The sequence below is a fragment of the Neiella litorisoli genome (genome assembly GCF_014773395.1).
GTDB lineage: Bacteria > Pseudomonadota > Gammaproteobacteria > Enterobacterales > Neiellaceae > Neiella > Neiella litorisoli.
Window position 1 is genome coordinate 403,699 of record NZ_JACXAF010000001.1, and the last position, 57,671, is coordinate 461,369.

General features: G+C 50.0%; 45 protein-coding genes and 1 pseudogene (2 of these 46 only partly in view). 25 read left to right on the forward strand and 21 right to left on the reverse strand.

Translation table 11 applies throughout. The features are described 5' to 3' along the window. From IC617_RS01745 to rpmH, 7 genes are all read right to left on the reverse strand, one after another. Positions 1–561: the 5' portion of a DUF2955 domain-containing protein gene (locus IC617_RS01745; RefSeq protein ID WP_191143251.1), read on the reverse strand. It extends 486 nt beyond the left edge of the window; 561 of the gene's 1,047 nt are visible here — the first part of the coding sequence; its start codon is at positions 559–561; the stop codon falls past the left edge of the window. Further along, positions 561–1,667 (reverse strand): HlyD family secretion protein, encoded by a 1,107-nt coding sequence (locus IC617_RS01750; RefSeq protein WP_191143252.1) that lies wholly within the window; start codon positions 1,665–1,667, stop codon positions 561–563. Before IC617_RS01750 ends, IC617_RS01745 begins: the two co-directional genes overlap by 1 nt. A gap of 22 nt (positions 1,668–1,689) precedes the next feature. Further along, positions 1,690–2,754 (reverse strand): AI-2E family transporter, encoded by a 1,065-nt coding sequence (locus tag IC617_RS01755; protein ID WP_191143253.1) that lies wholly within the window; start codon positions 2,752–2,754, stop codon positions 1,690–1,692. 126 nt (positions 2,755–2,880) lie between these two features. Continuing rightward, entirely contained in the window at positions 2,881–4,506 is a 1,626-nt protein-coding gene (yidC, locus tag IC617_RS01760; protein ID WP_191143254.1) for a membrane protein insertase YidC, read from the reverse strand. Positions 4,507–4,509: 3 nt separating this feature from the next. Beyond that, positions 4,510–4,764, reverse strand: coding sequence for a membrane protein insertion efficiency factor YidD (gene yidD / locus IC617_RS01765; RefSeq protein ID WP_191143255.1), 255 nt, complete (start codon positions 4,762–4,764; stop codon positions 4,510–4,512). Then, positions 4,725–5,090 (reverse strand): ribonuclease P protein component, encoded by a 366-nt coding sequence (gene rnpA / locus IC617_RS01770; RefSeq protein WP_087504357.1) that lies wholly within the window; start codon positions 5,088–5,090, stop codon positions 4,725–4,727. The genes yidD and rnpA overlap by 40 nt, the downstream gene beginning before the upstream one ends. 18 nt (positions 5,091–5,108) lie before the next feature. After that, positions 5,109–5,243: a 50S ribosomal protein L34 gene (gene rpmH / locus IC617_RS01775; protein ID WP_087504358.1), complete on the reverse strand. Its 135-nt coding sequence runs from the start codon at positions 5,241–5,243 to the stop codon at positions 5,109–5,111. Positions 5,244–5,681: 438 nt separating this feature from the next. On the opposite strand from rpmH, the gene dnaA reads away from it, so the two are divergent. From dnaA to gyrB, 5 genes are all read left to right on the forward strand, one after another. Then, positions 5,682–7,055 carry a chromosomal replication initiator protein DnaA gene (gene dnaA, locus IC617_RS01780; RefSeq protein ID WP_191143325.1) on the forward strand — a complete coding sequence of 458 codons (1,374 nt, stop codon included), beginning with the start codon at positions 5,682–5,684 and terminating at the stop codon, positions 7,053–7,055. 40 nt (positions 7,056–7,095) lie between these two features. Continuing rightward, a complete protein-coding gene (gene dnaN, locus IC617_RS01785; protein WP_191143256.1) occupies positions 7,096–8,199 on the forward strand; it encodes a DNA polymerase III subunit beta in 1,104 nt (367 codons plus the stop codon). A gap of 168 nt (positions 8,200–8,367) precedes the next feature. Next, positions 8,368–9,972 (forward strand): ATP-binding response regulator, encoded by a 1,605-nt coding sequence (locus tag IC617_RS01790; protein ID WP_191143257.1) that lies wholly within the window; start codon positions 8,368–8,370, stop codon positions 9,970–9,972. 89 nt (positions 9,973–10,061) lie between these two features. Beyond that, the gene (gene recF / locus IC617_RS01795) at positions 10,062–11,162 is read left to right on the forward strand and encodes a DNA replication/repair protein RecF (protein ID WP_191143258.1); all 1,101 of its coding nucleotides are present in this window, start codon (positions 10,062–10,064) and stop codon (positions 11,160–11,162) included. Between the two features lie 13 nt (positions 11,163–11,175). Next, complete coding sequence (gyrB, locus tag IC617_RS01800; protein WP_191143259.1) at positions 11,176–13,593, forward strand: DNA topoisomerase (ATP-hydrolyzing) subunit B; 2,418 nt, start codon at positions 11,176–11,178, stop codon at positions 13,591–13,593. Positions 13,594–14,079: 486 nt separating this feature from the next. Here the strand turns inward: gyrB and IC617_RS01805 are convergent, their stop codons facing one another. From IC617_RS01805 to IC617_RS01815, 3 genes are all read right to left on the reverse strand, one after another. Beyond that, a complete protein-coding gene (locus IC617_RS01805) occupies positions 14,080–14,373 on the reverse strand; it encodes a hypothetical protein (protein ID WP_191143260.1) in 294 nt (97 codons plus the stop codon). 82 nt (positions 14,374–14,455) lie between these two features. Continuing rightward, positions 14,456–14,848, reverse strand: a complete 393-nt coding sequence (locus tag IC617_RS01810) for a hypothetical protein (RefSeq protein ID WP_191143261.1) — start codon at positions 14,846–14,848, stop codon at positions 14,456–14,458. Beyond that, the gene (locus IC617_RS01815) at positions 14,835–15,350 is read right to left on the reverse strand and encodes a hypothetical protein (RefSeq protein ID WP_191143262.1); all 516 of its coding nucleotides are present in this window, start codon (positions 15,348–15,350) and stop codon (positions 14,835–14,837) included. The genes IC617_RS01810 and IC617_RS01815 overlap by 14 nt, the downstream gene beginning before the upstream one ends. Before the next feature lie 385 nt (positions 15,351–15,735). On the opposite strand from IC617_RS01815, the pseudogene IC617_RS01825 reads away from it, so the two are divergent. The 6 genes and pseudogenes from IC617_RS01825 to IC617_RS01850 form a co-directional block, all read left to right on the forward strand. After that, a pseudogene (locus tag IC617_RS01825) lies at positions 15,736–16,365 on the forward strand (ISAs1 family transposase); the annotation flags it as partial. A gap of 984 nt (positions 16,366–17,349) precedes the next feature. After that, a complete protein-coding gene (gene putP / locus IC617_RS01830) occupies positions 17,350–18,846 on the forward strand; it encodes a sodium/proline symporter PutP (protein ID WP_191143264.1) in 1,497 nt (498 codons plus the stop codon). A gap of 30 nt (positions 18,847–18,876) precedes the next feature. Further along, entirely contained in the window at positions 18,877–19,983 is a 1,107-nt protein-coding gene (gene proB, locus IC617_RS01835; protein WP_191143265.1) for a glutamate 5-kinase, read from the forward strand. Then, positions 19,980–21,227, forward strand: a complete 1,248-nt coding sequence (locus tag IC617_RS01840) for a glutamate-5-semialdehyde dehydrogenase (RefSeq protein ID WP_191143266.1) — start codon at positions 19,980–19,982, stop codon at positions 21,225–21,227. The genes proB and IC617_RS01840 overlap by 4 nt, the downstream gene beginning before the upstream one ends. 22 nt (positions 21,228–21,249) lie before the next feature. Further along, positions 21,250–22,080 (forward strand): pyrroline-5-carboxylate reductase, encoded by an 831-nt coding sequence (gene proC, locus IC617_RS01845; protein WP_191143267.1) that lies wholly within the window; start codon positions 21,250–21,252, stop codon positions 22,078–22,080. Positions 22,081–22,169: 89 nt separating this feature from the next. Further along, positions 22,170–22,676 (forward strand): MarR family winged helix-turn-helix transcriptional regulator, encoded by a 507-nt coding sequence (locus tag IC617_RS01850; RefSeq protein WP_191143268.1) that lies wholly within the window; start codon positions 22,170–22,172, stop codon positions 22,674–22,676. Positions 22,677–22,679: 3 nt separating this feature from the next. Here the strand turns inward: IC617_RS01850 and IC617_RS01855 are convergent, their stop codons facing one another. After that, a complete protein-coding gene (locus IC617_RS01855) occupies positions 22,680–23,750 on the reverse strand; it encodes an acyltransferase family protein (RefSeq protein WP_191143269.1) in 1,071 nt (356 codons plus the stop codon). Position 23,751: 1 nt separating this feature from the next. After that, positions 23,752–26,322 (reverse strand): family 20 glycosylhydrolase, encoded by a 2,571-nt coding sequence (locus IC617_RS01860; protein ID WP_191143270.1) that lies wholly within the window; start codon positions 26,320–26,322, stop codon positions 23,752–23,754. A gap of 273 nt (positions 26,323–26,595) precedes the next feature. Between IC617_RS01860 and IC617_RS01865 the strand changes: the two genes are divergently transcribed. From IC617_RS01865 to IC617_RS01905, 9 genes are all read left to right on the forward strand, one after another. Further along, a complete protein-coding gene (locus IC617_RS01865) occupies positions 26,596–27,615 on the forward strand; it encodes a LacI family DNA-binding transcriptional regulator (protein ID WP_191143271.1) in 1,020 nt (339 codons plus the stop codon). 374 nt (positions 27,616–27,989) lie between these two features. Further along, entirely contained in the window at positions 27,990–30,635 is a 2,646-nt protein-coding gene (locus IC617_RS01870; protein WP_191143272.1) for a TonB-dependent receptor, read from the forward strand. An 8-nt stretch (positions 30,636–30,643) separates the two neighbouring features. Continuing rightward, entirely contained in the window at positions 30,644–30,880 is a 237-nt protein-coding gene (locus IC617_RS01875; protein ID WP_191143273.1) for a chitobiase/beta-hexosaminidase C-terminal domain-containing protein, read from the forward strand. 172 nt (positions 30,881–31,052) lie between these two features. Then, positions 31,053–31,967 (forward strand): N-acetylglucosamine kinase, encoded by a 915-nt coding sequence (gene nagK / locus IC617_RS01880; RefSeq protein ID WP_191143274.1) that lies wholly within the window; start codon positions 31,053–31,055, stop codon positions 31,965–31,967. Between the two features lie 19 nt (positions 31,968–31,986). Continuing rightward, the gene (gene nagB-II / locus IC617_RS01885) at positions 31,987–32,988 is read left to right on the forward strand and encodes a glucosamine-6-phosphate deaminase NagB-II (protein WP_191143275.1); all 1,002 of its coding nucleotides are present in this window, start codon (positions 31,987–31,989) and stop codon (positions 32,986–32,988) included. Between the two features lie 15 nt (positions 32,989–33,003). After that, on the forward strand, positions 33,004–34,158 hold the full coding sequence (gene nagA, locus IC617_RS01890) for an N-acetylglucosamine-6-phosphate deacetylase (protein ID WP_191143276.1): 1,155 nt from the start codon (positions 33,004–33,006) through the stop codon (positions 34,156–34,158). Between the two features lie 57 nt (positions 34,159–34,215). Beyond that, a complete protein-coding gene (locus tag IC617_RS01895) occupies positions 34,216–35,544 on the forward strand; it encodes a sugar MFS transporter (protein ID WP_191143277.1) in 1,329 nt (442 codons plus the stop codon). Positions 35,545–35,734: 190 nt separating this feature from the next. After that, positions 35,735–36,895: a glycoside hydrolase family 5 protein gene (locus tag IC617_RS01900; protein ID WP_224745707.1), complete on the forward strand. Its 1,161-nt coding sequence runs from the start codon at positions 35,735–35,737 to the stop codon at positions 36,893–36,895. 178 nt (positions 36,896–37,073) lie between these two features. Then, positions 37,074–42,326: a response regulator gene (locus IC617_RS01905; RefSeq protein WP_191143278.1), complete on the forward strand. Its 5,253-nt coding sequence runs from the start codon at positions 37,074–37,076 to the stop codon at positions 42,324–42,326. Positions 42,327–42,345: 19 nt separating this feature from the next. On the opposite strand, the gene IC617_RS01910 is transcribed toward IC617_RS01905, so the two are convergent. From IC617_RS01910 to glyQ, 3 genes are all read right to left on the reverse strand, one after another. After that, a complete protein-coding gene (locus tag IC617_RS01910; protein WP_191143279.1) occupies positions 42,346–42,720 on the reverse strand; it encodes an early set domain-containing protein in 375 nt (124 codons plus the stop codon). 240 nt (positions 42,721–42,960) lie between these two features. Further along, entirely contained in the window at positions 42,961–45,033 is a 2,073-nt protein-coding gene (gene glyS / locus IC617_RS01915) for a glycine--tRNA ligase subunit beta (RefSeq protein ID WP_191143280.1), read from the reverse strand. Positions 45,034–45,035: 2 nt separating this feature from the next. Continuing rightward, on the reverse strand, positions 45,036–45,956 hold the full coding sequence (gene glyQ, locus IC617_RS01920; protein WP_191143281.1) for a glycine--tRNA ligase subunit alpha: 921 nt from the start codon (positions 45,954–45,956) through the stop codon (positions 45,036–45,038). Positions 45,957–46,081: 125 nt separating this feature from the next. Between glyQ and IC617_RS01925 the strand changes: the two genes are divergently transcribed. Continuing rightward, positions 46,082–46,669 (forward strand): DNA-3-methyladenine glycosylase I, encoded by a 588-nt coding sequence (locus IC617_RS01925; RefSeq protein ID WP_191143282.1) that lies wholly within the window; start codon positions 46,082–46,084, stop codon positions 46,667–46,669. Between the two features lie 54 nt (positions 46,670–46,723). Here IC617_RS01925 and tusA read toward each other — a convergent pair whose 3' ends face one another. The 3 genes from tusA to fadB form a co-directional block, all read right to left on the reverse strand. Beyond that, positions 46,724–46,978: a sulfurtransferase TusA gene (tusA, locus tag IC617_RS01930; RefSeq protein ID WP_191143283.1), complete on the reverse strand. Its 255-nt coding sequence runs from the start codon at positions 46,976–46,978 to the stop codon at positions 46,724–46,726. Positions 46,979–47,123: 145 nt separating this feature from the next. Further along, entirely contained in the window at positions 47,124–48,290 is a 1,167-nt protein-coding gene (fadA, locus tag IC617_RS01935; RefSeq protein ID WP_191143284.1) for an acetyl-CoA C-acyltransferase FadA, read from the reverse strand. A 15-nt stretch (positions 48,291–48,305) separates the two neighbouring features. Then, complete coding sequence (fadB, locus tag IC617_RS01940; RefSeq protein WP_191143285.1) at positions 48,306–50,471, reverse strand: fatty acid oxidation complex subunit alpha FadB; 2,166 nt, start codon at positions 50,469–50,471, stop codon at positions 48,306–48,308. A gap of 231 nt (positions 50,472–50,702) precedes the next feature. Between fadB and pepQ the strand changes: the two genes are divergently transcribed. From pepQ to hemG, 4 genes are all read left to right on the forward strand, one after another. Further along, on the forward strand, positions 50,703–52,025 hold the full coding sequence (gene pepQ / locus IC617_RS01945; protein ID WP_191143286.1) for a Xaa-Pro dipeptidase: 1,323 nt from the start codon (positions 50,703–50,705) through the stop codon (positions 52,023–52,025). A gap of 22 nt (positions 52,026–52,047) precedes the next feature. Beyond that, positions 52,048–52,665 (forward strand): YigZ family protein, encoded by a 618-nt coding sequence (locus IC617_RS01950; RefSeq protein ID WP_191143287.1) that lies wholly within the window; start codon positions 52,048–52,050, stop codon positions 52,663–52,665. 93 nt (positions 52,666–52,758) lie between these two features. Beyond that, on the forward strand, positions 52,759–54,210 hold the full coding sequence (locus IC617_RS01955; RefSeq protein ID WP_191143288.1) for a TrkH family potassium uptake protein: 1,452 nt from the start codon (positions 52,759–52,761) through the stop codon (positions 54,208–54,210). Between the two features lie 22 nt (positions 54,211–54,232). After that, on the forward strand, positions 54,233–54,766 hold the full coding sequence (gene hemG / locus IC617_RS01960) for a menaquinone-dependent protoporphyrinogen IX dehydrogenase (protein ID WP_191143289.1): 534 nt from the start codon (positions 54,233–54,235) through the stop codon (positions 54,764–54,766). Positions 54,767–54,773: 7 nt separating this feature from the next. On the opposite strand, the gene IC617_RS01965 is transcribed toward hemG, so the two are convergent. The 3 genes in view from IC617_RS01965 to rsmB are tightly spaced (at most 12 nt apart) and all read right to left on the reverse strand, a layout consistent with a single transcriptional unit that may run on beyond the window. After that, positions 54,774–56,225, reverse strand: coding sequence for a TrkH family potassium uptake protein (locus IC617_RS01965; RefSeq protein WP_191143290.1), 1,452 nt, complete (start codon positions 56,223–56,225; stop codon positions 54,774–54,776). Positions 56,226–56,237: 12 nt separating this feature from the next. After that, entirely contained in the window at positions 56,238–57,620 is a 1,383-nt protein-coding gene (gene trkA, locus IC617_RS01970; RefSeq protein ID WP_188708301.1) for a Trk system potassium transporter TrkA, read from the reverse strand. A gap of 3 nt (positions 57,621–57,623) precedes the next feature. After that, positions 57,624–57,671, reverse strand: partial view of a 16S rRNA (cytosine(967)-C(5))-methyltransferase RsmB gene (rsmB, locus tag IC617_RS01975; RefSeq protein ID WP_191143327.1) — the 3' portion only. Its footprint extends 1,248 nt past the window's final position; the window shows 48 of its 1,296 coding nt (coding positions 1,249–1,296); its start codon lies beyond the right edge, outside the window; it ends in the stop codon at positions 57,624–57,626.

A 57,671-nucleotide genomic window follows, 5' to 3' on the forward strand; every position in this document is an offset into this window, starting at 1 on the left:
CATCAAGACGATGACGCTTTTCACCGCAATCAGGGTGCGAACAAACTCTGAGTAGGGGCTGGTGGGTAATTGAAAATCTTGCTGTGGCTCAGGGAATAAGCTGTGCGCAAGCATATAAATCAGTAGCGCGATAACCGACACCTTAATCAGGTTCTCGGTGAGCACCGTGACGGCAACCCCGTTGAGCACCCCAAAAAAGCTAATCAACACCAGAAAGATAATGCCGAAGGTGGCCAGCAATACAAACTTTTGCTCGGTGCCAAGGTAGTAGAACCAAACCAGTAGCAATGACAGCATCACAATCATGATTTGTGGCTCAAAGCCAAATAGCATGACAAAGCCGGAGAACAGTAAAGGCATCACAATCAGGCTGAGCACTAGCACCAGTAAGCCTTTCACTGATGGAGCCGCAGGTATGGTAAGAAACTTTGCGGTCAGTACCAGAATCAAATTAGCCAGGGGGAAGTCGAGACTAAACGCGGCAAAGCACGCCACCACAATGCCAAACGTCAGGCGATAAACCCGACGCTGTAGCAGTTGTTGTGGACTGAGGGCGGCCATCAACGAGCGTATGACAAGATGGAGACGATACGGATCCAAATCGAGCCGAGCGTATTGAGGATCCAGCTGTCAGTGGCATAGACAATGACATCAACCTGACCGCCATGGCGCATCAAGCCCTTCAATTCCTCTCTATTGTCAAAGGTGATGGTGATTGGAAAACGCTGTGGGTCGCGCATCCAGCCTTTGGTTTGCTCTGATTTCGCCAGCTTTGACGGATCGGTGTTGTCGCCAAAATCAACCGCCCAAGAAATATTTGATACCGTTCCTTTGAATACTCGGCCGGGGGCATTGTCGAGCACCATGGCCACCGAATCACCAACATCAATGTGTTCTAAATTGTTCTCGCGAAAATAAGCTTCAACCCAGACATCTTCGGCATTAATGAAGCTGGCAATGGGCTTGCCTGCTTGAGCAAAATAACCCCGTTCAACTTGTAGATTAGCCAATCCGCCAACGGTTTTTGCATACAGTTTGGTGCGAGCCAAGTCCAGTTGCGCTTGTTCAAGTTGCAACAGAGCGGCCTTGATATTGGCATTGTCGGCGCCGGTCGCGCCCAATGCGCGCCGCGCTTTTTGCAAATCGGCCTCAGCGGTGATCACCCGCGCCTCGGCAGCATCAAGCTTGCCTTGGGCGTCATCGGCATCCGCTTGAGAAATAATACCTTTGCCAGCCATGGAGAAAATTCGGTCGGTTTGTTTGACCATGGTTTCGAGCTGGGTTTTGGCATCAGCTAAACGGCTTTGCGCGACTTCAACATCGGCCATTTGAGCGCCCACTTTGCTGCCAGCTAGACGTAAGTTCTCTTCGGCCTGTTCTACGGCCACTTGATAATCGGTGGGATCAATCGTGAACATTAAGTCGCCCTCTTTGAGGATCTGACTTTGTTTCACGTGAATCTCTTTGATGTGACCCGATACTTCCGGCGTGACTGGTGTGATGTAGACCTTCACCCGCGCCAGCTCAGTGTCTGGCGCAAAGCGGTCCATAATCAAATACAGCACAAAGAAGATTGCACATAAGCCAAGCAGTACCTTACTGACCTTTTGCAGCGCATCGCTGTTGTTGGCCTCTGCTGCTTGTTGCTCGTTGTCTTTCTCTGTCATGTTATCGACTACCTTTTGATGCTTATGCTTCGGCGTCTTTGTTCAGCCAGTGGATGAAAATCTCATAGGTGATCACCAGAATGACCGCTCCAGTAAACAAGCCAACAATGCCTGAGCTGATAAAGCCGCCAATGGCACCTAGGAAAATAACCAGCATCGGCACATCGACGCCGCGGCCCATTAGGATGGGTTTGAGGACGTTGTCTGCCAGCGCGACGACTACCATGGCAATGGTGTAGGCAATGGCTGCGGCCATCGACATGTTTGAAAACGCCCAGCTGGCGGTACCAATCACAATCAGGGTAATGCCAATACCCAACTGCACCGTACTTAAAATCATGATCGCCAATGCCCACAAGCCCGCTGCAGGAATGCCTGCCAGAATCATCACCAAGCCACCGGCGCAGGCCTGAATAAAGGCCACGCCAAGGACTCCTTGAGCAACACTTTTAATGGTTGCGCTGGATAAAGTGGCAAACTTGGCGCCGGTTTCGCCTGCCATGCGTTGGCCAAACTTCTTCACTGCCGCCGAGCAGCCATCGGCAAATGCCATGAATACGCCAGCGATGATGATAGCGATCAAAAACATACCAATGCCGGCACCCGCGCCGGAAACGGCAGCAATGGCTTTATCTTTGAGCGGATCGAGGGTTTTCTGATGGCGCTCATAAGCCATTTCGATATCTTGCGAGGCGTCGTTCCAAATATCGTAAACCTGCTCGCCAATCACCGGCCACTCTTTGACTTCTTCGTTTGGTTTGGACACATGCAAGGTGCCTGCTTCCACTTTACTACGCAGCTCTTTGGCTGAATCGACGGTGGAATTAACCAGCATCACAGTCGGCGTGATCAGAATCGCCAGCGCGATAATGGTGAACAGCACCGATGCCAGTTTGTTATTGCCTCCCAGCATATTTCTGAATTTCAAAAACAACGGATACAGCGCAACAGCGATAATCGCGCCCCACACCACCACCAAAACAAATGGTTTAATGATGCTGTATGACGAGTAAATCAATAAGGCGATGACGCCAATGCGCAGCGCTGATTCTACGTAGGTGGAGATTTGGGATTGTGATGCCGACATACTTGGGATCCCTGTTGTTATGGGCAGCGATTGAGTGGAGTTGGTTTTATACTAGCGCAGCTTAGGTCGACTGCAAGCATAAAAAAAGCCACCCAGAGGTGGCTTTTTTATTCGTGAATCAATCCGTTACTGAGCGTTCTTGGCGTCAATCGCGCGATTAATCATCAATTGCTGAGCAATTGAAATCAAGTTAGATACCACCCAGTACAGCACCAGACCGGCAGGGAAGGTAACAAACAGGAAGGTCATGAACACTGGCATCAGCATCATGATCTTCTGCTGCATTGGATCGGTGATGGTGGTTGGCGACAGCTTCTGCATCAGGAACATCGATGCGCCCATCAGAATTGGCAGTACGAAGTACGGGTCTTTTACTGACAAGTCGGTGATCCAAAGTGCAAAACCGGCGTGGCGCAGTTCCACACTTTCAAGCAGTACCCAGTACAGCGCAATGAAGATTGGCATTTGCAGCAACAGCGGCAAACAACCACCCAATGGATTGACCTTCTCTTTGCGGTACATTTCCATCATCGCTTGCTGCAGTTTTTGCTTGTCTTCGGCATAGCGTTCTTGCAGTGCCTTCATTTTGGGCTGCAACACGCGCATCCGCGCCATTGACTCGTACTGTTTCTTTGTCAGTGGGTACAAGAAGGTTTTGATAATGATGGTCACCACGATAATGGCCACACCCCAGTTCACCACTAAGCCTTGCACCAAAGTCAGCAGCCAGTGCAGAGGCTGTGCCAGCCACCACAAGAAGCCATAATCCACGGTCAAGTTTAAGGTTGGTGAAAGGGCAGACAGGCGCTCTTGGTCTTTTGGACCAACGAAGAACGATGCTGACACAGTTTTGGTGTCACCCGCTGGGATCACTAACTGCTCGCCTTTCATACCAACAATGCCGCTACCGCGAACGCTGTTGGTGTACAGCTGGTTGTTGCTGTTGGCGTCTGGTACCCAAGCAGAGACAAAGTAGTGTTGCAACATGGCAACCCAGCCACCTTGGGTGGTTTTGTTTAGCGCTTTGTCGGTTAAATCATCAAAGGTGTACTTGCTGTAGCGCTCATCGGCTGTTGAATAAGCGGGACCACGATAAGTTGGCATCATCATGCTGCCAGACTCACCTGCAATGGTTTGCTTGAGTTGCATGAATGGCTGCATCACCAGATTTTGGCCAGTGGTATTGATGATCTCAAAGTCTTGCGCGACGGTGTAGCTACCTGGTGTCAGGATGAAGCGCTTGATCACCGTGACGCCGGTGTCAGTGACATGTTTGAGGTTGACCACCAGTGGGCCATCTTGGGCAACAAACGAGTCGCCGTCAGCTTGGTAGAGTGGGCGACCTTTGCCATCTGGACCATCGTTACCAATCAGACCGCTTTGGGCGATGTATTCAAAGTGGCTGTTGCCATGCAAAATTTGCATCGGCTCGGTGCCGCCTTGCTCAATCGGAAATGCCAGCAGCTGTGACTCAACAATATCACCGCCAGTCAAATCGACTTTCAGGCGCAATACGTCCGTTTCCAGCGTGATGATCTTACCACCGGCCACTGATGTCGCAGGCACCGCAGCTTGAGCCGATGATGAGGCTTGTGGCACATCATCTGAACTCGGTACGGTCGAATCGTTCACCGCAAGCTCAGGCGTTGCAGCAGGTGTCGGTTGAGGTCCGTACATGCTTTGCCATTCTTGGTAAAGCAGCACACTGACCAACATCAGGCCGACGAATATAAAAATACGTTGTGATTCCATAATTTATTGGTTCTTTGCTGGCGTTTTTTCCGGTACCGGATCGTGCCCACCGGGATGAAAAGGATGGCATTTTAATATGCGGCGCGTGGCCAGCCAACTCCCTTTTATCACTCCGTGAGTTTCGATGGCGCCAATGGCGTAGTGGGAGCAACTCGGATGAAACCGACAGCGTTGCCCGATGAGTGGACTGATAAACCACTGGTAAAACTTAATTGGCGCTATTGCGATGTACGACAACGCTTTTTTAACCGAGGCCATAGTTGTTTCACCAGTTGCTGTAATTCAGGTTTGGCAAGTGTACCAACTCCTGCTTTGCCGATCACGACGATATCCACATTCGGTAGATGGTGTTGATTGAGGCGGAAGCTATCTCGGATCACCCGTTTGATGCGATTGCGTTGTACCGCGAGTTTTGCTGATTTTTTGGAAACCGCAAACCCGAGACGTGGGTGGGGGAGATTGTTTGGAGTTGCGAGTAGGGTCAGATGAGACGAACCAACTCGAATCGGTTTGCCTTGAAAGACAGAATTAAAATGGGCGGGAGTTAACAGTCGTAACTCCCGCCCATATGAATAAGACGACACTGTATTAAAAAGGTGTGCTTATTTGCTTAGCTTAGCGCGACCTTTAGAACGGCGACGAGCCAAAACTTGGCGACCGTTTTTTGTGGCCATACGAGCACGGAAACCGTGGTTACGCTTGCGCTTCAATACGCTTGGTTGAAAAGTTCTTTTCATGGTTCTACCTAAAACTAATTTGTTTGGCTATTGAAGCCCGGACAGACCGCCGTTATCGATAATGAAACTGGCAGTCCCCTAAAAAATGAGGGCGAATTTTATGCGACAGACAGACCAGAGTCAACGCTTTCAAGCGAACAAATTTTGATCGCAGGAAAAAATGATCCCTGTGCGATCCTTGTTTAATTGTTGTTCAAAAGGTTTGGTTAAGTTGTTGATAATTGTTTTTTGTGCTTTTTATTCAATGAATTGCGGTTGTTGATAACCCTTTGATAAATGATCGAAAACGATCTGGAAAGGGCGTTGTAGATCCCGCATAATGTCTGCCCAGCTAACAGATGATCCCTCCCCCTTGAATTCGACTGCATTCAATAGTCGTTTGTGCCTGTGTAATAGGAACAGGCCGTGGTGGCGATGTTTAACGATAAGGAGATGGCATTGACCGCTTCGTTGTGGCAAACCTGTGTTGAAACCTTAAAACACGAGTTGCCCGCTTCACAATTCAGTACTTGGATTCGGCCATTACAGGCTGATTTTGATGGCGAGCGCCTCGTGCTTTTTGCTCCTAACCGTTTTGTGCTTGATTGGGTGAGTGATAATTATCGTGGCCGAATCAATGAACTGCTAGCGCAAGCTTGTGGCCCAGATGCACCTGCATTGCATCTTGATATTGGTAATATTGCGCCGCCAGCCCCTACTGCACCGGATACGCCAGCCGAGCCCAAGCCTGTCGCCCAAGCGACCTCTAATCCATGGGATCGTGGCAATAAGCCCAAGCCGGAAATTCGTCACAAGAGCAACATTAACCACAACTATATCTTTGATAACTTTGTTGAAGGTAAATCAAACCAGTTGGGTCGTGCTGCCGCTTCGCAGGTGGCTGAGAATCCTGGTGGCGCCTACAACCCGTTGTTTTTATACGGCGGTACCGGTTTAGGTAAAACCCACTTGTTGCATGCGGTCGGCAACGCCATTTTGCAAAGTAAAGACAACGCCAAAGTGGTTTACATGCACTCTGAGCGCTTTGTTCAGGACATGGTCAAAGCCCTGCAAAACAATGCTATTGAAGAATTTAAGCGCTATTACCGCAGTGTTGATGCCTTGCTGATCGATGACATTCAATTCTTTGCCAACAAAGAACGTTCGCAAGAAGAGTTCTTTCATACCTTCAATGCGCTGCTCGAAGGTAATCAGCAAATTATCCTCACCTCGGATCGATACCCAAAAGAAATTGACGGCGTTGAAGATCGTCTCAAGTCGCGTTTTGGTTGGGGCCTGACCGTTGCCATTGAGCCGCCAGAGTTGGAAACCCGTGTCGCCATCCTGATGCGCAAGGCGCAAGAAAGTAATGTTCATCTGCCTGATGAAGTGGCGTTCTTTATTGCCAAGCGATTGCGCTCCAATGTGCGTGAGCTTGAAGGGGCCTTAAATCGGGTCATTGCCAACGCAAACTTTACTGGCCGAGCAATTAATATTGATTTTGTGCGCGAAGCATTGCGAGATCTCTTGGCTTTGCAGGAAAAGTTGATCACCATAGACAACATTCAGAAAACTGTTGCCGAATACTACAAGATCAAGCTGGCTGATTTGCTCAGTAAGCGCCGCAGCCGCTCTGTCGCCCGTCCGCGTCAGTTAGCGATGGCGTTAGCGAAAGAGCTGACCAACCACAGTTTGCCTGAGATTGGTGATGCATTCGGTGGCCGCGACCACACCACGGTACTTCATGCGTGCCGTAAGATTGAACAGTTGCGCGAAGAAAGTCATGATATTAAGGAAGATTACCAGAATCTGATTCGGACTCTGTCTTCCTAATACTCTCTGTGATGAGAACGGTGCGATAAAGGGATTGCATATGAAATTCACGGTCAATCGTGAGCAAATTCTAAAACCGCTGCAGGCGGTATCCGGGGCAGTTGAGCGGAAGCACACGCTGCCTATTCTTGCCAATATCTTAATGCGCGTAAGTGATGGCTCACTTACCATGATCGGTACGGATTTAGAGGTTGAGTTGTGCGCAACGTTGCAGCTGGCTGATCCTGAATTAACCCCTGGCTCGATCACCGTACCGGCGAAAAAGCTGGTCGATATTTGCCGTACCTTGCCTGATGGCGCAGCAATCGAGCTGAACCTGTCGGGTGAGCGTTTGGTGATTAAATCAGGCCGCAGCCGATTTAGTTTGGCGACCTTGCCTGATACCGAATTCCCGCAGATTGAAGAATCAACCTCATCGATGCAATTCACTGCAACTCAGCAAGAGCTGCGTCGATTGATTGAGCTATCGCAGTTCTCCATGGCCAATCAGGATGTCCGTTACTATCTCAACGGCATGCTGTTTGAGATCACCGAAGGTACGTTAACTGCGGTTGCAACTGATGGTCACCGTTTGGCATTGTCACGGATTGCGGTACCTGAGCTACAAGAGCCATTCCAGTGCATCGTGCCACGTAAAGGTATTTTGGAGCTGATGCGGCTGCTGGATCAAGATGACAAGCCAGTAACGGTGCAATTGTCGGAAAACCATATTCGTGCCGACATTGGCGATTACCTGTTTACCTCCAAACTGGTTGATGGCCGGTTCCCTGATTACCGTCGAGTATTGCCACGCGGTGGTAATAAACTGGTTGAAGGCGACAAGGAAACCCTCAAGCAAGCATTTGCTCGGGTGGCCATTCTATCGAATGAGAAGTTCCGCGGCGTTCGCCTGCAAATCGATACCGATGAGCTGAAGATCAGTGCCAACAACCCAGAGCAGGAAGAAGCCGAAGAAGCTATTGCCGTCTCTTATCGGGGCGAAGCGATGGAAGTCGGCTTTAACGTCAGCTACATCCTCGATGTGCTCAACACCATTGATGGCCAAAACGTGCGGTTTACCCTCAATGACCCCAACAGCAGTGGCCTGATTGAGAATGCCGATGATGACAGTGCGCTTTATGTGGTGATGCCGATGCGGCTGTAGTCCTTCGGGCTAGTGCTAACTGCATCAATGAAGAACCGCCCACTGGGCGGTTTTTTGCTATTAGCAGAATAAAAAATAGAGCTAAATCAAGTGACTTAACCATCCGTTAGGCGATTTCTGGCTACACTTTGGACAGTGCTAAAAGCCACTTAACCAAGGAATGCTCGGATGATGAAAGCCAATGCCATCGCGCTTGTAGTGGAAGACATGGAGGCGATGCGGAAAATTACCGCCCAACAATTGCGTCAGTATGGTGCCAAGGAAGTACATCAGGCCAGCAATGGCGCCGAGGGGCTCAGAGTGCTGCGCAATCACAAAGTGGATGTGATTTTGTCCGATTGGAATATGCCGGTAATGACTGGCATCGACTTCCTAAAAGCTGTCAAAGAAAACCCAAACTGGCAGCGTATTCCTTTTGTTATGGTCACCGCAGAAGCTGAGCGTGACAAAGTCCGCGAAGCAATTGCCTATGGCGTGAGTGAGCTGATCATCAAACCGTTTACGCCTCATATGATGCGTGAGCGAATAGAACGCGCATTTAAACGGCCAGTGCGGATCCCATCGGAAATTCGGATGAAAGATCCACTCGATGAGCCGCCTGCCGAAGTGATCAAACCAAGTGTCGAGCTGGCGGATCTAGGCGACAGTGAACCCGCCCAAGATGTGGCCAAACTTAAAGATGGCAATATCCTGATCGTTGATGACACGCCCGATAATTTGCGCCTTATGTCTGATTTACTGAAAGATGACTACAAGGTTCGGTTGGCCAATAACGGTAAAAAAGCGCTGGAGTTATGTCGCGGTGAAACGCCACCCGATTTGGTGCTACTGGACATCATGATGCCGGAAATCAGTGGTTACGATGTATTAGAAGCGTTGCGGGCTGATCCCGCAACGCAGCATATTCCGGTCATCATGGTGACCGCCATGACCGAGCAAGAAGCCGAATTAAAAGGCATTCAACTTGGCGCCATTGAGTTCATCACTAAGCCGATTCAACCTCAGTTGCTGCAAATGCGAGTGCGCAATTTTATGAGGCAGGTGTGGCGGATCCGCGATGTCCAAGCCAGCTACGATGACATGATTGAAGCAGCCCAAGCCAAAGAAGCCGCAGAGCAGGTGGTTCGCCATGATATCAAAGGGCCGCTTGCAGGCATTCTAGCTGCCGCTGAACAATTGTCGCTTAACGCCAAACGGCCGAACATGGTCAATGAGCTGGCCGATGACATTGATACCATGGCTCGCCAGTTGATGAACCTGATTAATCTGACTCAGATTGTTTATAAGATTGAGACCAATCAGTACACCATGACGCCGGTGTCGGTTGATACCATTGGTTTGTTGCAGGATGTGGTGACCAGCTCTAAGCGTGTGTTTGAGGCCAAGCGCATTACTTGTAATGTGTTCTGGCCCAAGAGCAAAGGCGCCGAGTCGATGGTCTGTAAAGGCGAAGAGCTGTTGATGTTTTCGGTATTCAACAACCTAATTAAAAATGCCTTTGAGGCGGCACGGCCCAAAAGTGCGGTGCGCATTGATATTAGCGAAACCGAAGCAAATCAGGTTGAAATCAGTATTACCAATGATGGCGTGGTGCCGGAAGAAATTCGCGATGTATTTTTTGAAAAATACGCCACCGAAGGAAAGTCAGGTGGCTCTGGCATCGGCACCTATTCGGCGAAATTGTTAGTTGAAGCTCAGCTTGGTGAAATTGAAATGAATACCGATGAGCAGTCAAACACAACAACCATTACGGTGCGTTTGTCCAAGCCTTAGTCGGGCATTCGTAGCTGACGTTGCAACAGTTGGGCTAGGGCACAGTTCAAGGTACACTGTGCTTTTGTTTTCTGGTGCTCATTGACTGAATGACCATATCCAGGCTTGCCATTCAGGCAGTGCGCAACATTTCTGAATTATCAATAAACCCCTCCACTGGGTTTAATTTCATTTATGGCAAGAATGGCGCCGGTAAAAGCAGCGTGCTTGAAGCCATTCATATGCTTGGTTCAGGCCGCTCATTTCGCACTCATCGCCACAAGCAATTGATTCAGTATGAGCAACAAGACTTTACTATTTTTGCCGAGTTACAGCGCCGCGAAACCCATTACCGTGTTGGTATGAAGCGCACTCGCAGCGGTGAGCCAGAAATTCGCATTAATGGTGAGTCGACCCAACGCCTTGCCGAATTGGTAGGCTTGCTACCGATTCAAATCCTGACACCGGATAGTCCAGTTTTGCTCACCAGCGGTAGTAAAGTCAGGCGGCAGTTCCTCGATTGGGGCTTGTTTTACCGCCAAGAGTTGTTTTATCCAGCGTGGCGACGCTATGCCCGATCACTAAAACAACGTAACGCCATGGTCCGGCAGCAGTTGCCATACAATCAGGTGGCGCCATGGGAGCATGACTTTGTTGAAAACGGGCGCCTGATCACCCAAATGCGCACGGACTTTGTTGCTCAGCTACAGGCTGCCCTAGTAACCTTTACCGACCAATTTTTACCCGGCTCAGCGGTTGAGTTGAGCTATCAGTCTGGCTGGTCTGCGACCGCTCAGGACGATGACTATTTCAGCCAATTGCAACATGGCTACAGTCGGGATTTAAAAACAGGCCATACCCAGCTGGGTCCACATCGCGGTGGATTCAAGCTCAAAGTGGATGGTGTCGCTGCTGAAGAAACCTGCTCTCGCGGGCAACTCAAGTTGTTGGTAGCGGCTCTTTTATTGGCGCAGGGATCGCTGTTATCCGAATCTCAGGGAACTTCCTGCATTTATTTGATCGATGACTTCGCTGCAGAGCTAGATGAAGCGCGCAGAGCACTATTAATTGAGTGCCTAATCGCGATAAAATCACAGGTCTTTATCACCGCGACGGACGAACTGTTTGTAGAACAGGTTCGGCCGCAATTGGAAGCGGCGAATCGGCCCTTTAAGCTGTTCCACGTGGAACGCGGGCAATTAGTAACTTGATAAGAGTGACCCTATGTCTAACGAGTATGACTCTTCCAGTATTAAAGTATTGAAAGGCCTCGACGCAGTTCGTAAGCGTCCAGGCATGTATATCGGCGACACCGATGATGGCACCGGTTTGCACCATATGGTGTTTGAGGTAGTTGATAACTCAATCGATGAGGCACTGGCGGGACACTGTAATGACATTATTGTCACCATCCATGCCGATGGCTCTGTCAGTGTGAGTGACGATGGTCGTGGTATTCCGGTTGGTATGCACCCTGAAGAGGGCGTGTCTGCTGCCGAAGTGATCATGACGGTACTGCACGCCGGCGGTAAGTTTGATGATAACTCCTATAAGGTATCCGGTGGTTTGCACGGGGTAGGTGTTTCGGTTGTAAACGCCTTGTCGGAAAAACTTGAGCTGCGTATTCGCCGTGAAGGCAATGTTCACGAGCAGGTCTACACCTTGGGTGTGCCAAATGCGCCATTGGGTGTTGTTGGTGAGACCGAGAAAACCGGTACTCGCATCCGTTTCTGGCCATCGGACCAAATCTTCAGCGATATCAACTTCCACTGCGATATTTTAGCCAAGCGTTTACGCGAGTTGTCGTTCCTTAACTCTGGCGTTTCCATCAAGCTTAAAGATGAGCGTGATGGCCGCGAAGATCACTTCTGCTATGAAGGTGGTATTCAGGCGTTTGTTGAATACCTCAACCAAAACAAAACACCAATCCACCCGGAAGTCTTTCACTTCACCCATACCCGCGAAGAAGATGGCATTGCCGTTGAAGTCGCGATGCAGTGGAATGACGGTTTCCAGGAAAACATTTTCTGTTTCACCAACAACATTCCACAGCGTGACGGTGGTACTCACTTAGCCGGCTTCCGCGCTGCGTTGACCCGTACCCTCAACACCTACATGGAAAAAGAAGGCTTCAACAAGAAGACCAAAACCACCGCTAGCGGTGATGATGCCCGCGAAGGTTTGACCGCGGTGATTTCGGTGAAAGTACCGGATCCTAAGTTCTCGTCACAGACGAAAGACAAACTGGTGTCTTCAGAAGTGAAACCTGCGGTTGAAACCGCCATGGGAACGCACCTTTCTGATTACCTGCTAGAAAAACCAAACGAAGCCAAAACCATTATCGGCAAAATCATTGATGCTGCTCGGGCTCGTGAAGCGGCTCGTAAAGCGCGTGAAATGACGCGCCGTAAAGGTGCGCTGGATTTAGCAGGCCTGCCCGGCAAATTGGCTGACTGTCAGGAAAAAGACCCAGCACTCTCTGAACTGTACATAGTGGAGGGTGACTCAGCGGGCGGTTCTGCAAAGCAGGGCCGAAACCGCAAGAACCAGGCTATTTTGCCGTTGAAAGGTAAGATCCTGAACGTCGAGAAAGCACGTTTCGACAAGATGCTGTCGTCACAAGAAGTGGCAACCCTGATCACCGCTCTCGGCACAGGCATCGGCCGCGACGAATACAACGCCGACAAACTGCGTTATCACAGCATCATCATCATGACCGATGCCGACGTCGACGGCTCGCACATTCGTACTTTGTTGTTGACCTTCTTCTATCGTCAAATGCCTGAGTTGGTTGAACGTGGTCATATCTTTATTGCTCAGCCACCACTGTACAAAGTGAAAAAAGGCAAGCAAGAACAGTACATTAAAGATGACGATGTGTTGCACGAATACCTTACTGCACTGGCCTTGGATAAAGCGTCGTTATTTGTGAATCCAGATGCTCCAGCGATTGCCGGTGAGCATTTGGAAGGTTTGGTTAATCAATACAATGACGTACAAGACATCATTAAGCGCCTCAAGCGCTTGTGGCCAACGGAAGTATTGGACCGCCTGATTTATACGCGCCCAGTGCTGCAAGCTATGCTCGACAACGAAGCCGGCATGCAAGAGTGGCTTGGCGACTTCCAAAAAGAGTTGGATTCGCTAGCATCTGGCGGCACCACCTACACTGCTGGCATTGCCCAAGATGAAGAGACTCATCAATTCTTGCCAAAAGTCACGGTTCGTCAGCACGGTATCGATACCGATTACCTGTTTTCGGCCGATTTCATCAAATCGAAGGACTACCAGCACATCACTTCATTGGGCGACCAAATTGCCTCATTGATTGAAGAAGGTGGTTATGTTCAACGTGGAGAGCGCACTCGACCGGTGTCGACCTTCCTTGAAGCCCTAGAGTGGCTGATTGCTGAATCGAAGCGTGGCCTCAACATTCAGCGCTACAAAGGTTTGGGAGAGATGAACCCAGAGCAGCTTTGGGAAACCACCATGGACCCAGAAACGCGCCGTATGCTGTGTGTGACCATCGAAGATGCCATTGGTTGTGACCAGTTGTTCACCACCTTGATGGGCGACCAAGTTGAACCACGTCGTGAATTCATCGAAGACAACGCTTTGAACGTCGAGAACCTCGACGTGTAATGGTGAGTGTGTGGTTTCTCATTGAGTTTGAAACGGCTTCTCATTTAGGTGAAACCAATTCTCACGAAGATGAAACGAAAAAACGTTTTAAAGAGAGTGAGCAATCAGTTTCTCTCTAAAATGAAATAAATAAAAAGGCCACCAAGAGTTATTTCTTGGTGGCCTTTTTGTTGGGTTATCGCTGTCAGGTCCGAGTGCCGCCTAGAAGTATTTTCTGTCACTTCGTTGTTCTACAAGACGTTATTTCGCCGCTCACGTCATTTTTGATATTTTTTTTATTTTTGAAGGGCATATATATGTAACGTATTGAATATAAAGGGTATTGCAGCCTTGTTTTGCTAGGCCTCCACTGAGGCCAATGCTATACTTGGCTAGTTTATTGGCTAGTTTATTGGCTAGTTTATTGGCTAGTTTATTGGCTAGTTTATTGGCTAGTTTATTGGCTAGTTTATTGGCTAGTTTATTGGCTAGTTTAGACAATCGACGTTACTTGCTCTCACTGTCCATTCGGTTGTTCATTCGGTCTTTATGCTTATAACCAAGAGCAAAGAATATCCAGAAGGCAAAAGCAATAGGCGTAGCTAAAGTGACAAATAAAACGCCAATCATAGGAGCGCCATGAGCAGGGTCTGGATCATATATCACAGTAAAGTACTTCCCTAGTAAATACACAAACATGAAAGGAGCAACAACCAGAAACTTAAGCTTTTTTATTTGCGTCAACCCTAACAAGAACGAAATAACCGACACTAACACGAGAGATATTAATAGTATTTTCACGCTTATTCCTTATCGAAAAATATAACTGACCATGTACTGACCACGCCAACAGGATGCATTAATTTAATAATGTTTCAATTAATCAATGAGCAATATGGCAATTTCGATATAAGAGGTAGTATCCACCATTCCCATCAGGAAATCTCCAGAGTTCACAACGCGTTGCAAAGCCTCTTCCAAAATCACTAAATTCATTTCCTATATATTCCGAACCTGGATTGGTGTAAGGATCAGTATTTACATTATATGGCGCACATTCAGCAGCATTGTTATTGGTAGTTGCTCGACAATAGGCCTCATCGCCTTCGGCTTTCACTACCTGATAATATAGTTCGGCTTGGGATAAAAATAGAATCTCGAATAATGGAAGACCTGCAGTATCGAGAGCGTCAGCCAACTCTTCAGCTATTTTCTTCATATCATGGTAAAAAGCTGTGTCACAAGCTGCTTTTGATTGAGAGCTAGCATAGATCATGAGAGTTACATGCCGATACGAATGGAAAATCCGGAATTAATTCGTTCCATTGCCCTCCTTCCGCCCCGCATCCATTAGTTGATGCAGATGAAAGAGTTTGTAGTGGTGTAGAATAATTATAGACTCTCAACTCGTCAGTTACTCCGTTTAGTTTAGCGTCAACCAATCCGCTTCTGTGGCCTTCAAACGCATTCTTCAGAGAGATATACAAATTCTTTATTTCTTGCATTTCTGATGGCAGGCCTATTGGGGTTGCAATAACGCCCCAATCCCCATATCCAGGCTCATCTAATAGGAAATAAGCCTTCATTACAGCAGTGCGAGGATTTACAACCACTACTTTGCCGTTTACCTTTGACTTAGCGATAGTCTCAAACTGAAAGTCATAGTTACATGTCTCACAACTCAAAACGGAGTAATTTGCCGATGCACTATGAGAGCTGAAGGGTAAAATGAGCGCCATCAAAGCAAGCGTATATGAAATAAATAGGGATTTATTCATTAAAACGAGTATCCTTGTTTTCTGATTTAAGCAAGCATCCTGTTATGCCGAATTTAGGATAACAGCAAAGAAAAATATGGCAAAGGGCAGCCTAAATAGGCTGCCCTTGTTGTTTAGTGTTTCTTTGAGCTGTTCACTGTAAGCAAAGTAAGCAAAATTACTACGACTTCGTACTTATCTGAGCTTTATTACTCAATCCAGCTTTCCTTTTCTAGATCTAAATTCCTTATTTAGTCGGCCCTGAGAAACATTTAATCTATTGATCTTATTGGCGATCTTAATGATCGGTCCAGGGTGAGATCGCGAACGTTTATTAAACAACTTATGCCGATTTGACCCGCTGATCTCGCTGTGATCTTATACTCCCTTTTTCGGGAGCCTCCATATGATCACCGATGCATTTTCACAATACTTTGGCGATATCGGCGATCCTCGTCAAAGCGCTAAAGTCAGTTACCCTCTGTTCGATGTTCTGTTCCTTACGGTGTACGCCACCATTGCAGGAGCTGAGGGTTGACAAGACTTCGAAGATTTTGGTGAAACTCACTTCTCATGGCTCCGAGAGAAGGGCCTGTTTGAGTCAGCGCTACCTGTCCATGACACCATTGCCAGGCTGATTGCACGCCTCGACCCAAAGCAATTTCAAACATGTTTTATTGCTTGGATGCAGGCTGTTTCTGAGCGTACTGATGGCCAACTTATTGCCATCGATGGCAAGGTGTTACGCAGCTCCTACAATCGAGATGAGTGTCAGTCAGCCATCCACATGGTCAGTGATTTTGCCGCAGTAAATGGCGTTGTTCTTGGTCAGTTCAAGACGGATGCAAAATCAAATGAGATCACCGCAATCCCAGAGCTGTTGAACGCCCTAGATCTAAAAGGCTGCCTCGTCTCCGTTGATGCTATGGGGTGCCAAACGGAGATTGCCACCACCATTATCAACAAGGGAGGAGACTACCTTCTTGCGGTGAAAGGCAATCAGCACAAACTACATGACGCGATAAAAAGTAAGCTGAAGCAATGAGTTAATGACCCAAATGAACTGCAAGCCCGGAACTTTCCTCGTAACCGGCAAGACCTTGAGCTGTTCTGCTAAGTAATGACCAACTGCTGTTACGCTTTTAACAGTGAAATGCAATATCGCTGGTTGGTTTGGCCCAACAGCAGCGTATAGACGATGGTCTCTGTTTCACTTTTAGTGGGAATAAAGGGCGCTGGTTTCACTTTATGTGAGACTATTCAAATGAGAAATTTGGGGCACTGAGCGAGAGAATGCGGGCTCCAAGCTGCTTTTCGTTTCAGCTTTAATGAGAAACCACAGAGTGTGTGGTTTCTCATTGAGTTTGAAACGGCTTCTCATTTAAGTGAAACCATTTCTCACGAAGATGAAACGACAAAGAAAAGGGCAGCCTATTTAGGCTGCCCTTGTTGTTTAGTGTTTCTTTGAGCAATTCACTGTAAGCAAAACTGCTACGACTTCGTACTTATCTGAGCTTTCTTGCTCAATCCAGCCTTCTTTTTCTAAATCTAAATCCCTTATTTAGTTTGTGTTGAAATTAATTGGGAAGTTCTTTTTTTGATTTTTACCCCTGATTTTTTCTGATTTTTCCTTCATGAACTGAATTGCGTCTAAAAATAAAATAATAGTTTACGTATTGTTTTTATTGGTTTTGTTTTTCTTTAAAGGGTCAGAAAACACTGACGATCGCAGCTGTAACTTCCGCAACTGGAGCAATGCCGGCAATTTACGTGGGGTTGTAAGGTTGGTTTATATTGGTTAGGGTAAATAATGTTTTCAGTTCTAATTATATGTAAAGGACATTAAATTTAGGTTAGCTATGCGAACCACGACAACCACAACACACGTTAAAACACCCTCTATACTCAGCGAAATCACCAATAATGCGTGCCTGTTGCTGATATTTTCCGTTGCCTTCATTGCTGCTTCTTGGCATCACGCCAAATTTAATTAATTCGAACACAAAGCAAAAGGTTTCCTATGTCTTTCGAAAAGGCTATTGCATTAGCCATCTATTTTGCTGCCATGTTGTTGATTGGCTTGTTTGCTTATCGTCGCTCCACCAGCGACTTATCCGAATACATGCTCGGAGGCCGCAAGGTTAGCCCGCAAGTGACGGCGTTATCTGCTGGCGCATCGGATATGAGCGGTTGGATGCTGATGGGCTTGCCCGGCGCCATGTTTGTGATGGGTTTTGAAACCATCTGGATCGCGTTGGGCTTATTGTTTGGTGCGTGGGCCAACTATTCGTTGGTTGCACCGCGATTGCGGGTTTACACCAAGGCGGCCAATGATGCGCTGACCTTGCCGCAATTCTTCGGCGAGCGTTTCGGCAAGGAACGCAGCGTGTTGCAGATCACCAGCGCCATCGTGATTATTCTATTTTTCACCCTGTATACCTCGGCTGGTTTGGTTGCGGGTGGCAAACTGTTCCAGTCAACATTCGCCCTCGATTACTCGCTTGGGGTCATGCTTACGGCGGCAGTGGTGGTTGCGTACACCTTACTGGGGGGATTTTTAGCCGTTAGCCTCACCGACTTTGTGCAGGGCTGCATTATGTTTGTCGCGCTGATCTTAGTGCCGCTGGTGGCTTATCAGTACTTCAATAGTGGCGAGGAGTTACTGCGCCAGTCGGCCACTCAGATCCCCACGTTTACTCGGATGCTCAGTGACATGACTGCCCTTGGCTTAATATCGAGTTTGGCTTGGGGACTCGGTTATTTTGGCCAGCCCCATATTATCGTTCGCTTTATGGCGATCCGCTCGGTTGCTGATATTCCCATGGCACGAAATATCGGTCTCGGCTGGATGACTGTGACGGTTGTTGGCGCGGTCGCAACAGGGTTGGTAGGCGTTGCCTATGTCAGCAAATATCAGCTGGCGCTGAATGACCCTGAAACGATTTTTATCTTGTTTTCAGACATTCTATTTAACCCTTACATCAGCGGCTTTTTGATGGCGGCAATTCTGGCGGCGATCATGAGCACCATCTCGTCACAGCTGTTGGTGTCATCGAGCTCATTGACCGAAGACTTGTTTGGCGCACTAATGCATCGGGCCTTAACTCAGCAACAAGCGGTAAATCTCGGGCGGGTTTGTGTTGCGGCCGTGGCGTTAGTGGCAAGCATGTTGGCGCTCGATAGCAGCAATAGCGTGTTGGGGCTGGTGAGTAATGCGTGGGCCGGTTTTGGTGCGGCATTTGGTCCGGTGGTGTTGTTAGCGCTGTTTTGGCGTCGCATGACCTATGCCGGTGCGATTGCCGGCATTATCACTGGCGCAGTTACTGTGTTGTGTTGGAGTCATCTGCCGCTATTGGCCGATGGCCAGCCGCTCAGCTCGCTTATCTATGAAATTATTCCTGGTTTCTTATCGGCTGCGGTTGCCATTGTTGTGGTCAGCTTGCTGACTCGATCCCCAGAAACTCAGGTTATTCATACCTTTAAACAAGTGCAGCAAACTGTTGCTGTCTCCCGGTAACAAACACAAGGTTTTGATAAAGGAGAAGTTTTGTCTCAATTTAGTTGGCAAAGAATCGTCATAAAAGTGGGCAGCGCGTTGATTGCCCCAGAAGGCAATGGCTGCAGTTCACGCTACCTGCTGTCGATTGCGAAATTCATTATTCACTGCCGAATGCAGGGCTGTCAGGTGGTGCTGGTATCGTCCGGCTCGGTTGCCGCTGGCGCCGATGCATTTGACGGTAGCCACCAAGCTGGGCCTGCGCTTAACAAAGCAATGGCTGCCAAAGGGCAAATGGAAATGATGGCTGCTTGGCAGCGGCTGTTTGATTTTCCTATTGCTCAAATGTTGCTGACTCAGGGCGATTTACAAGATCGTTCGCGCTATCGCAGCATCAAGGAAACCGCATTTGAATTGCTCACCAACAACATTTTGCCGGTTGTGAATGAAAACGATGCGGTGACGCCTGACGCACTGAAGGTTGGCGACAACGATAATTTGTCGGCCATGATTGCCAGCGCCATTAATGCTGATGCCCTGATTATCTGCTCGGATATTGACGGCCTGTATGACAAAAATCCGCGGTTGCATGAGGACGCAACCAAGATCCAGCAGGTGGCAGCTATTGATGGCTCGGTGTTAGCTATGGCCGGTGGGCCAGGATCGTCAGTCGGTACCGGCGGCATGCGGACCAAACTGGAGGCGGCGGAAAAAGCCACCGCACATGGTATTCGCACCTTTATTGTCAATGGCCGGTCCGAGCAGGCCATGTATGCCTTGCAACAAGGCCAAAACCCCGGCACTGAATTTTTGCCGCGGGCTGAGCCACTGCAAGAAGGGGCTCACTGGTTAACGCACACCGCCCGAGCGCAGGGCGAGATTGTGGTTACCAATGGCAGCGAGTCGCGTTTGCAGGAAGATGGCGAGAGCTTAAAACACACCGACATTCTTGATGTGGTTGGGGATTTTTCCAGCGGCGATACGGTCCTGATCCGGGCCAAAAATGGCACCAAGTTAGCCAAGGCGACAACCCAGCACAGCAGCTGCGTGTTGAGCCTAATCACCCGAGAAACCTCCGGTGATGCGCTGTTGTCGCTGACCGTCGACAAAACCCCAATCCTATCGAATCAGAATATTGCAATTTTGGAGACTTCATGAGTATTGCAACTATCTTGGCGGCACAAGCGGCCAAGGCAGCAAAAACCATCGCGCAACTGACAAGTTCGCAAAAGAATAAAATTCTTAACGTCATGGCCGATGAATTAGAGCAGCATCAAAGCTTGATTTTGACGACCAATCAATTCGAAGTCGACAATGCCAAAGAGCAATCATATGACGCCGCTTTTGTTGACCGCCTGACTTTGAACAGCGAGCGCATTAAAGCAATGAGTAATGGCTTGCGGCAAGTCGCCGCATTGCCCGATCCGGTTGGCGAAAAGCGCCATATCGGCCAGCGCCCAAACGGTATTTCGATTGATAAAGTGCGTGTGCCGCTTGGCGTGATCTGCATGATTTTTGAGGCTCGCCCCAATGTTACCGCCGATGCCGCTGCGCTCTGTTTTAAATCCGGTAACGCGGTCATTTTGCGCGGTGGTAAAGAGGCGTTGCAGACCAGCTTGGCGATTGCCAACATTTTGCGTCAGGTATTGGCTCGCTTTGGTTTGCCCAAAGACGCCATCTTGGTGGTGCCCGATACCGACCGCCAGATCATGTTGCAGCTGATGAAGCAACGCCAACACATTGATTTGGTGATCCCGCGCGGTGGTGAAGGGCTAATCCAATTTGTCACTGAGCACAGCACCATTCCGGTGATCCAGCACTTTAAAGGGGTGTGTCATCTTTATGTCGATCAGTCGGCTGATTTGGCTCAGGCCAGCGACTTGCTGCTCAACGGTAAGGTTCAGCGGCCCGGCGTTTGTAACGCCCTTGAATGCCTGCTAGTACACCGCTCTGTTGCCGACCAGTGGTTGCCTCAGGTTGCCGCACAACTGCGCGCGCATCAGGTGTCGGTCAATGCCTGTTCTGAGGCGGTTGGTTATTTTGATGGCGCCACATTGCTAGCCGATGATGCTTTTGGTGAGGAATATCTAGGGTTGACCATTGCGGTGAAAATCGTCGATGGCATTGACGCTGCCATCAGTTATATCGACCAGTTTGGTAGTCAGCATACCGAAGTGATCTGTACCCAATCTGATCTCGCCGCGCAGCAGTTTCAGCAGCGAGTTGATGCATCCGTGATCATGGTTAATGCCAGTTCGCGCTTTTCCGATGGCAGTGAACTTGGTTTAGGGGCGGAAATTGGCATTGCCACCACCAAGCTCCATGCCTATGGCCCGATGGGGTTGGAATCGTTAACGACGGAAAAATTTCTGGTACAGGGCCGCGGCCAGATCCGCGCCTAATCGCCACTGGATTGGAGTTTCTATGATGACAACAAAAGTGGCGTTTATCGGTGGCGGCCATATGGCAACCGCCATTATTGAGGGCCTGTTGGCGGCCGATAGGCCGGCCAGCGATATTTTGGTTTGTGCGCCCAGTACGGCGACTCGGCAGCGTTTGAGCGATCGTTATCAGGTGACCACCAGCGCGCGCAATGGTGATGCTGTGGCGTTTGCTCAGGTCATCATCGTCGCGGTCAAACCTCAACTGGTTGCTCAGGTCTGTGCGGAGCTGGCCGCTGTCGGGCTGGCTGATCACACGGTGATTTCGATTGCCGCCGGCGTTCAACATCAGCAACTTGGTCAGTGGCTTGGTGATGATCGGCATGTTGTTTGTGCCATGCCAAACCTGCCCACAGCAATGCAGCAGGGGATGACTGGACTCTATTGCAGCGCCGCGACGGCGGCTGCGAGCCGACAGTTAGCCGAGCAATTGTTTGGTGCGATTGGTGAGGCGATCTGGTTGTCTGATGAGTGTGATATGGCGGCCGTTGTTGCTGCCGCAGGTAGTGCTCCGGCTTACTTCTTCCGGTTTATGGAAGCCATGACGAAGGCGGCCGTGCAACAAGGGTTAAGTGAGCAACAGGCGGCGCGATGTGTGCGTCAAAGTGCCATTGGTGCGGTTGCCATGGCGAGTGAGCCGCAGGTCGATTTAGCCCAGTTGCGCGAGCAGGTGACGTCGCCGAACGGCTCGACCGCTGCCGCGCTCGACGCCTTTAATGCCATGGACATGGACCAAGTGGTGGCCATGGCAATGGCGGCAGCAGCAGCACGAACACGCCAGTTAGGACAAGGGGCTGACGCCGGCGCTGGGTGAGCTGCACCGCTGTTTCCAATCTTGTGGCTATCTCGTCATGGCCTGAATGCATATAATCGGGCCATCGACGTTAGGGTCTCTGTTATTTCATGGAAAATTACGAACTTGTTCTTGCTTCGTTGCGCCGTTTAATCCGTGCCACCGATTTGCACTCGCGCTATCTCAATAAAACCTCTGGCCTGACATCGCCGCAGTTGTTGGTGCTACAAGCGCTGAACAGTCGTGGGCCTATGATTAGCCGAGAAGTGGCCAATGAGATTAGTCTCAGCCAGGCCACGATGACCAGCATCTTAGACCGACTTGAGGCCAAGCAACTGATTCGCCGCCAACGCTCCGAGCAGGATCGGCGTAAAGTGCTGGTAAGCCTGACCGAGCAGGGTACTGAAAAGGTCGCAGCGGCACCGGCGCCACTGCAGGAAAATTTTGTCCAGCAGTTTAAAGAGTTGGAAGACTGGGAACAGTCGATGATTCTGGCGTCTTTACAGCGCCTTGCGGTGATGATGGATGCGGAAAGTATTGATGCGGCACCGGTGCTGGATGTCGGCGAAATCGACCGGCCTGCGGTGCCAGTGGCAAAGCAGGCGAAGAATCAGTGATCGCTATAGCTTGATAAACAAACGCTTGTGATACAGCCAATGGGAAAGGCCGTAAAACAGCGCAACGGCGAGAACAGCAAAGGCCAGTGACGCATTCTTATCGCTCAGAAACAGATTCAAACCATCGTACAGCGCTTGGTAAGCGCTTTGCCCAGACCATGGAATCAAATGCAGGGTATCGGCATAAAGCCAAGCCAGAATGTAGATCAGCAGCGGATTGGTGCCGTAGATTTGCATCCAGCGAAAAACCCAAGTCAGCTTGCCTACGTCTGTTAGATAAACAATTGCCGCCAGAATAAGCCACGCCCAGCCGCTGGTGATGAGTACATACGAGCTGGTCCAAAGTGCTTTGTTGATCGGCAGCCAGATGCTCCAAATATAGCCGGCTGCCATCGCCGATAAAGCCAGCAATAACAAAGTTTTGATTTTGCTGGCTGGATTGTTGGCTTCGGCCAACAAGGCGCTGGTTAGATAGCCCATTAGCAACGTCACAACTGCAGGCAATGTGCTGATTAAGCCTTCCGGATCAAAGGGCAGGCCGAACCCTTGATACAAGTGGTTGCTGCCCAACAACGCCAGATCCCATTGTCGCACCAGATTGGTTGCCAGTTGATAGGGCGCGGAGACCAGATTCAGCAGTCCCCAGTAACCCAGCAAGATAACACCGCAGACCAACCACAAGGCTTTTCTCGGCAGCGTGATAATGATCAGAGCTCCGAGCAAATAGGCCAGCGCAATGCGTTGCAGTACCCCCATCACACGTAACTCAGCGATCGGCTCGTTAAACGGGAAGGCATTAAGGCCCACGCCAATCACAAACAGCAGCGCTGAGCGCTTAATGATGCGCAGCCAAGTGTTCGGTTGGCCAACGCTGTTGCGCATGGAGTGATACATGGCGGCGCCAACAATAAAGATAAAGAACGGAAAAATCAGATCCGTTGGTGTTAAGCCATGCCATGGCGCATGTTGCAGAGGGCCGTAAATGTGCGACCAGCTACCCGGCGTGTTGACCAGTATCATTGCCGCGAGGGTAAGCCCTCGGAAAATGTCGAGACTGACTTCACGCTGGGCCATGTTAATGACTTCCTGCTGCCGTTTGCGCTGGTGTTTGCAGCCACATGGTTTGGCTAGCACGTCGAGTTGATTGAGCCAGCGAGCGAACGCCAATTTTGCGATTGGCCGGTACCGCCACCGAGCCGTTGACGGGCTGCCAACTGTTGCCCTCATCGAGGGTGTATTCAACGTCTAGGTTTGGCCAAGGGACATTGGTAAGCAGTTGCCCTTGTTCGACAATTGCGCCTGGAGGAGGCAACCGGTAGAACACCTGATTAGCCTCTAACTGCGGCAAAATGTTGTTGACCATGGCGCTGACAAAGCCATTCCAGTCGGCCAACTGCTGGTGTTGCTTGGCGTCATCAAAAAACTCCGTGTGCTGCGAGTAGGCTTGGCCTGGCTGGTACGGGATCTCCCAGTCGGGGCGGTGCCAAGCGCGCTCGGCAACGGCAATAAGGCGAGGAAACAGCATGTATTCGGCTTGGCTTTCATGGCGCAAGGTTTCGCTCCATAGCTGAGCCTGAATGCCACTCACTGTGCGACCGCCTTCGAGAGGTAAGGCATCGTCACTGGTATACGGGTTGCCATTGCCATCGAGCCAGAATTCAGCATGGGCTGGCAAATTATCTGGCATGAATTGGAACACTTGGAAGGTGCTGGTGTAGCGCGATCCCCAGTAATAGCCGCTTTCTTCTGGGTGTGGCATGTAAGGGAAATCAAAGTAAAGCACGTCCGGCAATGACAGCACCGTGTCCCAGTCGTAGTTTGTCATTTGGTGGGCCATGTGCTGGCCGCCGTGGGTCAGTCGCTCCCACAAATTAGACTGAATTCGGCTGCCCAGTTTCATCGGCTCAACATGACTTAGGCCATCGCTCCAAGCCGCAGCCATGACGCCCATGTCATTGACCATCTGGGTGACTCGGGCAATAAAATAAGCGGTCAGCTTTTGGGTTTCAGCAATACCTTGCTCATCCATCAGCTGCTGGCAGGCCGGTGATTCAACCCAGGCTCCGGCGGTTTCGTCGGCACCAATATGATAGCGCTTGAGTGGCACGCCAGCGTCATTGTGCATTTGGTCGATTTCGCTCAGTACCTTGGCAATAAAGTTGTAGGTTGAATCAATACAAGGATTGAGCGTGTTGTCGTTGTAATGCTGAATGGAGGAATATTCAGTGGTATCGGCAAGATCAATCAGCATGTATGTCATGGCTTGCTCAGGCATTTCTTGTTGCATCAAGCGTTGGTATCTCGCTTCCATGGCTTGCACTGCGGCGCGAGAGTGGCCCGGCATATCAAGCGATGGGATCACCTCAATATGATGTTGCTGAGCAACTTGCAGGATGTCTTTGTAATCTTCGACCGTCAGGTAACCATTGACCTGACTATTTGGGTCGATACCTGCACCCAGCTGTGGCAGCAGACATTGCTCGTCGGCTAAGTCAAAACAGCGGCGGGCACCGATCTCGGTCAGCTCAGGCAAGCCCGGAATTTGCAGTCGCCAAGCCTCATCTTCGGCCAGATGTAAATGAAGTTTATTGAACTTCAGGGCTGCCATTTGTTTGATTAATCGCAGTAGAAACGCCTTGTCATGATAATTACGCGCAACATCAACATGCACGCCGCGAAAGCCATAGCGCGGCTCATCTTGGGCTTGACCAAGTGGCAAGCTTTGCGATGCCGCATCATAAAGCTGCAGCAAGGACTGAATGGCGTAGTAGGTGCCTGTGGCATCGCCAGAGCGGATGGTGATTTGGTCGGTACTTATGTCGAGTGCGTAGCTTTCCGCTGGCATCTGTTGGTGGTTGTGGATAACGGTCAGGCCACCATCCGACAACAACAGCCCTGCATCCTGCACCGCCTGTTGTAGCACGGGGGGCAATGAAAACTGCAATGCCAGACCCTGTTGGATGGCAACGCGTTGCGATTGCCACTGACTTTGTTTGAGCGATGGCACCACTCGATTGCTGGCGTCATCTGCCTCGGCCATCTGACTGGCGTATTGTTGATAGAGCCAGCTGCTGGTCGCTAGCGGTACATTGTCATTGTCACTTCGGCGCCATTGTTCTGGACGCTCAAATTCGCCAGCGTGGGGTAGGGACCAGAGGCCCGTTGCTGGATCATATTGCTCGACGGTTGCGGCGATAATTTGTGGCGGCTGGCCATCTTGGACATAGATGAAATTCGGCATGACATCATTTTTGGTTACCGAGGCGGCAATGCCCTGAAACGGAATGACGTAAGCTTGGTTGGCGTTAAAGCCAGTAAATGCAGCCGTCGGGGTGATTTTGTGCAAGTCGCCGTTGAGATGAACCAAATCGAACAGCTCGCTGTTGTGGTAGCGAATCGGCTTGGTGTTGCTGAAGTAAATCGCCCAGTCGGTCGCCTTGCTATCAAACGGCAAGGTCAGGGTGAGCTCGGCGTCAAAACAACTGCCGTCAAACTGGCATTGGTGGCCAAAGTTACTGACAACCTGATAGTGCACATGCAGCTGCGCGGCAATCTCTGCTGGGGTCGCAGGTGTGGACTCGGGTTGCTTCTGACACCCCAAAAGCAGGAGGCTGAGCAGGCTGGTAGCGATTAGGTATTTGTTCACGTTTATTCTCTTCATTGTGCTGCTGGTAATGCTCTGGTTATTGGTTTGGTTGATTCATTATCAGATGACAGCGCTGTCAATTAATCTATCAAATGCCTTTGGCTTTGCAAATGATTGTGCTGAAAGTGTGCAGTAGCGTTTAGAGCCTGTTGATCTTTGCTGTGTGTTTTTGCAGCAATGATCAACAGGCTCTAATAATCAGTTGCTGGTTGGGGGGGAAGGCAATAACCTATTGATTCGGATAGCCACTCACTTTGGATATAGATCTGAAACATGAAAGTCACTATTAATGACGTTGCCAAACTTGCCGGCGTCTCGATCAAAACCGTTTCTCGCGTCATTAATAATGAAGAAAGTGTTCGCCAAAATACCCGTGACAAAGTCATGGCTGCAGTGACTGAGCTGAATTATCAGCCCAATCAGGCGGCCAGAAATCTCGCTGGTACTAAGTCGTACACCATTGGGTTTATCTACGACAACCCCAATGCCTATTACATTATTGATATGCAAAATGGCATTTTGTCGGAGTGCAGAAAGCAGGGCTTTGAGTTGGTGATCCATCCGTGCAATTCCAAATCCAGCGGCATTCTCGATGAAATCAAAGAGATGATTAAGCAATCGCGAGTCACTGGCTTGGTGCTCACGCCACCGTTTTCGGAGCGGCCAGAAGTCATTGCCATGCTTGATGCTCTTGATGTTCGCTACGTGCGAATTATTTCTGGCGGATCGCGACAACAGAATGATGAGTCGTGCGTGGTGATTGATGATCACCAGGCCGCTCATGATGTGACCGAACACCTGATTGACCTTGGCCACAAAGACATCGCTTTTATTGGCGGTAGCGAGGAGCACCAGTCGAGCTTTGAGCGTCTATCGGGCTATCAGGCGGCGCTGAGCGAGCGCCATATCGCGGCGCCGGCCCACTATGTGGTTGATGGCGATTACTCGTTTGAGTCGGGCGTTGCTGGGGCTAACAAGCTATTGGAGCTAAGCCAGCGACCCAGTGCCATTTTCTGTTGTAACGATGAAACCGCCGCCGGTGCGTTGTTTGCGGCGCGGCTGAAAAACATCCGTATCCCTGAAGAGTTGTCGATTGTCGGCTTTGAGGATAGCCCGTTCTCGCGACAAACTTGGCCAAAGCTGACCACGGCCCATCAGCCCAATCTGGAGATTGCCAGCCAAGCGACCTCGCTACTGATTGCCAACACTCGAAATCAATCTGCCCAAGATATTTGCAAGCAATTTACCCCACAATTGGTGGTTCGCGATTCCAGCCAACAGGCTCTGTCTTGAGGACAATCTTGGCGTCGATTTTGGCCGTGTTGAGGTTGCCCGTTCACTCTCTTTTTTAACCTGAAATGACCGTTTTGTTGGCGTCAATCTGACGCCATTTTGCCCGTCTAAAAGTCGTTGTTCGTTACTCGAAATTGGCCTGATTTGTTGCTGAGGTGGTTCATTTTGGCCATATGTCAAATCTCTCATTCCAAAAATAAAGTGATATTTTTCAAGGTGATAATTTGTTTTTGTTATTAATTTATTAATTTGTTGTAGCAAATGAGAATTATTGAGTGTAAGTTTTAATCACTCACATGACAGCGCTGTCATTTTGAATCGAACGTGAACACCAATAAGTTTTTAAATAAAAAATAATCTGAAGGGAACGGGCAATGAGATCGACAAATTTCAGAAAACAATTGTTGGCGACCAGCATCATTTCGATCCTCGCTGGCGCAGCGAGCACCGCCACATTGGCAGACGAAGTAAGCACCGACGAGACCGAAGTGATCGAAGTCACCGGCATTCGCGGCAGCCTCAAGCAGAACATCAATACCAAGCGCTATGCTGACACCATTGTTGATGCCATTACGTCCGAAGATATCGGTAAGTTCCCCGATAAAAACGTTGCCGAATCGCTGTCACGTATTACCGGTGTCGGTATCAGCCGAGAGTTTGGTGAAGGCGAGAAAATTACCATTCGTGGCTCAGGTCCAACCAAAAACCGGACCTTACTTAACGGCCAAAACGTGGCCACAGCCGACTGGTTTATTCTCGATCAGCCATCGCGTGGCTTTAACTTCACCTTGCTGCCATCTCAGCTGGTGAAAAGCTTGGAAGTGTACAAGTCACCAGAAGCGGACATTGACGAAGGCTCAATCGGCGGTACGGTCATTATGAACACCCGCAAGCCGCTGGAATTGGATGCCAACACCGTCAAGATTGGCCTCGAAGCGCTGTATTCTGAATCGTCAGAAGAAACCGATCCATCGGTTGATGTGCTGTATTCATGGAAAAACGACGAAGAAACCTTCGGCGCTTTAATTACCCTAGTGAAACAAGATCGCACCGTACAGCGTGAAGGTTTAGAGGTACTGGGTTGGACTCCAGCTGATGAAGACGGCATCAAGGCGCCAAAAGACATCGGTGCTCCTATCTTCCGTCAGGACCGCGAGCGTGAAACGATTTTCGCCAGCTTCCAGTACGCACCGTTTGCTGAGCTCGACTTTACCTTGAACATTCTGACTTCTGAATTGGAATCGGATAACCAGAACATTAACTTGCTGATCCGGCCTCAGAACGACTTGGGCGAGCTGGAAAACGTTGAGCTCAGTGGCACCAATGTCCAGGCCGCATCGGTGGTTGATGGTTCGTACGAGTGGGACTTCATTAATCGTGAGTCGCGCACCGAGACCAATTCTTATGATCTCGAAATGAACTACGATGCTGAAAACTACTCGTTGCATGCTCAAGTGGGTTATACCGATGCCGAGGGTGGTACTTACAACGAAACATCGTGGAGCTTTGTGCCGAACATTGTTGCCGGCTATGACTTTGATTTGACCGGGAAGCCGATTGTTAATGTTGAAGCGGATCCAACGGACGGCTCGGTTTGGGGCCAGAACTGGACCTGGGGTGGCAATAAGCCAACCGAAGATGAAGAAAAGTACGCTCAGATCGATCTCTCGATTCCAATCGATTTTGGCGCCTTTAACGAGATTAAAGTGGGCGCTAAATATCGTGACCATGACCGTAGTCAGGATCGTCAGGCTTACAGCTGGCATGGTCCAGAAACCACTGACAACCCTGATTATCCAAACTACATGGCAGAGGCGTTTGGTAACTGCCCAACGTTAGATACCTGTGGTCAAGCCGGTAAAGTCCATAAAGTGGCCAGCGATGTCGTTGGCGGCAATATCATCAACCAGCTCGATGGCAGCAAAAAAGCCTTCTGGAAACTGGGCTTTGGTGAGCAGGCCGACTATGCCATCAGCAACAATCTAGCTGAAATCTGGGCCATTAACGAAGAGATCACCGCGGCCTACGTTAAGGCAAGCTTCGCTGGTGAATACTTCCGCGGTAACTTGGGTGTTCGTGTGGTTGATACCGAACAAACCTCAGAAAGCTACAACTTCAGCAGTGATTCATGGGGCTTCCACACCATTGACCGCGAATGGCTCACGCCTTCTTACATGGAGTGGGTAAGCGAAAGCCGCTCTTACACTGAAGTATTGCCAAGCTTAAATCTGGTGTTTGATTTAACGGATGATCAGGTGCTTCGTTTTGCTGCAGGCCGCGTCATGGCTCGCCCGAACTTCTCAGACTTGGCACCAACGGTATCGGTCGGCGCATTGAATGTTGAGTACCCCACAGCAACCGCGGGTAACCCAAATCTTGACCCTGAAATCGCCAATCAGTTCGACATTGCTTGGGAGTGGTACTTTGACGATGCATCCATGGTCTCGGTGACTTACTTCTATAAAGATGTGAAAAGCTACCGGACTAGCGGTGTCACCATTCAGGAGTTCTACAACGAGCAGGACGAAGAGTGGGTTGATGTTGCCGTCACCCAGCCGAAAAATGGCTTAGGTGGCTCTACCGATGGTATCGAAATTGGCTACCAGCAGGCATTCGGCAACTTTGGTATTGCGTCGAACTACACCTATACCAATGCTGATAACGATCAGGAACGTGACGAATCCATTGCTGGCTCTGGTTTAGTGGAAGGTGCTTCGGAGCACATGTACAACGCCACAGTGTTCTATGAGACCGAAACCTTTGGTGCGCGCCTGATGTATAACTACCGCAGCGAATGGTACAAGGGCCTGCATTTTTCAGGCGACGAAGTCTGGAACGACAGCTTTGGTCAGGTCGACTTCAGCTCAAGCTACAACCTGACTGACAACATCAGCCTGGTATTTGAAGCAATGAACCTGAACGATGAGCAAATCGTCGAGTACAACACCAGCAAAGCTCGCGTGATGTCGATTTATGAAAACGGCAGACGCTATGTGGCCGGTGTCCATATGACCTTCTAAACAGAAGTGTGTACCTGACCACCATGGATGGTGGTCAACAATCTGCAATCAGCCACCAGCTTGCTGACGGCAAGCTTCATGCCTATGTACCATTTCCAGATGTGGCTATTGAATACCGTCAGTTGGGCGGTAAATGGCAGCAATATCAACATCCTATACCCGATAATGCAACAACGGAGTTACGTAGCCGGTCAGTCAGCGGCGAGCGTTTTAGCCGCATTAGTCGTTATCAAAACAATCGTTAGAAAAAGATTAATTCAAATGAAAAACAACGAATTAGGAAATTGTCCCAATTCAATGACACAAACTGGGTAAAAACAAAATGACAGCGCTGTCATTTTTGGGTTAGGATTAGTTTTCAAAGCGCATAACAAAGTTTTAACAGCTGCTTTGAATTGGATTTAAAGAGGCATTTCAATGCAAACCAATAACGATAAATCGACACAACTGTTTTTAGGAATCGATGGTGGCGGCAGCAAGTGCAAGGCTGTGCTGATGAATGGTTCTGGTGAAACTCTTGGCGTTGGATTGGCAGGCCCTGCGAATCCAACACACAGTGTCGCGCAAGCAATTGAATCCATTTCCTGTGCCGCCAAGCTGGCACTCGCCGATGCACGATTACCGCAAGAGCAGCTTAGCCAGTTGGTCGCTGGTGTCGGGCTTGCCGGTGTCAATTTGCCGAAATACTTTCAAAAGATTGAAGACTGGCAGCATCCATTTGCTGCCATGTTTCTCACTACGGATTTGCACATTGCCTGTTTGGGCGCCCATGACGGCCATGATGGCGCGGTGGTGATCACCGGCACCGGCTCTTGCGGCTACGCCTTGGTTAATGGTCAGCAAACCATGGTTGGTGCCCATGGCTTCCCCCATGGTGATAAGGGCAGCGGCGCCTGGCTTGGCCTGCAAGCTGTGCAAAAAACCCTAAAAGCACTGGACGGTTTAATTGCTGGTTCAACGCTACCCGAGCGCTTGCTCAGCCAGCTTGGTTGTCAAAGTGATGTTGAGTTGGTTGAAGCCGTTGTCGGCAAAAATGCCAATTTCTATGCTCGTTTTGCCGGCTTGGTCTTCGACGCTGCCGATCAAGGTGATCCGATTGCCATGGCCATTGTTGCGGAAGGCGCCGGTTACATTCGTTCGGTGATTGAACGCTTACGGAAAGTGAATCCGCCGCGTATTTCCATGATCGGCGGCCTGACCGGCCTGTACGCGAACTGGCTGGATGAAGCCATCTCTGCGCAGGTTCAGCCGGCCATCAAGCCACCGGAAGTGGGCGCGGTGTTATTCGCCCAACAACAAATTCAGCAGCAGCCAGCCAATCGAGCTAGCTAATAAGTAGGTAAGACAAACGATGAATACAAAAACTCTGATGGAGCAAGAAGCCGGACAAACCCCACAGGTTGTTGCTGAGCAGTTCGCTAAGAATCAAGATAAAGTGCGGACCATCGCCAAGCGGTTGCAGCAAATGCCGCCCAAAATGGTGATGATTATCGGTCGCGGCTCGTCCGATCATGCAGGGGTCTTTGCCAAATACCTGATTGAAATCGAAACCGGCGTGCCGGTTGCCCCAGCGGCGCCGTCAGTTGCCAGCATTTATGGTAAGTCACTGAAATTGGCCGATACCCTAGTGATTGCCATTTCGCAGTCGGGTCGCAGCCCAGATATTCTGGAGCAAGCCAAAATGTGCCAAGCCGCCGGAGCCTATTGTCTGGCCCTAGTTAATGATGAAAGCTCGCCACTGGCGGCGCTTGCCGATGATGTACTGCCACTGTCTGCCGGTCCTGAAAACTCAGTGGCGGCAACTAAAAGCTATTTGGCGACCTTATCGGCTTTGCTGCAATTGACCGCGTATTGGAGCAATAATCAGTCACTGATTGATGCTTTACCCAAGTTGCCTGCGGCTTTGACGCAAGTGATTGAGAGCGCGCCACAGCTGTCGTTGGCAGCAATTGGCAAGCAGCGGAACTTAGTGGTATTGGGCCGCGGGCTCGGTTATGCCGTGACCAAAGAGTTGGCGCTGAAGCTAAAAGAGGTCTGTTCGATTCATGCTGAGGCCTTTAGCAGTGCCGAATTTTTGCATGGCCCAGTGACGTTAGTGGAGCAGCAACTCACCATTATCGATTGCGATATTGCTGATGAAGCGCAGCAGGCTCACCGTCAACAAATAAAAGAAGTTGAACAGCGGGGCGCCACGGTTAGCCATTTGCATCAGGTTGTTAGTGACGTCCATCCGCGTTTGGCACCATTGCTGGTGTTGCAACGCTTTTATCTCGATATTGCTGGCATTGCGACCCAAATGGGGTTTAATCCTGATGAGCCTAAAGGCTTAAAGAAAGTCACTAAAACCCTGTAATCGCAAGAGATCACCATGACACAACGTTTCTTCGCCAAACAGCTCTTCGACGGTCAGCAACTGCTCGACAATGTTGCCTTTGAGGTAACGGACGGCTGGATCAGCGAGATCCAACCGCGCGCTACTATTGATGCCGCCATGACCTTTGTCGACGGTTTGGTGGTACCGGGCTTTATTGATGTACAAGTCAATGGTGGTGGTGGGGTGATGTTTAATCAGACGCCTACCGCCAGTGCAATCAACCGCATTGGCCAAGCTCATGCTCAGTTTGGTACCACGGGGCTATTGCCGACTGTGATCACCGACGATATTGAGGTGATGACCCAAGCGGCCGATGCCGTTAGTCAGGCTATCGCAGAAGGCCAGCACAATGTGCTGGGGATCCACTTTGAAGGTCCCCATTTGAGCGTGGCGCGCAAAGGGGTACATGCCGAACACCACATCCGGCCATTAACTGAACGCGAATTTGATCAGTTTATTCGCCAAGACTTGGGCAAAGTGGTGGTGACTTTGGCGCCGGAGAATGTCAGTACCGAGCAGATTGCGCGGCTGACACAGCACGGTGTGCTGGTTTGTCTCGGCCATTCCAATGCGTCTTTTAAGCAGGTGCAAGCGGCTATTGCGGCTGGCGCTCGCGGTTTCACCCATTTGTTTAATGCCATGTCGCCCTTGCAGTCGCGCGAGCCGGGCATGGTGGGCGCGGCACTGCTCGATAACCACACCTGGTGTGGCCTGATTGTCGATGGTCACCATGTTCACCCTGCCACTTTGCAGCTTGCGATTGCTGCCAAAGCCGCCGGCAAAATGATGCTGGTGACCGATGCTATGCCGCCGGTTGGCGATAGTAAACCAAGCTTTAGTCTTTATGGTCAGGAGATCATTCGCACTGAGGATCGTTTGAATGCCAAAACCGGTGAGTTAGCTGGCTCCGTGTTGGATATGGCGGCCGCCGTTCGCAATACCGTGTCGCAGTTAGGCTTGCCGCTGGTCGACGCGCTCAAAATGGCGAGTCGTTATCCTGCCGAGTTTGCCCTATTGGCCGATGAAGTGGGCAGTCTTGGGGCGGGTAAACGGGCCAATTTCGTGGTGTTGGATGCAGCTTTAATGGTTCAGCAAACCTGGCTTGCCGGTGAATGTATTTACCACCGAGACAGCACAGCAATTGGCTAAAAAGATTCAGGCCGCTGAGCAGCCAAAGATAATAAAGATAAATCGTTAGGAGAGAGTATGACTACCGTAACCGACGCCAATAAATCTGTGGAGACCGGACAGCCGTCAAGCTTTGTCCCTATGGTCATTATCGGGATTCTGTTTTTCATTTTTGGCTTTGTCACCTGGCTCAATGGTTCGCTGATCCCATTTCTCAAGATCATCTGTGAGCTAAACGAGTTTCAGGCATTGTTTGTGACTTTTGCTTTTTACATTGCCTACACCTTGATGGCGTTGCCGATGTCGAGCTTGTTGAAACGCACCGGCTATAAAAATGGCATGGCCTATGGGCTGGGTATTATGGCAATTGGCGCATTATTGTTTATTCCTGCCGCCTTTAGCGCCAACTTTTTAGTGTTTTTGTTAGCCTTGTTCGTGCTCGGTACCGGTCTGACCATTTTGCAAACCGCCTCAAACCCCTATGTGGTCCACATTGGTCCGCGCGAAAGTGCTGCCATGCGGATTAGCATTATGGGGCTGATTAACAAAGGAGCTGGGGTGATTGTGCCATTGGTGTTCACTGCGGTGATCCTTTCCGGCTTGGGTAATTACTCCAGTGAAGCGCTGGCGGCAATGGATGCGGCCAGCCGTGAGCAGCACTTCAGTGAATTGTCTCAGCGCTTGATTATGCCTTATTTGGCAATGGCTATCGTGCTCTGCGGGTTGATTGCTTTAATCAAATTTTCTTCGTTGCCAGAACTTGATTTTGAGGGCGACGATAATGCCCACGGTAATGACAAAGCCGGCATATGGCATTTTCCGCAAGTTGTGTTGGGTGCGGTTTCGCTGTTTAGTTACGTTGGAGTCGAAGTGATTGCCGGTGACACCATTGGTTTGTATGGCGAAGGGCTCAGCGTTGCCAACTTTGCTTCGCTGACATCCTACACCATGGTGTTTATGGTGATTGGCTACATTATCGGTGTTACTTGTATTCCAAAGTTTATCTCGCAGGAGCAGGCGCTAAAAGGCTCGGCCATTGCCGGTATTTTATGCGGCCTTGGTGTGGTGTTTTCGTCAACCGATAGCACCGTGATTGCGTCGCTTTTATGGGGCTGGAGCGGTATTCCGGTGATCCCCGATTCGGTTACCTTTGTTGCCATGATGGGCCTCGCCCATGCACTGGTGTGGCCGTCCATCTGGCCGTTAGCTCTTGAAGGATTGGGTAAATACACTGCACAAGGTTCGGCACTGTTGATTATGGGCATTTCTGGTGGTGCTATTTTGCCCTTGGTATTCGGCAAACTGGCTCATTTAGGCAGCACCCAATATGCCTACCTGATGGTGATCCCATGCTATCTGTTTATTCTGTATTACGGCATGGTTGGCCACAAAAAACGCCATTGGTAAGCGTCTAACTTGTTGAGAAAGTGGCTGAGGCTTGGTTATCGACGCTCGCCACTTTCTCTTGTTTTACTCATCGATTTGCCATCTTGGTTATCATTTCTGCTAACTCCCTCCGCCATTAAGCACACAAGACTTGACTCTTTCTATGAAAAGTGAAAACGTTTTCATGTGATTATACTTTGTTGGGGGGAACATGGATTTTTTCAATCATAAATGTGTGGCTGCTGCAGTCGCGTTGGTTTCGCTCGCCCTATTGCCGGCGGCAACGGCAATGGATAAGAAAGATAAGGAGCGAGAGCCGGGCGATCATGCCCACTCGGTTGAAGGCTCAGGTTGGTGGAATATCCCTTATCCGGCCAGTTTTGATGTCAAGCTGCTGACCAAGCAACAAGACCATATTGCGATTGACGGTAAGCAGTTTGTCGATGAGCAAGGCCAGCCGTTTTTGTTTCGCGGTTTAAATATTGCCGATCCCGACAAGTTGGTGGGCGAAGGACAATGGCAGCAGTCTTTGTTCGAAGAAATTTCGCGATGGGGCGCCAATGTCATTCGTATTCCCGTTCATCCAATAGCTTGGCGCAAAAATGGCAAGCAATGGTATTTTGATCGGCTCGATGAAGCGGTCATTTGGGCGAATAAATACGATATCTATTTAATTTTGGACTGGCACTCCATTGGTAATGTGGAAGATGAGCTATTCCAGCACCCGATGTATCAAACTTCACTCGCCGAGACCCGAAATTTCTGGGCTGATATGGCGTTACGTTATCGCGACGTGCCCACTATGGCGGTGTATGAGTTGTTCAACGAGCCGACGGTTAATTACATGGGGGTTGCCAATGGCCTCGGCGATATCGCTTGGGACGACTGGCTAGAATTTTTGGAAAGCAACATCGACTTGATCCGCGCCTATGATGACAAGGTGATTCCGCTGGTGGCTGGATTTAACTGGGCATATGACTTGCGACCGTTCGCCAAAGCACCGGTGCGGCGGCCGAATGTTGCTTACGCCGCTCACCCGTATCCGATGAAAGCCAAACCTGAAGTGCGCAGCAAAGCCAATATCTTTAACGCTTGGGATCAGGTTTGGGGCTTTATGGCCGATGACTATCCGGTGATTGCAACGGAAATTGGCTGGGTGCAGGCTGGCGGCTATGGCGCCCATGTGCCTGTGATTGATGACGGCTCATATGGCCCGATGTTTACCGAGTACGCCAATAACAAAGGTTTATCTTGGTGCGTTTGGGTGTTCGATCCGGATTGGGGGCCTACCATGATCCATGACTGGGATTTCACACCAACCGAGCAGGGCGCGTTTTTCAAACAGCAGATGCAACAGCATAACCAAAAATAATCTTTATGTGGGCGTGATTTCGCCGTCATGGCGTGATCCAGCATGTTGATTATCATAGATAAAATGGAAATATGCCGGCTATCGATTATGCTCAATGTAGTCGATACCCGGTCTTTTCGTTGACTCAGATGCGATGCGGCAGGGGCAACCTTTATTTGTCTTGGTAAAGCAACAGCTTATGAGCCATTCTTGTTTGTTCCAATTGTTACTATTGGTCATCTGCCTATCGGTCGTTAGTGTTGTTCAAGCGGATGAAACTAACGCACCGCCAGCATCTGTGATGGCGCTACAATCCGGCGCACTAGATGTTGAAGAACTCGATAAAATATCAATAGAACTCAAATATTTAGATGAGGTTTTAACCTCTTCCGTATTGTCCTATGCGTTTTCTGGTAATGACAAATGGCTGACCCGCTATCAACAATATGAGCCTGCGCTTGATGCTTTGCTAGAAAAGTTATTAGTCGACCCGCCAGAACAACATACCCAACTCATCCAATCGATTGTGCAAGCCAATCAAGCGCTCGTGGCCATGGAGCGGGACACCATTGCTAAGGTCAAGGCGGGGCAACGGCAACCGGCGATGGCGGTGATCAATAGTGATGAATACCACCAAAATAAAGCCATCTACATGGAAAATTTGCTGGCTTACATTGAGCTCATTCAGAGCCAGTTAGCAGAGCAAGAGAAAAATGCGCAACTGCTTGAAACCTCCGAAGGCATCGCGCTTACCGAGGCGGAGCAAAAGTGGATAGCCAATAATGTGGTGAATGTTGGTATCGATTACTGGCCGCCGATTATTTATCTTGAAAATGGCGAAGTGAAAGGGCTCGCTGGCTCGTTGCTAAACCAAATCGTCAAACACACCGGATTACGAATTAACTTGGTGCAAGGCGAATGGTCTGAGTTGATTGACGGTTTTAAAGAGGGCGGGGTCGACCTCATTACTGATATTTATTACAGCGAGGAGCGCACCGAATTTGGCGATTTTTCTAGCCCATATTTTATCAATCGCGAGCTGTTTTTTGTTCGAACTGACCGTAATGACTTAAGCACAAAAGCTGATTTGTTAAATGGCAAAATCGCTGTCACCAAGGGCTATATCACCAAGGATAAATTATTGGCAGCCATGCCTGGCATCACGGTGGTTGAAACCCAACACATTGAAGAGTCGATTAACTTTGTATTGGATGGCACCGTTGATGCGCTAATTGAGTCGGAAGTCATTATCGATGATCGCTTAGCCGAGCGCGGTCTGGATTCGCTTCGCAAGATTGATCAAGACGTCATTGCGCCTTCGTTACTCCATTTTTTCTCCACTAAACGGCACCCCGAATTACGGCAGATCATTCAAAAAGGCTTGGACAGCCTTTCTACTGAAGAGTTAGTGGCGGCTAATAATCACTGGATAAAGACCAAGGAGGCCGCTCGCGATCGCGAGCAAAACAGCTTGCTAGAGACCCTTAATCAAAACTTAATTTGGTTATTTGCGGCTGTCATTGCAGCGCTGATTCTGATCGGTGTGGTGATCAATCAATTGACGCTTCGGATGGATGAAAAGGAGCTGGCGGCGCGATTCGCCTCGGCCAAATTTAAATATCTGGTGTTGGGCGGGTTAGCCGGCTTCTCGCTATTGTTACTGATCCTTTCGGTCGGCTTTGTCCAAAGCGTGAAAACGAAGACGATAGCGACGACCGAATACAACCTCAACACGCTGCTGAACTCCACCCATTCATTGCTGCGCTCGTGGGTGGACTACGAGCTAACGTCGCTGAAATCTGTCGGTCGTAGCAATCAGCTGATTACTTTGGTGGAGCAATTGAAAGCACTGCCGCGAGATCGAGCAACTTTGGTCAATTCACCACTGCAGCAGCAAGTCAGGCAGTTTATTCAAAAACACGAAAGCCGAGCTGGTTCGCTTGGCTTCTTTATCATCGATGCCGATGACTGGATGAGTCTGTCTTCTCGCCGAGATAGTAATATCGGCACGGCCAATTTCATTGCTCGGGTCAAACCTGAATTGCTTGAACGGGTGTTAAAAGGCGAGGGGGTGTTTATCCCGCCGATTCGCTCTGATGTAAAACTGGAGGGTGAAGACAATAGTAAGGGCAATCCGCCGACCATGTTTTTTGCCGCGCCCATTATCAGCCAAGGTCGGGTGATTGCTATTTTGACCAAGCGGATCAGGCCTAGCGGTGGCTTTTCGGAAGTGTTATCGGCCGGCTTTATTGGCAAAAGCGGTGAGACCTACGCCATCGACAAAGACGGGCTGTTAGTGTCGAACGTGCGTTTTGGCCAGCAATTGCGCGAGATTGGCTTAGTTGAACCCTCGGCCAATCCGTTATTTAACCTGAGAGTCACCGATCCTGGCGTTGATTTGGTTGCGCAGCAGGAGCCGGTGTTACCGAGAGAACAGTGGCCGTTGACCTTTATGGCGGAGAGGGTGACGCGCCTTATTGCTGGTAGCAACATCGACGGCTATCGCGATTATCGCGGCGTGCCTGTCGTCGGAAGCTGGACCTGGGATAGTGATTTGTCGCTGGGTATTGCCGCCGAAATGGATGTTGAAGAAGCCTTCGGCCAGTACGTGACTTTCCAGTTCACTATTTATGGCATGTTGTCCATCTCACTCTTACTCATCTTCGGCAGTAGCTTGTTTACCCTTGGTCTAGGTAAACGGGCTAATCTGGCACTAACCCGCTCACAAGCCGAGCTCGAGAATTTGATCGAAGCGCGTACCACGGAGCTTAGCCACACCATGCGCCGAACCCGGGCAATTATTGATAATGCTTCGGATGCAATTATCGTGGTTAATCATGAGGGCGTGATTGAAGAATTTAGCCCTGCTGCGGAAACTATTTTTGGTTACACCTGCGATGAAATCATTGGCCAGAATTTATCAGTGTTGATGGCTGAGCCGTTTCATCGTGGCATTGATTCGCCTCAGCAAGTTGAAGATGGACAAACCAGCGCCAGCGCTGCGCCAAAAGAAACCACGGGTTTTCGAAAAAGTGGTGAGGAATTCTCTATCGAGGTTGCCGTTGGTGAATCGCAAATTGATGGTGAAAGGGCGTTTACTGGGATGATTCGCGATATTACCCGTCGCAAAGAAGCCGAAGAAGCGCTCAAACAGGCGAAAAACAGTGCGGAGGAAGCGACCAAAGCGAAAAGTGACTTCTTGGCCAATATGAGTCATGAGATTCGAACACCGATGAATGCCATCATTGGTATGAGTTATCTGGCACTGCAAACCCAATTAAGTCGCAAGCAGGAAGACTATGTCAGCAAGATCCACAATTCTGCTAACTCATTGCTGGGCATCATTAACGACATTTTAGACTTCTCGAAAATCGAGGCAGGTAAACTCGATTTAGAATCCATCCCCTTTAATCTCAATGACACTATCGCCCAAATGGTTGAAGTGGTTTCCATCCGTAGTAAGCAAAAAGGCTTGGAATTGTTGATCGACTTTGCCAGCGATATTCCGGTGCAATTAATTGGCGATCCGCTTCGCCTTAGTCAGGTTCTCATTAATCTTGCCAACAACGCCATTAAGTTTACCGAGCAAGGAGAAGTCATTATCGCGGCCGAGTTAGTCAGCCAAACTGAGGCGGCAGGGCAGTCATCAGCGCTGCTTCGATTTAGCGTCAAGGACACTGGTATTGGCATGACGGCAGCGCAGCAGGCCAAGTTGTTCCAGAGTTTTACGCAGGCCGATGCGTCCACCACTCGTAACTATGGTGGTACAGGTTTGGGCCTGACGATTTGTAAGTCGTTAGTTGAAATGATGGGTGGCCAAATATCTGTGGATAGTGAAGCTGGCGTTGGCAGTACGTTTTCATTTACTGCTCAGTTTGGCGTTGGCGAGATGCAGCAATCGGAGGGGGTGTCTTGGTCGCACATTGACATTAATGGTCTGCGATTATTGGTGGTTGATGATAGCTCCGCAGCGTTGGAAATTTTCGAAAATCTCGGCGCTAGTTTAGGCATGGTCACTCAAGTGGCTTCAAATGGCAGAGTAGCCCTTCAGTTACTCGAAGAGGCCGAGGTCAACGGCTCGCCATTTGATGTGGCTATTATCGATTGGAAAATGCCATTGATGGATGGCGTAGAACTGGTTCAAATCATTCAGTCTGGGAATCAGCTTAGCAAAGTACCGAAGGTCATTATGGCGACTGCTTATGACCGTGACGAGATGCAACAGCAAGCCAAGCATCTAGATGTTGCGGCTTATTTGATGAAGCCGGTTACTGCATCATCGCTGCATGATTGCGTGATGCAGGCAATGGGGGGCGTTGCACCGCAAACTCAGCGCCAAGGTGTTTCGCTTGATAAAGACTTGGCACGAGATATAGCTGGCGCCCACGTGCTGTTGGTCGAAGATAACGAACTCAATCAGCAGATTGCGGTGGAGTTACTGGAGATGTCAGGCTTAACAGTCAGTGTCGCTGATAACGGCCAACAAGGCGTCGATATGGTACTAGCCAATGACTACCAAGCGGTATTGATGGATGTGCAAATGCCGGTACTCGATGGTTATGGTGCGACGCAGCTGATTCGACAGCATGATGAGTATAAATCGTTACCAATTATTGCGATGACTGCAAATGCCATGACTAAAGACATCGACCAGTGTATTGCCGCCGGCATGGATGATCATCTTGCCAAGCCTATCGTTCCGCACGAAGTGATCCGCACATTAGTCAAATGGATCGCGCCCAAATTCACACCGAACCCAGAGGCAATTCAACTGGCCTCTGACAGCGGTTCGAAGGCGGCCGATGGAGAGCCTGCATTGCCCCACCTACCTGGCTTTAATACTGAGCCCGCACTGGCGCGCTGTGGCGGCAAGGTCGCTAGCTACCTTCGTTTATTACAGCGCTTCCGCGAGTCTCAGGCGAGTGCCGCTAATGATGTGAAAACGGCGGTTGAGGGTGATGATTTCAATACGGCCGAGCGGGTTGCTCACACCCTGAAAGGGCTTGCTGGCAATATTGGCGCTGATGATTTGATGGCGAGCTCGCAACACCTAGAGCACTACCTGCATCAAGTTGCGACCGAGAGCGCGCCATATCAGACCGAAAAGCTCGACGAGCTATTAATGGCAACTGAAACGGCGTTGCAGATCACTTGTTCAGTGATTGCGTCTGCATTAGAGGCTGTTGAAGAGACTAGTGGTTCAGAACAACAATCAGAGGTGATCGCTAAGGAAGAACTGCTGAGTTCTTTAAATCGCCTCAAAGCCGCGATTGATGATTTTGATGCCGAATCAGTTGATATGCTCGATGAATTGATGAGCAAGGCATTAGATGAAGCCACGCTAACGGCACTAAAAACGATCGAGTCTGCTTTGGCTCAATATGATTTTGATGAGGCAGGGGAGAATTTGGCGGCGTTGTTGGACTCTCCAGAATGGTCAAACGAGGCGTGATGTTTCACGTGAAACATAGTTATTTTTTGATGGGCTTGATATACACCACTGGTACCTCGGCACTTTGGTCAAAGTAGAATCCATAGGTGCCGGTTTGCTTCGGGTTAAATCGAAAGTAAGCACCATTTGAATTGCAGTTCGCTTTCACGGCCGGTCCATTGCTTACGACGATCTCATCCGCTTTAGTTAAGAACCCACAATTGAAATCCGGTGACCAACCAGCATCGGCAAATTTGAAATCATAGTATTCGCCGTCAGCCACGAGACGAGCTTGCGCCCGATAAAGATTGTCGCCCACCTTCTTCACACGATACTGCTCTTCAGCATCCCACCAGGTGAAAACAGCGCGTAGGTATAACAGGTTTTCCATCGCGGGTTTTGGTGGTGGTTCCACTTTAGTGACCTTGGGGGCGGTACTTTGACAGCCGCTCAATATTGCAGCTCCGACCGTTAGCATAAGGGTAAGGTGAAGAGACTTGGTAGACGAGCGCAATTGCATAACGTTGGTAACGCCTCTGTTCGTTGTTGCTACTAAGGCTAGTCAAAGAGGGCGTCGTTGTCATATGAAAAAGCCCATGCTGTGAGAGGCATGGGCTTTGTTAATGGTGATAGCTTTAGTCGTTGAAACTGCTGATCACTGAAGGAGTGAGATATCGGCCGTGTGACCAAATACCTGATGCAAATTTTGCAGCAATGCCTGACGGTTGGCTCGCACTGCGGCATCATCAACATTGACCATAACATCGTCAAAGAATGCGTTGATCGAGCCATTGAGGCTGGCCAATTCGACTAATGCCTGCTGGTAATCTCCAGCACCGAAAAGCGGCTGAACCTTGTCTTGCGCTGATTTCAGTTGCTCAGCTAAAGCAATTTCCGCAGCTTCGGACAGCAGAGCGCCATCAATGGTATGCGCAATTTCGCCTTCCACTTTCGCCAAAATGTTACCAACGCGCTTATTGGCAGCAGCTAGTTCTGCTGATTCTGGCAGTGATTTAAAGTGGCTAACCGCTTTAATACGCGCATCAAAATCAGCTGGGCGGGTTGGGCGCTTGGCCAAAACCGCTTGAATGACATCCGCTGTGATGCCTTGCTCTTGATACCAAGTGCGGAACCGGCCAAGAGCAAAATCAACGACGTCGTCAACGACTTTGTCGTTTGCGAGTTGGTCAGCTTGGAAATTACCTTTGGCAAATGTAGCTAGCTCAGCTAAATCCAAAGGCAATGATTTTTCGACCATAATGCGAAGGGCACCAATGGCAGCACGACGCAATGCAAACGGGTCTTTGTCACCTTTAGGCGCTTGGCCAATGCCAAAAATACCGACTAGGGTGTCGACTTTCTCTGCGATAGCCAGTGCACAACCAATGTCTGTTGCTGGTAATTGGTCGCCGGAGAAGCGTGGCATGTACTGTTCATTTAAAGCAATGGCGACGGCTTCTGGCTCGTTGTCATTGCGCGCATAGTGCATGCCCATGATGCCTTGGACATCAGGGAACTCCATGACCATTTCCGTCATCAGATCGGTTTTTGCCAGTAAGGCTGCACGCTCTGCTTCGAGTTTGTTGGCGTCTAAAGCTTCGGCGATATGGCCTGCTAGCAAAGCAACGCGTTCTGACTTGTCTTTCAATGTGCCCAACTTCTGTTGGAACACCACTGTTCCCAAGCTGGCAATGCGTGATTCGAGCGACTTTTTCTTATCGGTTTCGAGGAAGAAGCGCGCATCGGCGAGGCGAGGGCGAACAACTTTTTCGTTACCGGAAACGACTTGCGCTGGGTCTTGACTCTCGATGTTCGAGACAAAGATAAAACGAGGCATGAGCGCGCCGTCTTTGCTAAGCATTGGGAAGTATTTTTGGTTGTCCTTCATGGTGTAAATCAGTGCTTCTTTTGGCACTTCCAAGAAGTCTTCTTCAAAACTACCAACCAAAGTGACCGGCCATTCAACCAATGCGGCGACTTCATCAAGTAATTCGTCATCAATATCGGCTACGCCATTTTCTGCGGCCGCTGCAGCTTCTACCTGCTGCTTAATGGCGGCTTTACGTGCTGCAAAATCTGCAATGACCTTACCTTCAGATTCTAGCTTAGTCAGATACTCGTCAGCGTGTGCGATGCTGATCAGCCCTTCGCTATGAAAACGGTGACCCTGAACCAGACGATCCGACTGAATGCCGAGTACGGTGGCATCGACCACTTCCGCACCGTAAAGGATAGTGAGGGTATGTACTGGGCGAATGAATTCAGTGTCATACGCACCCCACCGCATCGGCTTCGGAATCGGGATTTGTTTGACTGCTTGAGCAACCAGCTCAGGCAGTAGTTGCTCAACACTGGCGCCTTTGATTTCGGCTCGATGTAGTAGCCATTCGCCTTTGTCAGTCTTTAGGCGCTCGGCTTGGTCAATGGTAATGCCGTTGCCGCGCGCCCAGCCCAATGCGGCCTTGGTTGCTTCACCGCTGTCGTCAAATGCGACTGATACCGAAGGGCCGCGTTTTTCTTCAACTCGGTCCGGTTGCGATGCTTCGAGCGCTTCGACAATGAAACCGATTCGGCGTGGGCTGGCAAACCAGTTAATTTTAGCGAAGCCAAGACCTGCCTTTTTTAAACCGGCTTCAAAACCACTACAAAATGAAGCTGCCAGTTTCGGCAATGCTTTTGGTGGTAACTCTTCTGTACCTAATTCAACGAGGAGATTTTCGGTGTTCATAATTAAGCTCCTTGTTGGCTTTGGTTGTTACACATTGGGAAACCGAGCTCTTCGCGTGCCGCGTAATAGGCTTCGGCAACAGCCTTGGCTAGTGCCCGTACACGGAGGATATAGCGTTGGCGTTCGGTGACTGAAATGGCATGGCGCGCATCAAGCATGTTAAATGCGTGGCTAGCTTTCATCACTTGCTCATAGGCCGGCAGTGGCAGGCCGGCTTCGATTAGCTTGTTGCTCTCAGCTTCACATTGGTCGAACTGCTTGAATAGGACGTCGGTATTGGCGTGCTCAAAGTTGTATGCGGACTGCTCGACTTCGTTTTGATGAAAAACATCACCATAAGTCACTTTGCCCAGCGGGCCGTCAGTCCAGACTAAGTCGTAAATGGAATCGACGCCTTGCAAATACATGGCGATGCGCTCAAGACCGTAGGTAATTTCACCGGTGACAGGTTTGCACTCAAGGCCACCGACTTGTTGGAAGTAGGTGAATTGGGTGACTTCCATACCATTCAACCAAACTTCCCAGCCTAAGCCCCAAGCGCCAAGCGTTGGTGATTCCCAGTTGTCTTCAACGAAGCGGATATCGTGAACGTTGGTATCAATACCCAGTGCCCGTAATGAATTCAGATAGAGTTCCTGAATATTATCTGGCGAAGGTTTGAGGACTACTTGAAATTGGTAGTAGTGCTGGAGCCGGTTAGGGTTTTCACCATAACGACCATCGGCAGGACGGCGGCAAGGTTGCACATAGGCGCTGCTCATTGGCTCTGGGCCAATGGAACGCAAAAATGTTTGTGGGTGGAATGTGCCTGCGCCCACTTCCATGTCCAACGGTTGAACAATGGTGCAGCCTTGTTTGGCCCAATAATCCTGCAGTGCGAGGATCAGACCTTGAAAGGTCGAAACGTCGTATACCTGAGTCATGCCTGGATGTTTCCCAGAGATTTGTTGAGAGATTAAAAAAAGACCGTAAGTATACCGTTTGCGCGACTGTGAATGTAGGTTAAGTTAACGGTGATTGAAGCTTTTATGCACAAATAGGCTGAAAAATGCAGAAACAAAACGATTGTTCATGGCCTGGAGAGGACCAACAGTATCGTCAGTATCATGATGAGGTTTGGGGGCGTCCGGAGTTTGATAGCCAGCAACTATTCGAAAAGCTCTGTTTAGATGGTCAGCAAGCAGGCTTGTCATGGCTGACTATTTTACGAAAGCAGGGTAACTACCAGAGAGCGTTTGCTGGTTTTGACCCGAATGTCATCGCCAAATGGGGCGATAACGAAATCGAACAGCTGGTCACCGATGCCGGAATTATTCGCTCGCGTGCCAAAATCTCAGCCATTATTAGCAACGCTCAAGCTTACTTGTCGATAGAAAAGGGTAATGGTGAGTTTGCGCATTGGTTGTGGTCGTTCGTCAACCATTGCCAAATCGACATGACGTTGGACGCCGAATCATCAATGCAAACCGAATCCGAAGAATCCCGCGCCATGGCCAAAGCGCTCAAGAAGGCCGGCTTCAAATTCGTCGGCCCGACGATCTGTTATGCGTTCATGCAGGCGGTTGGAATGATCAATGACCACTTGCTTTCGTGCAGTTGTTACCAAGCCTGCAAGCCCAGTAAATATCCTTGGTGAAGCAATTTTGAGCAGAGTTTCACGTGAAACAATTGCTGGCTTGGACAGGCCTTTTTAGCCAAGGCCTTTTTGGATCCAATAACGGTAAGGGGCTTGTTCGACTTCGCGATAAAGCAACTGGTGCTCCATGAACTCACAAAAGCTAGGAATATCGCGCGTGGTTGAGGGATCATCCGCTGTCACCAGTAGGACTTCGCCCGCTGTCATTTCTCGTACAGTTTTGCGCACCATCATCACAGGCTCAGGGCAACGTAGCCCAATGGCGTCTAGTTGGCGATTTATTTCCGGTAGCTCTAAAGCGGATGACATAGGTTGGATATGGCTCAGTCGGTTTTGAAAACCCGATCATAGCAACTTCATCGCAGAATAAAACCAACAGGTGAATGTAAGCAGAGAGGGAAGGTTGCTGCGCCATTAGCAAAGCAGTGCGAGATGGCGCAGCAATAAAAGGAACTTAGTTACCCCGCTCAAATACGGTGGCGATCCCTTGGCCAAGGCCAATACACATGGTCGCTAAACCGAATTGAACATCGTTATGTTCCATCAAGTTAATCAAGGTCGTGGAGATTCGTGTGCCGGAGCAACCCAGAGGGTGGCCCAAGGCAATGGCGCCGCCGTTGAGATTGACCTTGTCATCCATCATATCGAGCAAGCCAAGATCTTTAGCACACGGCAAACTTTGCGCGGCAAATGCTTCGTTTAGTTCAACCAAGTCCATATCGGCCATGGTTAAGCCGCAGCGCTGCAACGCTTTTTGGGTGGCTGGCACTGGCCCGTAACCCATAATGCTCGGATCACATCCGGCAACAGCCATCGCTCTGATGGTCGCGCGAATCGGCAAACCAAGCGATTTAGCTTTGTCAGCTGACATCACTAGCATCGCCGACGCGCCATCTGAAAGGGCAGATGAGGTGCCGGCGGTGACTGTGCCGTTTGCTGGATCGAACACTGGGCGCAAACCGGCAAGCGCTTCGACCGTGGTCTCTGGACGAATCACCTCATCAAAATCGAATTGCTTGAGAGCGCCATTGGCATCGTGACCTTCGGTCGGGAGGATTTCATTGGCGAAACGACCTTCGAGCGTGGCAGCATGGGCCCGTTGATGCGAACGGGCGCCAAATTCGTCTTGTTGTTGGCGGCTAATGCCGTGCAGCTTGCCAAGCATTTCTGCGGTTAAGCCCATCATGCCGGCAGCTTTAGCGACGGATTTTGACATCCCGGGGTGAAAATCGACGCCGTGATTCATTGGCACATGGCCCATATGCTCAACGCCACCAACGATGAAGACATCGCCCATGTTCGTCATGATGGCTCTGGCCGCTTGATGCAGCGCTTCCATTGAAGAGCCACAAAGGCGATTGACGGTGACACCTGCCACCGACTTCGGCAACTGGGCTAACAAACTGGCATTACGAGCGACGTTAAACCCTTGCTCAAGCGTTTGTTGCACACAACCCCAGATAACATCTTCAATATCGTTTGGATCTAACGCTGGATTGCGCGTTAGCAAGCCTTTCATTAAGTGGGCAGATAGGGTTTCCGCGCGAACGTTGCGGAACATGCCGTTCTTTGAGCGGCCCATAGGAGTCCGGATGCAATCGACAATTACTACATCTTTCATGATCATATTCCTCTATTAATGTTTGCCGTTTGCGTGTTGCTGGGCGAGGTAGCTGCTACCGGATTCGGCAAGCTGGCGCATTTGCTCGGTCACTTGATACAGCGGCCCAAGTTCTGCGAGCTGATCGGCCATGGCGACAAAATTCTGCAAGCCCATCGTTTCTAGGTAGCGGAATACACCACCACGGAATGGAGGGAAGCCAAGGCCGTAGACTAATGCCATATCCGCTTCAGCAGGGCTAGCGACAATGCCTTCTTCCAAACAGCGCACGGTTTCAAGCACCATAGGTACCATCATCCGAGCAATAATCTCTTCATCACTGAACGCTTTGGTGGTGGCTCGTTGGACCAAGGTGATTGCATTTTCGCAAGTTTGTTTGCTGGGTTTGCCTTTCTTATCTGTGGTGTACTGATAGAAGCCAAGACCGTTTTTCTGACCGAAGCGTTTGTGTTGATACATCAAGTCGATTGCCGTTTCGGTATCGTTGCTCATGCGCTCGGGGAAGCCTTCGGCCATTACGGCTTGGGCGTGGTGAGCGGTGTCGATGCCAACCACATCGAGCAAGTAGGCTGGGCCCATTGGCCAGCCGAATTGTTTTTCCATGACGCGGTCGACCTGTTGGAAATCAGCGCCGTCGGCGAGCAACTGGGTGAAACCGCCGAAGTAGGGGAACAGCACGCGGTTGACAAAGAAACCAGGACAATCATTGACGACAATGGGCGACTTGCCCATTTTAGCTGCCCAAGCAACCACGGTGGCGACCGTCTCGTCCGAGGTGTCTTTACCGCGGATCACTTCCACCAATGGCATACGGTGAACAGGGTTGAAAAAGTGCATGCCGCAGAATCGACTCGGATCGCGGAGGCTTTGTGCCAGCGTGTTAATCGAAATGGTTGAGGTGTTCGAGGTGATGACACAATTGTCAGCCACTTGCTGCTCAACTTCGGCTAACACCGCGGCTTTGACCTTGGGGTTCTCAACCACAGCTTCAACCACAGCATCGACATTTTTGAGGGCGGAATAGTCGAGGCTCGGCACGATGTTATTGAGGACTTGGGCCATATCAGTGCCGTTAATTCGACCGCGCTCTAATTGTTTGTTGAGCAGCTTAGTTGCTTCGCGAAGGCCGAGGTTTAAGGCATCTTGTTGAATATCCTTCATCACCATAGCGGTGCCTTTACTGGCGCCTTGATAGGCAATACCGCCACCCATGATGCCAGCACCCAGCACGGCCGCTGACTGAACAGGTTGGGCTTGCTTGGTGGCCTTCTTGGCGAGGCCTTTGATGTATTGGTCGCTAAGGAAAATACCAACCAGTGCTTGGGTCACGTCGGTCTTAGCCAGCTTGATAAAGCCATTTTGTTCATTGATGAGGGCGCCACTGCGACCGCATGTCGCAGACTGCTCGATGGTTTTAACCGCCATCATAGGTGCAGGGTAGTGCTTGCCGGCTTGCATCGCGACCATGCCTTTGGCCGTCGTGAAGCTCATTGCTGCTTCTGTACGATCTAAAAGTAGAGGGCTGGTTTTTGCTTGGCGACGCGATTGCCAATCGAGCTTGCCGCTAATGGCATCGGCCAACATGGCAAATGCGACATCACGTAATTGTGCTGGGGTTGTTACAGCATCGACAGCGCCAACTTTGAGGGCGTCCGTTGCACGATAGTTTTTACCCGTAGTGATCCACTCCATAGCGTTATCGGCGCCGATCACGCGAGGTAATCTCACTGTGCCGCCAAAACCCGGCATGATGCCTAGTTTGGTCTCGGGCAAGCCGATCTTGGCGGTGTCGTCAGCCACACGAAAGTCGGTCGAGAGAATGGTTTCCATGCCACCACCGAGGGCAAAGCCGCTGACGGCACTGAGGCTGGGAACGGGTAAGTCTTCGAGCTTATTGAAAATATCATTGGCCATGGTGAGCCAGCCAGCCAACTGCTCGTCGGGCAGAGCAAACAAGCCGAGGAACTCAGTAATATCTGCACCCACAATAAAGCTATCTTTACTGCTGCTGAGCAAAACTGCTTTGACGTCGGCAGCTGCAGCAATGGCATCTACTGCTTCACTAAGGGCTTTAAGGGTGTCTTTGTCGAGTTTGTTAACCGAGCCGGGGGTATCAAAGCACAGTTCGGCAATACCGTGCTGTTCTAGGGTTACCCGGATAGCGTCCGATTGAAAAATCATGCGTGTCTCCAGCGTCGCAATGTCGCTACTTGATAAGGTTTGAGGCGTTATAATAGTTTTATACTAACTGGTCGAACCAGATGAGTTGGTTTAGTGTTGTTTAGAACGCTTAAAAATTCAACCATTTTTAAAACGCCTGTTTAATTTTTTGACCGGTGTAACATCAATGTTCTGGCGACAGGGTGTGTTATCGTATGTCGGTTTATTTATCCGTTTGTTCTGGAAGCGACCATGTCTAGCTTAGAAGCTACTTACGCCAACCACATTGATACCTTGCAGCGACGCACTGCAGAAGCGCTAGCCCGTTCCGGCCTAGAAAAACTTGTGATTCATTCTGGCCAAACCAAGCGCCAATTTCTTGATGATATGGATTACCCGTTTAAGGTGAACCCGCATTTCAAAGCGTGGCTGCCTGTGGTCGACAACCCAAACTGCTGGTTGGTCGTTGATGGCGTTAAAAAGCCAAAGCTAATTTTTTATCGGCCAGATGATTTCTGGCATCTGGTGCCTGATGCGCCGCATCAATTCTGGGTCGAGTCGTTCGAATTGGTGCTGCTGAATCAAGCTGATCAGGTGTTTCGTCATTTGCCGCGTGATATGGCAAACATGGCCTATATCGGTGAGTACGTTGAAGTCGCCGAAGCCCTTGGTATCGGCCACTTCAATCCAGAGTCAGTACTGAGTTACTTACATTATCATCGCGCTTATAAAACCGACTATGAGTTGGATTGTATGCGCGAAGCCAATCGCCTTGCGGTAAAAGGGCATGAAGCCGCTCGACGGGCATTTTTAAATGGCGACAGCGAGTTTGATATCCATCTGGAATACCTCGATGCGGTGGGCCATGCCGAGCATGAATTGCCGTATGGCAACATTATCGGCCTGAACGAAAATGCCGCTATTTTGCATTACATGCACCAGCGTCATACGGCGCCCGATGAGCATTTATCGTTTTTGATTGATGCTGGTGCTAGCTACAACGGTTACGCAGCCGATATTACCCGTACTCATTGTTATCGTGGCCATGGCACGTTTGCCGAATTATTGGCTGCGATGAATGAATTGCAGCGCAGTTTGGTCGATCAGGTGTTAGTTGGCGCTGACTATGTTGATTTGCATATCAATACCCATCGTCGAATTGCGGCGCTTCTCAATGCCTTTGGTATTGTCGATATGGAGCCGGAGCAAATGCTTGCTGAGGGCGTTAGCCAGACTTTCTTTCCGCATGGTTTGGGCCATCTTATTGGCTTGCAGGTCCATGATGTCGGCGGCTTTATGGCGGACGACCGCGGCACCCACATTGCGGCGCCTGATGAACACCCATTCTTGCGCATGACCCGTAAGCTAGAAGCGCGTCAGGTGGTCACCATTGAACCAGGCTTGTACTTTATTGGTTCGCTACTGGATAAACTCAAAGCCACTCCGCACGGAGATGCAGTCAACTGGTCACTGGTTAATACGTTGCGACCCTACGGCGGTATTCGGATTGAAGACAACATTATTGTTCATCCATCAGGTCCGGAAAATATCACCCGTGATTTGGGCTTAAAGTAATCGTTGAACAATCGCATTCATCGTGACTGAGCAAACGTACTGGCGGCCAACGGCGCCAGCCGAAGCCGAAATCGAAATCAAGAACTCGCGCTTTATCGCTTATCTAGAGCCGGTGAGCGATCTGCAACAAGCCGATCGAGCAAAGGAGCGCATTCGCCAGCTTCACCCCAATGCCCGCCATCATTGCTGGGCGCAAATTGTGTCTACTCCCGATGATGTCCATGGCGCTGGCAGCAGTGATGACGGCGAGCCGGGCGGCACGGCAGGGCGACCGATGTTAGCGGTGTTAAGCGGTAAGCCTGCGGGTTACTTGATGGTGATGGTGGTGCGCTACTTTGGCGGTATCAAGCTCGGCACCGGCGGCTTAGTACGAGCCTACAGTGGCGCGGTGCGAGCGGTTTTTGACGTTACAGAGTGGCGACAATGCCTGCCAATGCAGCGGCTGCAGTTGACCATGAGCTATTCTCAGCATCAGAGTGTGTTGCATTTGTTAGGGCAACATATGGGCGAAGTCGTTGACAGCGACTTCTCTCAGCACGTGGTGTTGCAAGTCCAGTTACCACAAGATCACGCCATGGATTTTATCGACCAACTCGAAGAGTTGGGAGCTGGGTCCATCGAATTGAAAAAACTCGACTAATGTGGGCTTGCTTGCAACATTATTTGTCTTCACACTTACCAGCTATAACTCACGCATTTCGCGACTTGCTCACTGGCTCGGCAAATTAACTAAATGGATTTCCGCTCTCTTGGCCGCATTCTGGGAATACTTGTCACCATCTTCAGTGTGACCATGATTCCACCTGCGCTGGTGTCACTCTATTTTAAAGACGGTGACGGCCTCGCGTTTACCCTGGCATTTTTCATCTGCTTGTTGATTGGCTTAGCGTTCTGGTTGCCAAACCGCAAAGCCAAAGCCGATTTAAAAGCGCGTGAAGGCTTTTTGATTGTGGTGCTGTTCTGGACCGTGCTGGGCGCAGTCGGTGCCATGCCATTTTTGATCAGCCAGTCGGTTGATATGTCTGCTGCGGATGCCTTTTTTGAATCCTTCTCGGGGCTGACTACAACCGGCGCGACGGTTCTTTCTGGGCTCGATGAGTTACCCAAAGCATTGCTGTTCTATCGTCAGCAACTGCAATGGTTCGGCGGCATGGGGATCATTGTATTGGCCGTGGCCATTTTGCCACTGCTGGGTGTTGGTGGCATGCAGCTGTATCGGGCGGAAACGCCGGGTCCGGTGAAAGATTCCAAGATGACACCACGTATTGCCGACACCGCACAATATCTTTGGTATATCTACCTGTCGCTGACGGTTGCTTGCGGTTTGGCCTACTATCTGGCTGGAATGACTTGGTTTGATGCCATTTGCCATAGTTTCTCGACCATCGCCATTGGTGGTTTCTCGACCCATGATGCCAGCATGGGTTATTTCGATAGCCCTGCGATTAATCTGATTTGCGTCGCCTTTCTGCTGATCTCTGGCGTCAACTTTGCCCTGCACCATGCCTTTGTGGTGACCCGCTCGTTAGGCATGTACTGGCGCGACCCAGAGTTGCGCGGCTTCTTGCTAATTCAAGCGACCTTAGTGATCATCTGTTTTTTGGTGCTGCTGGGCGATCAAGTGTACAGCGCGGTGGGCGCAACCTTAGATCAGGCATTGTTTCAGGCAGTTTCAATCAGTACTACAGCCGGCTTTGCCACCACTGACTTTGCTGCATGGCCGCTGTTTTTGCCTATTCTGCTGATGTTTTCTTCGTTTATTGGCGGCTGTGCCGGCTCCACTGGCGGTGGCATTAAAGTGATCCGTGTGCTGCTGATGAATTTGCAAGGGATGCGCGAGTTAAAGCGTTTGGTCCACCCGAAAGCGATTTACTCCATTCGCTTGGGCCGTAAGCCGGTTTCTGAGCGGGTGATGGATGCCGTCTGGGGGTTTTTCGCCGCCTACGCGTTGGTTTTTGTGGTCATCATGTTGGCGTTGATGAGTACCGGAATGGAAGAAATTACCGCTTTTTCTGCCACGGTGGCGACGCTGAACAACCTTGGTCCGGGGCTTGGCGAAGTGGCTCTGCATTATGGCGAAATCCCTGATGCATCGAAATGGCTGTTAATTGTGGCGATGTTGTTTGGGCGGTTGGAGATCTTTACCTTGCTGGTGCTGCTCACTCCAACGTTCTGGCGAAACTAATGGATTGGAATAAGGGTTAAAGATGGCGTTAAAGGTTCTATTTGTTTTTACCAGTCGCGAAGGCCAAACCGATAAAATAACTGCGCGCATGGCTGATCAGCTCACTGGCGCCGGTCATGTTGTTGAACGTCGACAGCTCACTGCAACGACAGTGGCGATGAACGATTTAGCGACATTCGATTGGGTTGTCATCGGTGGTTCCATTCATTACGGCAAACACGAAGCCTTTCTCGCTAACTTTATTCAGCGCCACTTGAGTGCGCTGGAGCAAACCCAGAATGCCTTTTTCACCGTCAATCTGACCGCTCGTAAACCAGAGAAAAATACCCCGGACAATAATCCTTATCTGAAAAAATTTCTCGGTCAGGTGGGGTGGCTTCCAACTCGGACAGCGGTGTTTGCCGGCGCCTTACTCTATAGCCAATACAACTGGCACGATAAACTTATTATCCGTTTCATCATGTGGCTGACTAAAGGTAACACCGACACCAGTAAAGACATTGATTACACGGATTGGCAGCAAGTCGAACGATTTGCCGATAGCTTAGCCGAGTAACGACTAGTTACTTCCAAAACCTAGGTAGCAGTAAGATCACCATAGTGGTGATCTCCAATCGACCGGCTAACATGCCCAAGCCAAGTGCCCATTTGGCTAAATCCGGTAGGCTGGCAAAATTACCGGCTGGACCTATGGTCTCGCCCAGCCCTGGGCCAACATTGCACACCGCGGTAACTGCACCTGTTAATGCAGTTACCGCATCAAGCCCCATCAAAGCCAACGCCAGCGCCAGCACCACAATGGTAAAGACAAACAGAAACAGCAGTGTCATTACTGAGGTCACAATGTCATCGCCCAATACTCGCTGATTAAAGCGCGAGACGAAGGTGCCATGGGGATGGATTTGTCGCTGCAAATGGCGAATCATCACCCGCCAAGCAACCTGTAACCGAAAAATCTTAATGCCGCCCGCGGTCGAGCCAGAGCAGCCGCCGCAGAACGTCAGAATAAAAAACACCATCATGGCGAAGTGGCCCCAAGCACTGTAATCGGTTAATGCGAAGCCTGTGGTGGTGATCACTGAGATGGTGTTAAACAGCGATAAACGCAAGGCATCAAGCCAATGCTGTTGCTGCGACAGGACCAAAAACAAGGTCAGCGCGAGGGTGCTTGCGAGCACTAGCTTGGCATAGCCAAACACTTGCTCGTCATGCCAAGGGCGCCAGCTTTTCCGGCGCAATGATTGAACGAAAATCAGCAGCGGAATGCCGCCAATAAACATAAACAGGCTGCCAACCCAATGACAGGCAGACGGAAAGGCTGCCATGGACTGATCTGAGGTTGAGTAACCGCCCGTGGATAACGTCGTTAGGGCATGATTAACTGCATCAAACCCAGACATGCCGGCAAGCCAATAACAAACTGCACAGATTAATGTCAGCAACGAATAAGCGCTAAACAGCAGCCGAGTGTAATGCTTCAGGTGCGGCATTTGTTTATCGCTCCAATCCGACGACTCGGTTTGGTAGAGCTTCATGCCGCCGACATTAAGGTACGGCAAGATGCCAACACCCATGACGATAAAGCCAATGCCGCCCGCCCATTGCAATAATGATCGCCACAGCAAAATGGCCGGTGGGTGATTGGGGATATCTGACAACACCGTTGAACCTGTGGTGGTTAGCCCTGAAATGGTCTCAAAAAAGGCATCGGTGAGGGGAATGTGCTCGACCAACACCAAGGGTAAGGATGCGGCTAGAGCCATCACCAGCCATATGATGGTGGTGAGCAGAAACATATCTCTCGGCCGCATTCTGGCGTTCAGCGGCGCTGGACGAAAACGGGCCAAAGCCGCCAGTGCTGCTCCGATAGTGGCGATGGTGGCCGTGGCAATCAGAAAATTAAAGCTTGAATGGTCATCGTAGTACCAGCCGGCAACGACTGGGAGCAACATCAACAATGCCAGCTTGGACAAAAACAACCCTTGCACCAGAACCAGTAAGCGAAGGTTGAGCATATAGTTTTCCTGCTAGAAGAAGAAAAACGGGCTGGGTTCGAATAACCGCTCTACATCAGTGATGTACTTCTTATCCACTAAGAACAGAATGACATGATCGTCTTGCTCAATACGGGTGTCGTCGTGGGCAATCAGCACTTCTTCGCCTCGGACTACGGCACCAATGGTGGTACCTGGCGGCAGCTTGATTTCGCTGATCATCCGGCCCACTACTTTGGAGGTTGAGGAATCGCCATGAGCGATCGCTTCAATGGCCTCAGCGGCACCGCGTCGCAGCGAGTACACATTAACAATATCGCCGCGCCGGACGTGAGTCAGAAGTGACGAAATCGTTGCTTGCTGTGGCGAGATGGCAATATCAATATCGCCGCCTTGGACCAAATCAACGTAGGCGCCACGCTGAATCAGCACCATGACTTTGGCGGCGCCCATCCGTTTGGCCAGCATGGCCGACATAATGTTGGCTTCGTCATCATCAGTCACAGCAATAAACAAATCAGTTTGCTCAACATTTTCTTCGCTGAGCAGCTCCTGATCGGAGGCATCGCCACAGAACACGGTCGCTTTGGCTAACTCAGAAGCGACATATTCGGCCCGCTGCGGGTTGCGCTCGATTAGTTTCACCGACGGGTGGCTTTTTTCCAGTGCCTGAGCCAAACCCAAACCGACGTTACCGCCACCAACAATAATGATTTTTTGGTAGGTTTTTTCCAGCCGTTGCAGCTCTGACATCACCGTACGAATGTGCTTGGTATCGGCAATGAAGAATACTTCATCATCGGCTTCAATGATGGTGGTGCCTTGCGGCCGAATAGGGCGGCCTCGACGAAAAATTGCCGCGACTCGGGTGTCAATGTGGGGCATGTGTTCGCGCAGCGTCGACAGTGCATGACCGACCAATGAGCCGCCATAGTAGGCTTTTACCGCGACCAAGCTCGCTTTGCCATCGGCAAACTCCATTACCTGCAAGGCACCAGGGCACTCCACCAAACGGCGAATGTAATTGGTGACGAGTTGCTCAGGAGCGATCAGGTAATCGACCGGCACATCTTGGCTTTGAAAGAGCTTTTCTTTGTATTTGAGGTAATTCGGTGAGCGAATGCGGGCAATTTTGGTCGGCGTGTGGAACAGTGAATAGGCGACCTGACAGGCGGTCATATTGATTTCATCGCTGCTGGTGACCGCAATCAGCATATCAGCATCTTCGGCTCCGGCTTTTTCCAATACGTCGGGGTGTGAGCCGTATCCTTCAACGACCTGCAGATCGAATCGGTCTTGCAGCTCGCGTAGGCAACTGGTGTCGCAGTCAACCACGGTGATTTCGTTTTTTTCACCGACCAGGTTTTCGGCTAAGGTGCCACCGACTTGGCCGGCGCCAAGAATGATGATTTTCATGCGTTAGGACTTATCCAATTTCTGCAGGCGAGCATAGTAAAACCCATCCAT

Coding starts and splice junctions, on each gene's coding strand:
- IC617_RS01750 (WP_191143252.1), bottom strand. CDS start 1,667: ATGACAGAGAAAGACAACGAGCAACAAGCAGCAGAGGCCAACAACAGC.
- IC617_RS01755 (WP_191143253.1), bottom strand. CDS start 2,754: ATGTCGGCATCACAATCCCAAATCTCCACCTACGTAGAATCAGCGCTG.
- yidC (WP_191143254.1), bottom strand. CDS start 4,506: ATGGAATCACAACGTATTTTTATATTCGTCGGCCTGATGTTGGTCAGT.
- yidD (WP_191143255.1), bottom strand. CDS start 4,764: ATGGCCTCGGTTAAAAAAGCGTTGTCGTACATCGCAATAGCGCCAATT.
- rpmH (WP_087504358.1), bottom strand. CDS start 5,243: ATGAAAAGAACTTTTCAACCAAGCGTATTGAAGCGCAAGCGTAACCAC.
- dnaN (WP_191143256.1), top strand. CDS start 7,096: ATGAAATTCACGGTCAATCGTGAGCAAATTCTAAAACCGCTGCAGGCG.
- IC617_RS01790 (WP_191143257.1), top strand. CDS start 8,368: ATGATGAAAGCCAATGCCATCGCGCTTGTAGTGGAAGACATGGAGGCG.
- recF (WP_191143258.1), top strand. CDS start 10,062: ATGACCATATCCAGGCTTGCCATTCAGGCAGTGCGCAACATTTCTGAA.
- gyrB (WP_191143259.1), top strand. CDS start 11,176: ATGTCTAACGAGTATGACTCTTCCAGTATTAAAGTATTGAAAGGCCTC.
- IC617_RS01810 (WP_191143261.1), bottom strand. CDS start 14,848: ATGATCTATGCTAGCTCTCAATCAAAAGCAGCTTGTGACACAGCTTTT.
- IC617_RS01815 (WP_191143262.1), bottom strand. CDS start 15,350: ATGAATAAATCCCTATTTATTTCATATACGCTTGCTTTGATGGCGCTC.
- putP (WP_191143264.1), top strand. CDS start 17,350: ATGTCTTTCGAAAAGGCTATTGCATTAGCCATCTATTTTGCTGCCATG.
- IC617_RS01840 (WP_191143266.1), top strand. CDS start 19,980: ATGAGTATTGCAACTATCTTGGCGGCACAAGCGGCCAAGGCAGCAAAA.
- proC (WP_191143267.1), top strand. CDS start 21,250: ATGATGACAACAAAAGTGGCGTTTATCGGTGGCGGCCATATGGCAACC.
- IC617_RS01850 (WP_191143268.1), top strand. CDS start 22,170: ATGGAAAATTACGAACTTGTTCTTGCTTCGTTGCGCCGTTTAATCCGT.
- IC617_RS01855 (WP_191143269.1), bottom strand. CDS start 23,750: ATGGCCCAGCGTGAAGTCAGTCTCGACATTTTCCGAGGGCTTACCCTC.
- IC617_RS01865 (WP_191143271.1), top strand. CDS start 26,596: ATGAAAGTCACTATTAATGACGTTGCCAAACTTGCCGGCGTCTCGATC.
- IC617_RS01870 (WP_191143272.1), top strand. CDS start 27,990: ATGAGATCGACAAATTTCAGAAAACAATTGTTGGCGACCAGCATCATT.
- nagK (WP_191143274.1), top strand. CDS start 31,053: ATGCAAACCAATAACGATAAATCGACACAACTGTTTTTAGGAATCGAT.
- nagB-II (WP_191143275.1), top strand. CDS start 31,987: ATGAATACAAAAACTCTGATGGAGCAAGAAGCCGGACAAACCCCACAG.
- nagA (WP_191143276.1), top strand. CDS start 33,004: ATGACACAACGTTTCTTCGCCAAACAGCTCTTCGACGGTCAGCAACTG.
- IC617_RS01895 (WP_191143277.1), top strand. CDS start 34,216: ATGACTACCGTAACCGACGCCAATAAATCTGTGGAGACCGGACAGCCG.
- IC617_RS01900 (WP_224745707.1), top strand. CDS start 35,735: ATGGATTTTTTCAATCATAAATGTGTGGCTGCTGCAGTCGCGTTGGTT.
- IC617_RS01905 (WP_191143278.1), top strand. CDS start 37,074: ATGAGCCATTCTTGTTTGTTCCAATTGTTACTATTGGTCATCTGCCTA.
- glyS (WP_191143280.1), bottom strand. CDS start 45,033: ATGAACACCGAAAATCTCCTCGTTGAATTAGGTACAGAAGAGTTACCA.
- glyQ (WP_191143281.1), bottom strand. CDS start 45,956: ATGACTCAGGTATACGACGTTTCGACCTTTCAAGGTCTGATCCTCGCA.
- IC617_RS01925 (WP_191143282.1), top strand. CDS start 46,082: ATGCAGAAACAAAACGATTGTTCATGGCCTGGAGAGGACCAACAGTAT.
- tusA (WP_191143283.1), bottom strand. CDS start 46,978: ATGTCATCCGCTTTAGAGCTACCGGAAATAAATCGCCAACTAGACGCC.
- fadA (WP_191143284.1), bottom strand. CDS start 48,290: ATGAAAGATGTAGTAATTGTCGATTGCATCCGGACTCCTATGGGCCGC.
- fadB (WP_191143285.1), bottom strand. CDS start 50,471: ATGATTTTTCAATCGGACGCTATCCGGGTAACCCTAGAACAGCACGGT.
- pepQ (WP_191143286.1), top strand. CDS start 50,703: ATGTCTAGCTTAGAAGCTACTTACGCCAACCACATTGATACCTTGCAG.
- IC617_RS01955 (WP_191143288.1), top strand. CDS start 52,759: ATGGATTTCCGCTCTCTTGGCCGCATTCTGGGAATACTTGTCACCATC.
- hemG (WP_191143289.1), top strand. CDS start 54,233: ATGGCGTTAAAGGTTCTATTTGTTTTTACCAGTCGCGAAGGCCAAACC.
- IC617_RS01965 (WP_191143290.1), bottom strand. CDS start 56,225: ATGCTCAACCTTCGCTTACTGGTTCTGGTGCAAGGGTTGTTTTTGTCC.
- trkA (WP_188708301.1), bottom strand. CDS start 57,620: ATGAAAATCATCATTCTTGGCGCCGGCCAAGTCGGTGGCACCTTAGCC.